The 55,304-nt window shown below is 62.5% G+C and carries 51 protein-coding genes, 3 tRNA genes, 1 other RNA gene and 1 pseudogene (1 of these 56 running past the window's edge); 33 read left to right on the forward strand and 23 right to left on the reverse strand.

What is annotated here, in order from left to right:
* Positions 1-104 (forward strand): annotated as a pseudogene (locus ACSVIK_RS13125) (IS5/IS1182 family transposase); the annotation flags it as partial.
* 130 nt (positions 105-234) lie between these two features.
* Here the strand turns inward: ACSVIK_RS13125 and ACSVIK_RS13130 are convergent.
* Complete coding sequence (locus ACSVIK_RS13130; RefSeq protein WP_442444749.1) at positions 235-933, reverse strand: tyrosine-type recombinase/integrase; 699 nt, start codon at positions 931-933, stop codon at positions 235-237.
* 1,165 nt (positions 934-2,098) lie between these two features.
* Between ACSVIK_RS13130 and ACSVIK_RS13135 the strand changes: the two genes are divergently transcribed.
* Positions 2,099-2,632, forward strand: coding sequence for a hypothetical protein (locus ACSVIK_RS13135; RefSeq protein ID WP_442444750.1), 534 nt, complete (start codon positions 2,099-2,101; stop codon positions 2,630-2,632).
* 252 nt (positions 2,633-2,884) lie between these two features.
* Here ACSVIK_RS13135 and ACSVIK_RS13140 read toward each other — a convergent pair whose 3' ends face one another.
* Positions 2,885-4,066, reverse strand: a complete 1,182-nt coding sequence (locus tag ACSVIK_RS13140) for a DUF4236 domain-containing protein (RefSeq protein ID WP_442444751.1) — start codon at positions 4,064-4,066, stop codon at positions 2,885-2,887.
* A gap of 334 nt (positions 4,067-4,400) precedes the next feature.
* On the opposite strand from ACSVIK_RS13140, the gene ffs reads away from it, so the two are divergent.
* Positions 4,401-4,497: signal recognition particle sRNA small type (gene ffs / locus ACSVIK_RS13145), an RNA gene on the forward strand.
* A gap of 988 nt (positions 4,498-5,485) precedes the next feature.
* On the opposite strand, the gene ACSVIK_RS13150 is transcribed toward ffs, so the two are convergent.
* The 3 genes from ACSVIK_RS13150 to ACSVIK_RS13160 all read right to left on the reverse strand — a co-directional run bounded on the left by ACSVIK_RS13150 (position 5,486) and on the right by ACSVIK_RS13160 (position 8,342).
* A complete protein-coding gene (locus tag ACSVIK_RS13150) occupies positions 5,486-6,442 on the reverse strand; it encodes a fumarylacetoacetate hydrolase family protein (protein ID WP_442444752.1) in 957 nt (318 codons plus the stop codon).
* A 151-nt stretch (positions 6,443-6,593) separates the two neighbouring features.
* Positions 6,594-7,685 (reverse strand): VOC family protein, encoded by a 1,092-nt coding sequence (locus ACSVIK_RS13155; RefSeq protein ID WP_442444753.1) that lies wholly within the window; start codon positions 7,683-7,685, stop codon positions 6,594-6,596.
* A 78-nt stretch (positions 7,686-7,763) separates the two neighbouring features.
* Entirely contained in the window at positions 7,764-8,342 is a 579-nt protein-coding gene (locus ACSVIK_RS13160; protein WP_442444830.1) for a TetR/AcrR family transcriptional regulator, read from the reverse strand.
* A gap of 237 nt (positions 8,343-8,579) precedes the next feature.
* Between ACSVIK_RS13160 and ACSVIK_RS13165 the strand changes: the two genes are divergently transcribed.
* On the forward strand, positions 8,580-9,812 hold the full coding sequence (locus ACSVIK_RS13165; RefSeq protein ID WP_442444754.1) for an NADH:flavin oxidoreductase/NADH oxidase family protein: 1,233 nt from the start codon (positions 8,580-8,582) through the stop codon (positions 9,810-9,812).
* Here ACSVIK_RS13165 and ACSVIK_RS13170 read toward each other — a convergent pair.
* Positions 9,782-10,459 (reverse strand): TetR/AcrR family transcriptional regulator, encoded by a 678-nt coding sequence (locus ACSVIK_RS13170; RefSeq protein ID WP_442444755.1) that lies wholly within the window; start codon positions 10,457-10,459, stop codon positions 9,782-9,784. The two genes, ACSVIK_RS13165 and ACSVIK_RS13170, sit on opposite strands and share 31 nt — an antisense overlap.
* Before the next feature lie 57 nt (positions 10,460-10,516).
* The gene (locus tag ACSVIK_RS13175; protein ID WP_442444756.1) at positions 10,517-12,106 is read right to left on the reverse strand and encodes a bifunctional 3-(3-hydroxy-phenyl)propionate/3-hydroxycinnamic acid hydroxylase; all 1,590 of its coding nucleotides are present in this window, start codon (positions 12,104-12,106) and stop codon (positions 10,517-10,519) included.
* A 139-nt stretch (positions 12,107-12,245) separates the two neighbouring features.
* Here ACSVIK_RS13175 and ACSVIK_RS13180 point away from each other — a divergent pair, with 139 nt between their 5' ends.
* The gene (locus tag ACSVIK_RS13180; RefSeq protein WP_442444757.1) at positions 12,246-13,220 is read left to right on the forward strand and encodes a phytanoyl-CoA dioxygenase family protein; all 975 of its coding nucleotides are present in this window, start codon (positions 12,246-12,248) and stop codon (positions 13,218-13,220) included.
* Positions 13,221-13,306: 86 nt separating this feature from the next.
* Here the strand turns inward: ACSVIK_RS13180 and ACSVIK_RS13185 are convergent, their stop codons facing one another.
* Together ACSVIK_RS13185 and ACSVIK_RS13190 are read right to left on the reverse strand one after the other, a co-directional pair.
* A complete protein-coding gene (locus tag ACSVIK_RS13185; protein WP_442444758.1) occupies positions 13,307-13,594 on the reverse strand; it encodes a DUF3509 domain-containing protein in 288 nt (95 codons plus the stop codon).
* Positions 13,595-13,647: 53 nt separating this feature from the next.
* A complete protein-coding gene (locus ACSVIK_RS13190; protein WP_442444759.1) occupies positions 13,648-13,869 on the reverse strand; it encodes a hypothetical protein in 222 nt (73 codons plus the stop codon).
* Between the two features lie 465 nt (positions 13,870-14,334).
* Here ACSVIK_RS13190 and dnaX point away from each other — a divergent pair, with 465 nt between their 5' ends.
* The 5 genes from dnaX to ACSVIK_RS13215 all read left to right on the forward strand — a co-directional run bounded on the left by dnaX (position 14,335) and on the right by ACSVIK_RS13215 (position 19,446).
* The gene (gene dnaX / locus ACSVIK_RS13195; RefSeq protein ID WP_442444760.1) at positions 14,335-16,443 is read left to right on the forward strand and encodes a DNA polymerase III subunit gamma/tau; all 2,109 of its coding nucleotides are present in this window, start codon (positions 14,335-14,337) and stop codon (positions 16,441-16,443) included.
* 24 nt (positions 16,444-16,467) lie between these two features.
* Positions 16,468-16,794: a YbaB/EbfC family nucleoid-associated protein gene (locus ACSVIK_RS13200; RefSeq protein ID WP_003240957.1), complete on the forward strand. Its 327-nt coding sequence runs from the start codon at positions 16,468-16,470 to the stop codon at positions 16,792-16,794.
* Positions 16,795-17,022: 228 nt separating this feature from the next.
* Positions 17,023-17,622: a recombination mediator RecR gene (gene recR, locus ACSVIK_RS13205; protein WP_442444761.1), complete on the forward strand. Its 600-nt coding sequence runs from the start codon at positions 17,023-17,025 to the stop codon at positions 17,620-17,622.
* Positions 17,623-17,649: 27 nt separating this feature from the next.
* Positions 17,650-18,231 carry an eCIS core domain-containing protein gene (locus ACSVIK_RS13210; protein ID WP_442444762.1) on the forward strand — a complete coding sequence of 194 codons (582 nt, stop codon included), beginning with the start codon at positions 17,650-17,652 and terminating at the stop codon, positions 18,229-18,231.
* A gap of 66 nt (positions 18,232-18,297) precedes the next feature.
* A complete protein-coding gene (locus tag ACSVIK_RS13215; RefSeq protein ID WP_442444763.1) occupies positions 18,298-19,446 on the forward strand; it encodes an acyl-CoA dehydrogenase family protein in 1,149 nt (382 codons plus the stop codon).
* A gap of 78 nt (positions 19,447-19,524) precedes the next feature.
* Here the strand turns inward: ACSVIK_RS13215 and ACSVIK_RS13220 are convergent, their stop codons facing one another.
* On the reverse strand, positions 19,525-20,472 hold the full coding sequence (locus tag ACSVIK_RS13220; protein ID WP_442444764.1) for an AraC family transcriptional regulator N-terminal domain-containing protein: 948 nt from the start codon (positions 20,470-20,472) through the stop codon (positions 19,525-19,527).
* 459 nt (positions 20,473-20,931) lie between these two features.
* Here ACSVIK_RS13220 and ACSVIK_RS13225 point away from each other — a divergent pair, with 459 nt between their 5' ends.
* The 5 genes from ACSVIK_RS13225 to ACSVIK_RS13245 all read left to right on the forward strand — a co-directional run bounded on the left by ACSVIK_RS13225 (position 20,932) and on the right by ACSVIK_RS13245 (position 26,114).
* Positions 20,932-21,231, forward strand: coding sequence for an antibiotic biosynthesis monooxygenase (locus ACSVIK_RS13225; RefSeq protein ID WP_442444765.1), 300 nt, complete (start codon positions 20,932-20,934; stop codon positions 21,229-21,231).
* Between the two features lie 112 nt (positions 21,232-21,343).
* Positions 21,344-22,633, forward strand: a complete 1,290-nt coding sequence (locus tag ACSVIK_RS13230; protein ID WP_442444766.1) for an NAD(P)/FAD-dependent oxidoreductase — start codon at positions 21,344-21,346, stop codon at positions 22,631-22,633.
* A 16-nt stretch (positions 22,634-22,649) separates the two neighbouring features.
* A complete protein-coding gene (locus ACSVIK_RS13235) occupies positions 22,650-23,207 on the forward strand; it encodes a helix-turn-helix domain-containing protein (protein WP_268183733.1) in 558 nt (185 codons plus the stop codon).
* Positions 23,208-23,233: 26 nt separating this feature from the next.
* Positions 23,234-24,580, forward strand: coding sequence for a glutamine synthetase family protein (locus ACSVIK_RS13240; RefSeq protein ID WP_442444767.1), 1,347 nt, complete (start codon positions 23,234-23,236; stop codon positions 24,578-24,580).
* Between the two features lie 166 nt (positions 24,581-24,746).
* Positions 24,747-26,114, forward strand: a complete 1,368-nt coding sequence (locus ACSVIK_RS13245) for an aspartate aminotransferase family protein (RefSeq protein ID WP_442444768.1) — start codon at positions 24,747-24,749, stop codon at positions 26,112-26,114.
* 124 nt (positions 26,115-26,238) lie between these two features.
* Here the strand turns inward: ACSVIK_RS13245 and ACSVIK_RS13250 are convergent, their stop codons facing one another.
* From ACSVIK_RS13250 to ACSVIK_RS13265, 4 genes are all read right to left on the reverse strand, one after another.
* Positions 26,239-26,664, reverse strand: coding sequence for an organic hydroperoxide resistance protein (locus ACSVIK_RS13250; RefSeq protein WP_442444769.1), 426 nt, complete (start codon positions 26,662-26,664; stop codon positions 26,239-26,241).
* A 258-nt stretch (positions 26,665-26,922) separates the two neighbouring features.
* On the reverse strand, positions 26,923-27,375 hold the full coding sequence (locus ACSVIK_RS13255) for a MarR family winged helix-turn-helix transcriptional regulator (RefSeq protein ID WP_442444770.1): 453 nt from the start codon (positions 27,373-27,375) through the stop codon (positions 26,923-26,925).
* Positions 27,376-27,469: 94 nt separating this feature from the next.
* Positions 27,470-27,787, reverse strand: coding sequence for an I78 family peptidase inhibitor (locus ACSVIK_RS13260; RefSeq protein ID WP_442444771.1), 318 nt, complete (start codon positions 27,785-27,787; stop codon positions 27,470-27,472).
* Positions 27,788-27,803: 16 nt separating this feature from the next.
* Positions 27,804-28,454, reverse strand: a complete 651-nt coding sequence (locus ACSVIK_RS13265) for a YceH family protein (RefSeq protein WP_442444772.1) — start codon at positions 28,452-28,454, stop codon at positions 27,804-27,806.
* A gap of 160 nt (positions 28,455-28,614) precedes the next feature.
* On the opposite strand from ACSVIK_RS13265, the gene ACSVIK_RS13270 reads away from it, so the two are divergent.
* Entirely contained in the window at positions 28,615-29,208 is a 594-nt protein-coding gene (locus ACSVIK_RS13270) for a 2-hydroxychromene-2-carboxylate isomerase (protein ID WP_442444773.1), read from the forward strand.
* 46 nt (positions 29,209-29,254) lie between these two features.
* Positions 29,255-29,470: a DUF3820 family protein gene (locus ACSVIK_RS13275; protein WP_268183748.1), complete on the forward strand. Its 216-nt coding sequence runs from the start codon at positions 29,255-29,257 to the stop codon at positions 29,468-29,470.
* Positions 29,471-29,614: 144 nt separating this feature from the next.
* Here ACSVIK_RS13275 and ACSVIK_RS13280 read toward each other — a convergent pair whose 3' ends face one another.
* Positions 29,615-29,863: a hypothetical protein gene (locus ACSVIK_RS13280; RefSeq protein ID WP_268183750.1), complete on the reverse strand. Its 249-nt coding sequence runs from the start codon at positions 29,861-29,863 to the stop codon at positions 29,615-29,617.
* A gap of 334 nt (positions 29,864-30,197) precedes the next feature.
* Positions 30,198-32,798: a bifunctional aconitate hydratase 2/2-methylisocitrate dehydratase gene (acnB, locus tag ACSVIK_RS13285; RefSeq protein ID WP_442444774.1), complete on the reverse strand. Its 2,601-nt coding sequence runs from the start codon at positions 32,796-32,798 to the stop codon at positions 30,198-30,200.
* 545 nt (positions 32,799-33,343) lie between these two features.
* Here acnB and ACSVIK_RS13290 point away from each other — a divergent pair.
* The gene (locus ACSVIK_RS13290) at positions 33,344-33,820 is read left to right on the forward strand and encodes a DUF1289 domain-containing protein (protein ID WP_442444775.1); all 477 of its coding nucleotides are present in this window, start codon (positions 33,344-33,346) and stop codon (positions 33,818-33,820) included.
* Positions 33,821-34,047: 227 nt separating this feature from the next.
* Here the strand turns inward: ACSVIK_RS13290 and ACSVIK_RS13295 are convergent, their stop codons facing one another.
* Positions 34,048-34,911, reverse strand: coding sequence for a universal stress protein (locus ACSVIK_RS13295; RefSeq protein ID WP_442444776.1), 864 nt, complete (start codon positions 34,909-34,911; stop codon positions 34,048-34,050).
* Between the two features lie 157 nt (positions 34,912-35,068).
* Here ACSVIK_RS13295 and ACSVIK_RS13300 point away from each other — a divergent pair, with 157 nt between their 5' ends.
* Positions 35,069-35,722 carry a tRNA-(ms[2]io[6]A)-hydroxylase gene (locus ACSVIK_RS13300; protein WP_442444777.1) on the forward strand — a complete coding sequence of 218 codons (654 nt, stop codon included), beginning with the start codon at positions 35,069-35,071 and terminating at the stop codon, positions 35,720-35,722.
* A 10-nt stretch (positions 35,723-35,732) separates the two neighbouring features.
* Here the strand turns inward: ACSVIK_RS13300 and ACSVIK_RS13305 are convergent, their stop codons facing one another.
* Positions 35,733-36,935 (reverse strand): MFS transporter, encoded by a 1,203-nt coding sequence (locus ACSVIK_RS13305; RefSeq protein WP_442444778.1) that lies wholly within the window; start codon positions 36,933-36,935, stop codon positions 35,733-35,735.
* 127 nt (positions 36,936-37,062) lie between these two features.
* Between ACSVIK_RS13305 and ACSVIK_RS13310 the strand changes: the two genes are divergently transcribed.
* Entirely contained in the window at positions 37,063-37,920 is an 858-nt protein-coding gene (locus tag ACSVIK_RS13310) for a LysR substrate-binding domain-containing protein (protein WP_442444779.1), read from the forward strand.
* Here ACSVIK_RS13310 and lpxH read toward each other — a convergent pair whose 3' ends face one another.
* Both lpxH and ACSVIK_RS13320 read right to left on the reverse strand, forming a co-directional pair.
* Positions 37,921-38,643, reverse strand: coding sequence for a UDP-2,3-diacylglucosamine diphosphatase (gene lpxH / locus ACSVIK_RS13315; RefSeq protein ID WP_442444780.1), 723 nt, complete (start codon positions 38,641-38,643; stop codon positions 37,921-37,923).
* Between the two features lie 4 nt (positions 38,644-38,647).
* Complete coding sequence (locus ACSVIK_RS13320) at positions 38,648-39,145, reverse strand: peptidylprolyl isomerase (RefSeq protein ID WP_442444781.1); 498 nt, start codon at positions 39,143-39,145, stop codon at positions 38,648-38,650.
* Between the two features lie 159 nt (positions 39,146-39,304).
* Here ACSVIK_RS13320 and ACSVIK_RS13325 point away from each other — a divergent pair, with 159 nt between their 5' ends.
* Positions 39,305-40,969: a glutamine--tRNA ligase/YqeY domain fusion protein gene (locus tag ACSVIK_RS13325; protein ID WP_442444782.1), complete on the forward strand. Its 1,665-nt coding sequence runs from the start codon at positions 39,305-39,307 to the stop codon at positions 40,967-40,969.
* Complete coding sequence (cysS, locus tag ACSVIK_RS13330; RefSeq protein ID WP_442444783.1) at positions 40,970-42,355, forward strand: cysteine--tRNA ligase; 1,386 nt, start codon at positions 40,970-40,972, stop codon at positions 42,353-42,355.
* 315 nt (positions 42,356-42,670) lie between these two features.
* Here the strand turns inward: cysS and ampC are convergent, their stop codons facing one another.
* Both ampC and ACSVIK_RS13340 read right to left on the reverse strand, forming a co-directional pair.
* Positions 42,671-43,810, reverse strand: a complete 1,140-nt coding sequence (gene ampC, locus ACSVIK_RS13335) for a class C beta-lactamase (protein ID WP_442444784.1) — start codon at positions 43,808-43,810, stop codon at positions 42,671-42,673.
* A 91-nt stretch (positions 43,811-43,901) separates the two neighbouring features.
* Positions 43,902-45,737, reverse strand: coding sequence for a sigma-54-dependent Fis family transcriptional regulator (locus tag ACSVIK_RS13340; protein WP_442444785.1), 1,836 nt, complete (start codon positions 45,735-45,737; stop codon positions 43,902-43,904).
* Between the two features lie 260 nt (positions 45,738-45,997).
* Between ACSVIK_RS13340 and ACSVIK_RS13345 the strand changes: the two genes are divergently transcribed.
* The 6 genes from ACSVIK_RS13345 to ACSVIK_RS13370 are packed head-to-tail and all read left to right on the forward strand — an operon-like array spanning position 45,998 to position 51,937.
* Complete coding sequence (locus tag ACSVIK_RS13345; protein WP_442444786.1) at positions 45,998-47,092, forward strand: ABC transporter ATP-binding protein; 1,095 nt, start codon at positions 45,998-46,000, stop codon at positions 47,090-47,092.
* Positions 47,092-48,189, forward strand: a complete 1,098-nt coding sequence (locus ACSVIK_RS13350) for an ABC transporter ATP-binding protein (protein ID WP_442444787.1) — start codon at positions 47,092-47,094, stop codon at positions 48,187-48,189. The genes ACSVIK_RS13345 and ACSVIK_RS13350 overlap by 1 nt, the downstream gene beginning before the upstream one ends.
* A complete protein-coding gene (locus tag ACSVIK_RS13355; RefSeq protein WP_442444788.1) occupies positions 48,186-49,049 on the forward strand; it encodes a carbohydrate ABC transporter permease in 864 nt (287 codons plus the stop codon). The genes ACSVIK_RS13350 and ACSVIK_RS13355 overlap by 4 nt, the downstream gene beginning before the upstream one ends.
* An 8-nt stretch (positions 49,050-49,057) precedes the next feature.
* Positions 49,058-49,858 carry a carbohydrate ABC transporter permease gene (locus ACSVIK_RS13360; RefSeq protein WP_442444789.1) on the forward strand — a complete coding sequence of 267 codons (801 nt, stop codon included), beginning with the start codon at positions 49,058-49,060 and terminating at the stop codon, positions 49,856-49,858.
* Positions 49,859-49,870: 12 nt separating this feature from the next.
* Entirely contained in the window at positions 49,871-50,143 is a 273-nt protein-coding gene (locus ACSVIK_RS13365) for a DUF2160 domain-containing protein (RefSeq protein ID WP_119691160.1), read from the forward strand.
* 51 nt (positions 50,144-50,194) lie between these two features.
* Positions 50,195-51,937 carry an ABC transporter substrate-binding protein gene (locus ACSVIK_RS13370; RefSeq protein WP_442444790.1) on the forward strand — a complete coding sequence of 581 codons (1,743 nt, stop codon included), beginning with the start codon at positions 50,195-50,197 and terminating at the stop codon, positions 51,935-51,937.
* Between the two features lie 60 nt (positions 51,938-51,997).
* Here ACSVIK_RS13370 and folD read toward each other — a convergent pair whose 3' ends face one another.
* Positions 51,998-52,852, reverse strand: coding sequence for a bifunctional methylenetetrahydrofolate dehydrogenase/methenyltetrahydrofolate cyclohydrolase FolD (folD, locus tag ACSVIK_RS13375; RefSeq protein ID WP_442444791.1), 855 nt, complete (start codon positions 52,850-52,852; stop codon positions 51,998-52,000).
* A gap of 270 nt (positions 52,853-53,122) precedes the next feature.
* Between folD and ACSVIK_RS13380 the strand changes: the two genes are divergently transcribed.
* The 5 genes from ACSVIK_RS13380 to clpP form a co-directional block, all read left to right on the forward strand.
* Positions 53,123-53,199, forward strand: a tRNA-Arg gene (locus ACSVIK_RS13380).
* 38 nt (positions 53,200-53,237) lie between these two features.
* A tRNA-His gene (locus ACSVIK_RS13385) sits at positions 53,238-53,313 on the forward strand.
* A 55-nt stretch (positions 53,314-53,368) separates the two neighbouring features.
* Positions 53,369-53,453: transfer RNA gene (locus tag ACSVIK_RS13390), tRNA-Leu, on the forward strand.
* A gap of 125 nt (positions 53,454-53,578) precedes the next feature.
* Complete coding sequence (tig, locus tag ACSVIK_RS13395; RefSeq protein ID WP_442444792.1) at positions 53,579-54,889, forward strand: trigger factor; 1,311 nt, start codon at positions 53,579-53,581, stop codon at positions 54,887-54,889.
* A gap of 94 nt (positions 54,890-54,983) precedes the next feature.
* Positions 54,984-55,304 carry the 5' portion of an ATP-dependent Clp endopeptidase proteolytic subunit ClpP gene (gene clpP / locus ACSVIK_RS13400; protein ID WP_268183785.1) on the forward strand. Its footprint extends 321 nt past the window's final position, so the window shows 321 of its 642 coding nt (coding positions 1-321); the start codon lies at positions 54,984-54,986; its stop codon lies off the right edge, out of view.

Genomic DNA, 55,304 nt, shown 5'->3' on the forward strand with positions numbered 1-55,304 from the left:
GCTTGGTGAAGAACACGGTACAGATGGTGACGTTATTTGCTCTGTCGAATCTGTGGATGGCACGCCGATATTTGTTGGGGGGTGCAGGAGAGGTGCATCTGTGATGTGGAAAATGGCCTCCGCAGGCGGCGTGCGGAGGTCAGAGGCGGCAAAATAAACGGGTGATCTGAGCATTTCTGATCAGATGGACTCTTTCAAAATCGGTAGCGACCGAAGTCGGCCAGAAATAACGGCCTATTTCAGACCTTCCCTTAAGTCGTGAGCCGTCCATTTGAAGCCGATCCTTTCTGAAACCTCTGCGGTAGAAGCCGTTATCCCGCGCCCATTGAGCCTGAATACGCGACCAGTGCGCCCGTGGCAGTGGTCATAGAGATAGCTAAATAAGCGGGTTCCAAGAGGTAGTCGATGTGTCATTCCGTTCTTGGTATCGGGGAATGTCACCGTTCTGGAATGCCAGTCGATATCGGTAGCTTCCAGGCCCAGCGCTTCAGACCTCCTGCAACCGGTCAGAGCAACGAACGATAAGAAAGCGGATGCTTCTTTATCCCGCAGCGCTGCAACCGCCTGCCACCATTTGGGGTGAACGGCGTCAGGAAGTAAGCGGTCTTTTGGTTTGATGGCGTGTAATCCTCCCAATGCCTTGATCCGTTGCGTGGGGTTGGGAAGGGTTACATCGTATTTGGCGCAGCCGAACGACCAAAGGGCGGATATGACGCGTACGAGATAGTTGGCCTGTGCATGGGAGCGCTCACTGACAATGCCGAAGCGCGCCTCAAAACTGTCGGTGGTAATTGCCTGCCAATCAGCGTTGCGCCAGTCTTTCGCATAGCGATCTATAACGGACTGATAGTCTTCTGCTGTTCTCGGCTTCAATCGCCGTGTCGACAAATAAACGTCGAGCAGTTGTTGCAGCGTGAGCGACGAGGCGTTCATCCGAGGCGGCCTCTGCTGCGGCCTAACCAGCAGTGTGCCTTCGTAATCTGAGTAGAGGGGGCCGGCGGCTAGACTGTTTCTAAGCAGCGTCAGTGCTGCAGCGCGAGCTTCGTCAGCGCTTACTACCGGCCAACTCCCCAGTGGAGTGAACGAGCGATATACCCGGATCCGGAAGTTTTTGGTGCGTGCGCCTACCACGATCTGAAAACCAACAAGCTGAGAATCGTGGCAGATCAGGCGACCTCCCTTCTGACAGCTCAACCTAGCGATAGCGGTGTCTGTAAGAAGGAGTCGTCGAGAGGTGGCGGACTGAGGATTTCCGCCGCTGCTTGAGCGCAAAAATTACCTCTGACTAGCTCGCAACGAACTATCGTAAATCCTGCCATTGGATTGTTAGTACTGGCAAGCTGTTTGAATCTGTGGATCAGGTTCCGAACCGGGGGAGGGCGCTTACTTGCTGTCCTCCGTTCACTGGGTGGCCACGGTCTTGCCATCAATATTCTTCGGAGCCCCGCTTCCTTGTCTTGCGGCTCAGCTTGCTCCAGATCGGCTAAGGTAGCCGGCATTATGGGCATCGCTTAATCGACAGGGCTGGATAGGCCGAAAACCCTTACACATATAGCCAACAGTTACGTCGTAGTTTCAGGGTTCCGACTGTTCCCCATGAGTCGAAGGTATCGCTGCTCAGACGATCAAGAGCACCATCTGGCTTTACTGAGCCAAGTCTGAGGCGCTGCCGCCTAAGTCAGGATGAACTGGCACCTAGTACGCTCGCCTTTGATGTGGTGACGAGCACGGTGGTGCTGATGTAAGGGGCTGCGGGGTGGGTACGGGGGAACTCAGTCGCGACATTACTTACTAAGGCCGCTCAGATTTTTCGCCAGAAAACAGCCCTAATGTCAACTTGTAATGGCTTTGGATAGAGCTGAAGCGGCCCTCGGGGGGACATGTTTCACTTTGGAAGCCAAATCCTTGCTTCCCACTGGTCCCCATTTGGTCACTGCTTCGGTGCGTGCCCTAGCCTGCCTACATCCAGAAACAGACATTACGCGTGCAGCTAGTAAAACTGTGCCCCCCTTTCCGTGATGCATCTCGTTCGTCAGTGTGACTCCATCCAGCCTACCGATTATGCTCTTAGTTAAATCAGCGATTGAAGGGAAGCGTGATGGATCCAATATCCGTGGCAGTTACCTGTACCGCTCAAGACGGAGGTATCGCTGTTACTGAAATCGCCTCTACTTTCATTGCAGCTCTAGCGCTTGGCTTCACCGGTTGGCAGATGTGGCTACAAAGAGAGCACAACCGGAAAATGTCTATGCCGCATCTCTCTGGCTGGAATCACTATGCCCACGGCCCTGAGCTTTACGCCTACACCCTCGAGAATGTCGGCTTGGGGCCGGCAATCATCAAAGCAATTCGCCTTGAAGTGGATGGCAACGTGATAGAGGGCGAGGGAGCAGATCTGATACAGAACGCCACGCGTATCCTGTTCGACGACATGCCTAGCCAGCAGGCATGGGAGATGTTCACCGTCGGTGAAGTGACCCCAGCAGGCAAGAAATACGAAATCCTCAGCATCACGCCAAGCCGCCATACAGCTGAGGAAGTAGCAGAGCTGCTCAGGTCTCGTGCTCGCTTGCTCATCGATTACGAAAGCATCCTAGGCGACAAGTTCGTCTTCGACTCAGAGACCCACTGATCTAGTCTTACGTATCGACGCTTTCCAGCATTAATTCGCTGAAGCGTGCGTGTGGCACCTATGAGATGTGGCTTGATCTGGAAAAGCATGCAGGCTCTACCTCATCCACTTGATCTCTACATAACGCACCTTTATCCGCTAGCTGACGAGTCGTACAAGAGGGTCGTACAATCTCAGCTCTTCCGCGCAGCCAGAACACTGATGGTGCGGGGGTATGGTTTTTAAGGGTGTCTCGGCGGTTCGATTCTGTACTCAGTGCGAGAAAGGTTCGATGGCTTTGAAGCTGCCTGTTTTGGTCATCTGTCGGCGTAGGTCGAAGCGAGTTAATGCTTCAACGACGTCAATATTCGCCAGACCTCCAAAGTCAATGTCGCTCCAAGCGCCCCGGTCAACCCGAACGGAGAAAAGGTACTCGTCTGTGATTCTTCCGGTGGCCTTGTCAGGCCGCTGTGAATAGCCGGAGAGAACGACTTTGGTTGCTTTGGGTAACGCTGCAAACGTCTCTCCTATGATCCTGAAGGCAATAGCATGGACGTGAGACATGTAGAGTTTTTGGATCGCTGTGGCGGACAGCTCCTTGACCGATAGCTTCAAGCCTCTACTCGGTACACTTGCGGTGGCGGTAGGCATGTCCCCGATTTCAGGAAGGTCGACGTCCAGCACAACGCAGTCTCCGCCGTCCAGTAACTCCAGGGAGATATCGGTCTCTCTCGGCCAGCAAATGTCCTGAAGGGTGTACTCCAGCCACGCCTCCATATCGGAGGTGGAGTTGTATATCCCTTCTTCGATCAATCTTCGTCTTTCCTGCTCATTCCGCAGGTGATTTGTCCGCTGACCTAACCAGGCGTTATGGCTGGAAGTGAAGTGCGCATAGGCCTCTGCATTTAACGCCTCAAGGCGCTGCGTACGTTTTTTGAGCAGCCTATCAAGCAGGTTCGGCTTACGAGGGCAGGGAGGGGTTGGTTCTGGCTCACTGAATGACACCTCGACATAGACGGGCCTAGAAGTGCAGCTGGGGGTGTCCAGGTGGATGGTGCCGAGCGCCGCGATGTTCCCATTTATGTCATCGCACTTGCGTTGAATCATCCCAAGGATGTGCTCCCTGTTCTGCTTCTTGGCTGCCTCAATCACATGCTCAGGTAGATCGTTACCGTCAGCGTCGTGGAAGGTCAGCGTACCGTCGTCATGCAGGGCGCAGGTCAGGGACACAAGAGTCGATTGGCTTTTCGGTTGTGCGGGTCTGGCCGGTCTGGAAGGCCCCGAAAGTTTTTGACTGCTGGAAAAGCCCATGAAGCTGGTGTTCAGTCGGGCTCCCCGTTTGCCAATTCCTACCGATGCGCCCCGTGGTCCTAGTGTCCAGCCAACGCCTGACCCACTGATATTCATTCTGACGCCAGGGGCTAGCTTGATTGATTTCCTGAAGCGCATCGCCATGACGAACTCTCCTTATTGCTAGCGTCATTATTGTTTTCCAACGCGAGCCTGGGGAAGCAAGGCGCATTTTGCAAGCCATGACCTATGTGGCCGGCTCTCTCGGGGGGCTTTGAGGGCTGAAGGTGGCAGCAACGGGCGCCTATACCTGTTCCTCAGGTGGTACAAAAGGGAGGCAAACAGGTGGTACAAAGCGCCTTGCAGGCTGACCTAGGTGGTCGCCTACAATGGCGTCGACTTCCATTTTCCTGTGTGGTCTGGTGAAGACCGCTTCAGATGTGGCGCTGTCTCTCGTAAGGCTCTAAAACGGGCCTCTTGGCAGCGTTATGGTGGGCCCTGCCGGTCCCCTCGCAACGATTACCCGTGAACCTGGTCAGGCCCGGAAGGGAGCAGCCACAGCGGGAACATCGTGTGCCGGGGTGTGGCTGGTAGGGTTCACCTCCATTTATTTCCCCTGTTTTTCTCGTTCTGCACGCCAGTGCTGCGGCGGCTGGTCTGCCTGCATTTCTGGTTCTTCGCGTTATGCTGGGCTTGATTGATACCGGACTGGCAAGTTTGTGTGTGGTCTCGTTGTCTTGGTTGATGTTCTGGACGCCGCTTTAGGTGTTTTCAGAGATTCTGGGTTTCGTCCCCTCGGGCGACTCACTTTTCTTTGAACTGCGCAAAGAAAAGTAAGCAAAAGAAACGCACCCCCGCCATTCGGGTCTCGCTTCGCTCGACTTCCCTCACTCCGGCATCGCTCCGGGGTCGGCGTACATGGGCCATCCCTGGCCCATTACGCCTCTCGCGGCATCCATGCCGCTCGCCCCCTGCGCAATGCCTACGTTCGGCCTCCTGAAGGGGGCATTTGCGCGCCTGAACGTACAGTTGCTCCGGGCATGCCTGGCGTGTTCTGGTAACAGCGAAGTCACGACGTAGCCGTCGGTTAAACCAATAGTTTCATTCGCGCAGTTTCATGCGTTGAACAGCTTGCCGGCTTGCAGCCGGCATTTAGGTCAGCCCTAAGGCTGACCCTGTACTCAAAACTCCGCGCTAATTCTGGGTTACCTCGGGTTCAGGCGCGTGCAGAGCCCGCCCAGGAGGGCGAACGGAGTCGTCGTGGAAGAGGTTGAGCGACATGGATGTCGCGAGAGCCGCGATGGGCCAGGGATGGCCCACCGCGGCGGGCCTCTGGAGCGGCGATGGAGTGAGCGAACCCTCGCGCAGCGAGGGCCGGATGATCGGGCGGAGGGTTTGGTTACTTTGCCCGCAAAGTGACTCGCCCGGGAGGGCGAAACAGAAAACATCAACAACACTGCGGCAATCCGGAACAGACACCAGAAAAACCAACACCGAATTGCCAGTCCGGTATCAAGACTGATTGTCCCGAATAGCCTTATTTTTTAGACGCCTGCTGCGGCAATCGCGCAGGGCGAGACGAACTCAGGCCTGCTCCACCACCACATTGCGTTGCATGCCCAGGTCGATCAGACCATCCTCGCTGCGGATGCTGGCCTCGACGACATCGCCTGGTTTCAGGTAGTACTCGCTGCGGCTCTCCTGAGTCTTCATGAAGGCCTTCCATTTCACCGCTTCCGGCAGCAGGGCGCCGATGCGCTGTTTCATGGGGGAGGGAACGCTCAGGGCGCAACCTGCCGGCGTGCCGGTGGCGATCAGGTCGCCGGCAGCCAGATCCTGTACGCCCGACAGTTCGCTCAGTGTCTCGGCCGGGCCATGCACGAGGTTGGCGCTGCTGTCGTGCTGGCGGGGCTGGCCATTTACGCTCAGGTGCAATTGCAGCTTTTTCAGGTAGGGCATGTGCTCGGCATCGAGCAGGCAGAGATAGGGGCCGACCGGGCCGAAGGTGCGGTAGCTCTTGCCCTTGTAGAACTGCATCTGAGGGATCTGAATGTCGCGCGCCGAGTAGTCGTTGACGATCACCACGCCGGCGATGAATTCGTGCAGGTTGGCATCGGTCACCTCCTGCCGGCTGTCGATATCGCGCTTGAGCACCAGGCCAAGCTCGATCTCGTAGTCGAGAAAGCGCACTTCCCGTGGTTTGATCAGTTCGCTGTCCGCCGCGACGATACAACTGGTGGCCTTGGTGAAGATCATGTTGAAGTGCTTTTCGTCCGGATCCATGCCGGATTCGATCATGTGCTGCCGATAGTTGGCGCCCTGGCAGATGAACTGCTGATCGCGGGTCACGGGGGAGAGCAGTTTCACCGAGGCCAGCGCCAGGTCGCCTTCTGGCAGTGCCGCCAGGTCGCTCGGTCGGGTCTGGCGGATCAGATCCCCGGTGCTGGCGTATTGACCGGGAATGGGGGTGATGCGCTGCTGACGGATCACGCCCCACTGGATGAGGTTCTGGTGCTCGAAGCGGACGATATGCACAGGCATGGCAAGGCTTCCCGATGAGATGGTCGGTTTTGGGGTGGCAAGGGGTTTTGTTTCTTCTTCATTGGCATGGCCGCTGACGGGCAGCAGCGCCGTGCCGGTTAGAAGCAGGCCGCTCTTGAGCAGGGTGCGACGTTTCAATCTGGCCATGGCGCTAGCCGAACATCCGCGCCAGGGTGATCAGCTTGCGCAGGGTCAGGTCGGGGCTGCGCCGCAGATTGCGCAGCAGTGCGGCGATGGCTGTCAGGTTGAGCACGGGTTTGGTGAAGCTTCTGGGCATGCGTTGCCCCCACTGCGACATGGCTTCGGGACTGACCGCGTGCACGCCGGTGGGGTGCTCGGCGGTGAACAGATCGCCATCGCAGTAGTGTTCGTGCTTGTCACCCCAGGGGTCTTGCCAGTAGTCGAAGATCTGGCTGCCGAGGATGTGCCGGCCGATGCCCCAGGCATGCTTCCAGCCTTTTTCCCGCAGCACGCGCTGCCCCATGCCGACGGCGTCGGCATCCACCAGCTCAAAGGCGCTGTGGCTGTAGGCCGCCATGAAGCCCTGGGCGATCGCCAGGGTGTGATGGTCGGCGGGCGTGTCGCCCAGATCCAGGCGCAGGAAGCTGACCGCCGGCGAGCCGTCCGGCAGCACCTGCACGTCACTGGGGATGAAGCCGAAATGCTCGGTGTACCAGGCGCAGGTGGCCTGGTAGTCGGCCACTTCCAGTACCAGGTGGCCCAGCCGGATCACCTCGGGTGGCGCGACAGGAGGGCGTTGGGTGGCATTGATGCGGGGTGTCTCGCCTGCCAGGTTGAATGGCAGCGGTGCGCGATGGGCCAAGGGTTCGGCAGGCTGCTGGCCATGAATGGCCTCCACCAGAAAGCCCGAAGGGTCGATCAGACGTACCCGTTCGCCCCCTCCGGGCCCTGGCAGCGGCTCGATGGCCGAGGCTCCCGCCAGGCTGGCGATGCGCTGTAGATCCTCGCGGCTGGCGAGGCTCAGGGCGAAGCCGAGAAAGCGTGGGCGTTTGCCCAGGTGCACCCGGTAGCAGTACGGAGCAGGGCCGGTGCCACGCATATACAGGGTGGATGCATCGTGCCCGGCAGGCTGTAAACCGAAATCAGCGAGAAAACCTTCGGCCTGCGCAAGATCCGGACGCTCGAATATCAGGTGGGCCAGCGTCACGGCCTTGACCACCGGCTGGGGGTGGCGCGCCGGTTGAGGTGTGGCGAGCATGGCTGTTGTAGTTGCTGTTGCCATTGTCGTTCTCCGTGGCTTTTTTCGGGCCAAGCCAGGCCGGCGACCCATGAGAATGGGCCGTTGCATATCCAGCGTTGATCAGTCCAGAGCGGGCAGTGGCGGCAGCTCGACGCTTGCCAGTCGCCGCGCTTCGTCTTCCGCTATGCCCAGCGCGCGTAGCACCAGTTCGGCGGTTTCGCTGCCCGCGTCGCGCCAGGTTCTGATGCCTTCGAGCACCAGCAGCATGGCTCCCAGCGTGGAGCTGGCGATCAGCGACATGGCGCTGGCCAGGTGACTCTGGGCAAAGCGGTAGCGGCCGGTGCTCAAGCCTTTCAGGACATCGGCAGTGGCCTGGCTGTAAACCATTTCGCGCAGTGAGGCGTCGCTCATTGCGAAGCGGTTGAGGAAGGCACCCCAGTGCGGCTCTTCATGGGCTCGCCGGATGAACAGGCGGATGCCATTGGCCAGTCGCGCGGCTGGATCTTCCAGGCCGACGAAGCTGTTGTTGACGCGCTGGTGCATTTCCTTGCTGAGCTGGCTGGCCACCTGCTGAAACAACTGATCCATGTTGTCCACGTTGTTGTAGATGGTGCCGCGGGCAACACCGGCTTCCTGTGCGAGATCACTGACGTGCAACTGGGCGGCGCCTTTTTCCGCGAACAGGCGGATGGCCGCCATGTGGATGCGGCGCTGGGCGGGGCTGAGCTCTGACAATGCAGGCATCTCCGATTAGGGTATGGGAGTGATTGAACAGCGGTGTTCAATATTGGTCAAGCGCAAATGATAAATAATGGACACAAGTGTTCAATTTTGCTTTTATCTGCGCTGTTTCGCTGGCATCCCGCCTGTGTTTCAGGAGGGGCCGGCCTGCCCGTACCAGGGTTCATGCTGTCTTTCGCAGAGGATGCTTAATCCATGAGCAAGCTGTTCCAGCCGCTGCACCTGCCCAACGGCGCCGTCATCCCCAATCGCATCGCCAAGGCGGCCATGGAGGAAAACCTCGCCGATGCCGACCATGCGCCCGGGCCGGTGCTGACCCGGCTCTACCGAACCTGGGCCGAAGGGGGTGCCGGGCTGATCATTACCGGCAACGTGATGGTGGATCGGCATGCCCTGACCGGCCCGGCTGGCGTGGTACTGGAAGATGACGCGCACCTGCCGCGCTTCCAGGCCTGGGCCACCGCTTGTCGCAGCCAGGGCGCGCAGGCCTGGCTGCAGATCAATCATCCGGGGCGCCAGTTGATGGCCAGCATGGGGCAGCCTGCCCTCGGGCCATCGGCGGTGCCCGTGCAGATTCCCGGGCTGTCCAAGCTGTTCGCTCAGCCCGTGGCGCTGGACGAGCAGCAGATAGAGCAACTTATCCAGCGCTATCTCAATACCGCGCTGCTGGCCGAGCGGGCCGGTTTTTCCGGGGTGCAGATCCATGCGGCCCATGGCTATCTGTTCAGCCAGTTTCTTTCCCCGCTCAGCAATCGCCGCAACGATGACTGGGGCGGCAGCCTGGAAAACCGGGCACGCATCCTGCTGCGCACCGTCGAGGCGGTGCGTGCTCGGGTCGCTGCGCCGTTCTGCGTGGCGGTCAAGCTCAACTCGGCGGACTTCCAGCGTGGCGGCTTCGAGGCCGGCGATGCAGCGGAAGTGGTGCGGATGCTGGGATCGCGGGGGGTGGATCTGGTCGAACTCTCTGGCGGTAGTTACGAGAGCCCGGCGATGCAGGGGCAAACCCGCGATGGCAGCACCTTGGCGCGCGAAGCTTATTTTCTGGAGTTCGCCGAACGCATCGCCGAAGTCGCCTCCATGCCCATCATGGTGACTGGCGGTGTGCGTCGCAAGGCCGTGGCCGAACGGGCGGTGGAGCAGGGTGTGGCGATGATCGGCATGGCCACCGCCCTGGCCATCGAACCTGCCTTGCCGGCGCGCTGGCGAGCGGGCGAGGACATCGCGGTGCAGCCGGTGGTGGTGGATTGGAAGAACAAGGCCCTGGCCGCTGCCGCTACCCAGGCAGTGATGAAGAAGCAATTGGTGTTGCTTGGCCGGGGCAAGCCGACCCATGCGGGTACTTCGCCTCTGCTGGCTTTGCTGGGCAGCCAGGTCAAGCTCAGGCTGCAGGCGCGGCGTTATCGCCGCTGGGTAGCGAGCAAGGGCTGACCCTGCGCGGGCTCCGGCAACTCCTGCCGAGCCAGCTTGCGAGCCCGGGCCGCCGTCGCGCCCAGTGCCTTGAGGATCATCTCGGCGACCAGCACGTCGTGCTCACTGACGCCACGACCTTCCACCACGCTGCGCATGGCGCCGAGCGTGCTGGAAACCAGCAGGTCGAGGGCAATGCTCTCATGCTCGTAGCTGAGGATGCCTTCCGCCTTGCCTGTGCGCAGGTCGTTCAGCACGTAGCCGGTGACCTTCGAGCGCATCGCCTGATCGGAGTGCACCACCCGAATCACGGCGCTGGCCCAGTCCGGATCCGCCATGGCCCGGCGGATGAACATGCGCACGCCAATGGCCATGCGCTGCGCGCCGCTGTCGATCCCCGCGCTGTATTGCGCGATCGACTCGGAGAACTCGTCGGCCATGGTCAGGCCGACCGCCTCGACGACTTCGTCGCGCGAGCGGAAGTAGTTGTAGATGGTGCCGCTGGCCACTTCCGCTTCGTTGGCCAGGTCGAGCAGGGCGATTTCGCCCAGCTCCTTGCGGGCGAGCAGGCGCACGGCGGCATCGATGAGGCCACGGCGGGTGCGCTCACGTTTCTTGTGTCCGCGGCTAGGCGCGGCGGGCTCGTTGTCGGTCTTGGCTTCGTTCATGATCGCGTCCCGAGGGGAAGAGCCCGATGATAATGGAGTGCGCTACGAGTGAGCCATTCACTTTCCCAACAAGCGCAGGCAGTCGCTGATGAGCTCGGTGGCTTGCCCAGCCGTGCCGTCGTGCAGGAGGATGCGATCCGGGCGAACCACCAGTAATGAGCCGCTAGGGGCAATCCGGGTCAGGCATTGTCCCAGGTCTTCGATGAAGGGGGTGGCGCAGAGGCTGCGTTGCCCTTGTTGACCGACCTGCAGAAACCGTCCACCGGCGGCTTCCCAGCGCTGCTTGAGAGCCGCGGGCAGCGCCGCACAGGGGTCGATGCCCATGCCCAGCAAGGTCAGGCCATCCCCCAATGCCTCGTCACTCAACAGGATGTGGCCTTCGCGCGTGCGCACCAGTCCTTGCGGCAGCAGGCCACCTCGGCGAACTTTCACCTGGCCGCGTTTGTTCATGAACAGGCCACGGCGAAAGATGTTCTTGGGCTTTATCTCCAGCTCCTCGAACTGTCGTCGTGCCACGGGGATCAGGCTGAGTGCGCGCATCATGCCGTGGCCCAACATCGCCAGCAGTGCATTGCGCGGCATGATCAGGCGACCCATGAGCTTAGCCATGTTGATCATGGCCTGGGCATGGGGGCGACGTTCCTGCTCGTAAGTGTCGAGAATCGCCGGGTTTGCCTGATCCTGCAGAACCCAGCTCAGCTTCCAGGCCAGGTTGGCGGCGTCGCGCAGTCCTGCGACCAGCCCCTGACCGACGAACGGCGGAGTGATGTGGGCGGCGTCGCCGACCAGGAATACACGGCCTTGCTGGAAATGCTGGCAGCAGCGTGCATGGAAGCGATATACCGCCTTACGCTCGATCTGCAGTTGGCTGGGGTCGATCCAGCGCCGCAGCAAATTGCCGATGTAGCGTGTGTCTTCCACCTGCTCGCGGGTTTCCCCGGCGCGCAGCATGAATTCCCAACGCTCGCGGCCGCCGGGGGCGGGCATGTGCGGGATCGGGCGACGGTGATCGCAGATGAACTCGACATGGTCGATGGCCTTGCCCTCGCGTTGGCAGGCATCGACGATCAGCCAGTCCTCGCTGTAACTCTGGCCCTCGAAGTCCTGGCCGATCAGGCTGCGCACCTTCGAGCTGGCACCATCGGCGCCCACCAGATAGCGGGCGCGCAGACGATGCAGGCCGCCGTCTTCGGCGCGCAGCATGGCGGTGACGCCTTCGTCGTCCTGGGCCAGATCCTCCAGCTCCAGCCCACCGAAGCAACTGACATTGTCGAAGCGCTGGTACTGAGCGCGCATCGCACGCTCCAGATCCGGTTGGTAGAAGGTCACCAGCTTGGGGTGCCCATCCACACTGCCACTGGTATTGGCGCGACCGAACTGACCGATGATCGGGCAGTGCATGCGTACTTCGGGGATCACTACCTTGTCGAAGGCATCCTCGGCGAGACCGGCCTGCTGGAGAATTCTCAGCGCCTCGTTGTCCAGGGCGATGGCGCGCGGCATCAGCAGGATGTCGTGAGTCCTGTCGATCACCAGCGTCTGGGTGCCGTGGCGGCCGAGCAGGGCGGCGAGCGTGGCGCCAACCGGACCGTTGCCGATGATCAGGACGTCGACGCTATCGGGCAGTGCTTTGTTGTTGTTATGCATGTCGGGCTCTTGTAATGGCGCAGTGATTGGGCTTATTTTTGGCAGATTATTCAAAAATGAATAATTTCTCAATATTGAGTGCTGACTTAAAAGACCAATTACAACAAGCCGTGCACCAAAGTGCCGAGGGAGTCCGCCCATGTCCTTTCCCGCATACCCTGCTCGTACCCTGAGCGCTGAAGAAATTCAGCGTTACCACGACGATGGCGTCATCATGATCAAGGGGGCCATCGACCCCAACTGGATGAAGCTGCTGGAAAACGGCATCGAGACGGCGAGGAGTGATGCCTCGCTGCTGGGGCGCTTCATGTCGCGCAAGGTGGAGGGCTACCAGATGGACATCTTTCTGTGGAAACGCATCGATGCCCTGCGCGACCTGATCTACTACGGGCCTTTCGCACGCTGGGCGCAGCAGTTGATGGGCTCGCAGCAGGTGCGCTTCTTCTACGATCAGATGTTCGTCAAGGAGCCCGGAACGGATGCACCGACGCCCTGGCATCAGGATCTGAGTTTCTGGCCCATCCGTGGCGAGCAGATCTGCTCGTTCTGGATCCCCTGCGATCCGGTCAACCGCGAGAACAGCGGGTTGCTGTACGTGAAGGGGTCACACAAATGGCCGCAACGGTTCAAGGCCATTTCGCCGGATTACGTGGCGACCATCATCGACGAGCAGATGGACGACATCCCCGATATCAACGCTCATCCCGAGCGTTACGAGCTGCTCGACTGGGACATGGAGCCGGGCGACATCCTGATGTTCCACCCCCTGACCCTGCATGGCTCCCATGGCAACCAGTCGCGCACGCGGCGTCGCCGCGCCCTGGCCCTGCGCTGGGTGGGGGACGACGTGGTCTACGCACCTTCTGCCAAGCGCATGCCGATCCACTTCAAACATGACTCGGCGCAGGGTGAGCCGCTGCAGGGCGCTGCGTTCCCGCGCATTCTGCCCGAGATGGATCCGCGGGAGAGGGCTACGCGCGTCAGGCCGGAGCGAGCCGCCGCGAGCAAGCTGCTGGGTTCATTGCTGGACAATGCCGTCGCGGCAACGCGGCTGGCGTTGAAACCTGGCAGAGCCCGGTCGTTCAAGCAGACCTGGACGAAGCCCGATAGTTGAGCGAGGGGCGACTGCAGAGGTCGCGTTTGATGCAAAACGCCCGATGCCAATGGCATCGGGCGTTCTTTATTGCGGGCGAGGAGGGCTCAGGCCGTGCGATAGTTCAGCACGCTGTCCTGCTCCTTGAGCGTCTTGCGCAGATCGGCCGGGATGTTGCCGGCGCGTACCGCCAGCTCCAGGCGGATTTCCTCCAGGCTCTGGGCGAAGGCGTCCTGGTCGTCGAGCTGGGGCTTGGCCAGTACGCGGCTGTAGACGGTACTGTCGCTCTCGTCGAGCAAGGCGAGGATGATGCTGCCATCAGGCCGTGGCGAACTGAAGTTGGCACGCAGCGGAGTGAACAGGTGATCGACGAGTTGCTGGTTGGTGAGTTCCATGACCTACTCCATCCTGAGATTGGCCACGTTTGACATCAGGATGATAGATAGGTTCAAGCAACCAGCGACTGGCGGGTACGCTCGATCACCTGTTGCAGTGAGTCGTCGTTGTACTGGCCGGGGTACAGGCGCTGGCTGTACTGGGCGATACCGGTCTTGTCGACCAGGGTAAAGCTGAAGCTGCCCTTGCGCGCTGCCTGGATACGGCAGTCGAACGGGGCGAAGGCGTGGGTCAGGGTGCTGATGGCTTTCTGGATCTGATGTTGAGTATTCATTTTTCTAAGTATTTCCTTTAACGCAGGTGCGCATCGATGCGCGTTGTGTTGCTCCGTGAGGTCGGCCGAAAAGCGGCCTTAGCAAGTAAACCGATAGGAGCTTTATATGCACGATAAAGTTCCATTGTTACGGTTCTTCGGCGTGGTCGGTACGTCGGAGGCAGGCAGAGGAACTGCGCCGATAAGCGGCGAGTCGGCCTGATCAGTCAGCAGGTGGGATCGGGGAGGGCGGCAGCGCAGGGAGCGCTAGGCGTTGAACCGGGAAACCAGCGGGGAGGCGCGAAGGCCTTGATGACTTGCAGCGTGGTACGAACGGCGCGGATGATAAAGCCTTGATCAAGAAATGAACAGCATTATTTGTCGCCGTTGCAGCGCAGCTCTGCGAGCATGCCGTTGGCGGATGCAATTTGCTGGTTGCTCCGCTAGCATTAGCCCACTTTAGCTTTCCTCACATGACGGTTTTCCATGAGTTATCAGGTTCTTGCACGTAAATGGCGTCCGCGCTCGTTCCGCGAAATGGTCGGCCAGACCCATGTGCTCAAAGCCCTGATCAACGCTCTGGACAGCCAGCGCCTGCACCACGCCTATCTGTTCACCGGCACCCGCGGCGTGGGCAAGACCACCATCGCGCGGATCATCGCCAAGTGCCTGAACTGTGAAACCGGTATCAGCTCCACCCCCTGCGGCACCTGTTCGGTGTGCCGTGAGATCGACGAGGGCCGCTTCGTCGACCTGATCGAAGTGGACGCCGCCAGCCGCACCAAGGTGGAGGACACCCGCGAACTGCTCGACAACGTGCAGTACTCGCCCACCCGTGGCCGCTTCAAGGTCTATCTGATCGACGAAGTGCACATGCTCTCCACCAGTTCCTTCAACGCCCTGTTGAAGACCCTGGAAGAGCCGCCACCCCATGTGAAGTTCCTCCTCGCCACCACCGATCCGCAGAAGCTGCCGGTCACCGTGCTGTCGCGCTGCTTGCAGTTCTCGCTGAAGAACATGCCGCCAGAGCGAGTGGTCGAGCACCTGACCCATGTGCTGACTGCAGAGAACGTACCGTTCGAGGACGATGCCCTGTGGCTGCTCGGTCGCGCCGCCGACGGCTCGATGCGTGACGCCATGAGTCTGACCGACCAGGCCATCGCCTTCGGCGAGGGCAAGGTGCTGGCCGCCGATGTGCGTGCCATGCTCGGCACGCTGGATCACGGCCAGGTGTATGGCGTGCTGCATGCGCTGATCGAAGGCGACGCGCGCGCGCTGATCGAGGCGGTTCGGCACCTGGCCGAACAGGGCCCGGACTGGAACGGCGTGCTCTCGGAGATGCTCAACGTGCTGCATCGCGTGGCCATCGCCCAGGCGCTGCCGGAGGCCGTGGACAACGGCCAGGGCGACCGCGAGCGCGTGCTGCAACTGGCCCAGGCACTGCCGGCCGAGGACGTGCAGTTCTACTACCAGATGGGCCTGATCGGCCGTCGTGACCTGCCGCTGGCGCCAGATCCGCGCGGCGGCTTCGAGATGGTGTTGTTGCGCATGCTGGCCTTCCGCCCGGCGGGTGCCGATGACGCACCGAGGGTCACGCTAAAGCCCTTGGGGATCAGCCAGGCCACTGCTGATTCCCAGTCCAACCCAGTGGCCGGTGCTGCCGTGGTAGCACCGGCTGTCGTTGCGCCTGCCGCGCCGGTTGTCACCGCGCCTGCGCCCGAGCCGGTCGTGGTGGCGGAAGAACCCGTTGCAGCGCCGCAACCCGTTGCGCCTATCGAGCCGGTTGCCCCGACAATCGCTGCTGAGCCTGAGCCTGAGCCTGAGCCTGAGCCTGAGCCTGAGCCTGAGCCTGAGCCTGAGCCTGAGCCTGAGCCTGAGCCGGTTGCCATGGCAGAGGTCGCTGCGCCTGTCGACCTGCCTTGGGAACCCGCGCCTGCTGCCGAGCCGGCGGTCGAGGCGCCGGCTGTGACCGAGGCTGCACCTGCTGCGCAGCTAGCGCCGGAGCCGACGGTGGACGCTGCGCCAGTGACCGAGGCCATTGCCCTGGAAGGGGTTGCCCCGGCCGACGATGAAGAGCCGCCACCCGGCGACTATGATTACGTCGAAGTGGACAACGGCGCGTTGGACTATGACTTCGATCTGCCGAGCGAAGCCGAGGCTGAGATCGAGCCCGAGCCGCTGCCGGCCGTGGCGCCGGCCACCGGCCTGGCTGCAGAATGGCTGGCGCTCTTCCCGCTGCTTGGTCTGGGTGGCATGACCGGTAGCATCGCGGCCAACTGCACCCTGGTCGAAGCCAATGGTGACGACTGGCTGCTGCACTTGGATCCGGCGCATAGCGCGCTGTTCAACCCGACCCAGCAGCGCCGCCTCAACGACGCCCTGAACCAGCAGCAGGGGCGCAGCATCAAACTGCGCATCGAACTGCGCAAACCCGAACAGGAAACCCCGGCGCAAGCTGCGGCGCGCAAGCGTGCCGAGCGCCAGCGCAGCGCCGAGGCCTCGATCCAGGCCGACCCGCTGGTGCAGCAGATGATCCAGCAATTCGCCGCCAAGGTGCGCGACGGCAGCATCGAACCGATCGACACTCCCAGTTAAACCCCGAACACCGAGGATAGCGACATGATGAAAGGTGGCATGGCAGGCCTGATGAAGCAGGCCCAGCAGATGCAGGAAAAGATGCAGAAGATGCAGGAAGAACTGGCCAATGCCGAAGTCACCGGCCAGTCCGGCGCCGGCCTGGTCAGCGTGGTGATGACCGGTCGCCATGACGTCAAGCGCATCACCCTGGATGACAGCCTGATGCAGGAAGACAAGGAAGTGCTCGAAGACCTGATCGCCGCTGCGGTCAACGACGCGGTACGCAAGGTCGAGCAGAACAGCCAGGAGAAGATGGCCGGCATGACGGCAGGGATGCAGCTCCCTCCCGGCTTCAAAATGCCCTTCTGAGGCAGTGACGCCCAGTCGACGCACATGGCTGCGTTGCCGACGAACTCGGAATCCTCATGTGCTGCAGCACACTGCGGTTCCTCGCTCGTCGGCGCCTTGCCCTGCACGCCGCCTGATCGCCACTCTGGCCCGTCGTCAAGGGCGGGCCTGTAGCCCGGATGCAATCCGGGGAAACACGGCATACACGACTTCCCGGATTGCATCCGGGCTACACCCTGTAGGAATTTCATGAGCTTCAGCCCTCTGATTCGCCAACTGATCGATTCGCTGCGCATCCTGCCCGGTGTCGGGCAAAAGACCGCACAGCGCATGGCCCTGCAACTGCTCGAGCGGGATCGCAGCGGTGGCCAGCGTCTGGCGCAGGCGCTCGAGGCGGCGATGACGGGGGTGGGCCACTGCAAGCGCTGTCGCAGCCTGAGCGAGGACGAAATCTGCCAGCTATGCCTGGACGAGCGTCGCGACGACAGCCTGCTGTGCGTGGTCGAAGGGCCGATGGATGTGCATGCGGTGGAGCAGACCGGCTATCGCGGCCGCTACTTCGTGCTCAAGGGCCATCTGTCGCCGCTCGATGGCCTGGGGCCGGAAGCCATCGGTATTCCGGAACTGCTCGAACGCATCGAGGCCGGAGGCTTCAGCGAGGTAATCCTGGCCACCAACCCCACGGTGGAAGGTGAAGCCACAGCGCACTACATCGCGCAGATTCTCGCCGGCAAGGGCCTGGTCGCCTCGCGTATCGCCCACGGCATGCCGCTGGGCGGCGAGCTGGAGCTGGTCGACGGCGGCACCCTGGCCCATGCCTTGGCCGGGCGGCGGCCGATCAGCCTGTAACGCGTCAGCCCGTCGAACGGAGCACCCTTGATCGCTGTCTTTTTGCGCCGGTTCTCCGTGCTGTTCGTGCTTGCTTCGCCTGTTGCCGTGCAGGCTGAGCAGTGCCCGAGTGGGCAGATCCAGGTGTGCCTGGGTGGCTCCTGCCTCTGCGTGCCCGACCCGGTTCGAGTGCGCGAGGGTGGCCTGAACATGGCCGCCACCCGCCTCGAGGCCTGGCTGCTGCAGTCGCGTCAGGCAGCCCTGCGCGCCGGCACCGAGCCGATTCCTTTGATGATTCGCGCACAGCTCACCCCGTTCTACGACGACGCGTTGCTCGATTCTGTGCGCTTTCGCGTCGGTATCACCGACGAGATGGACGCCGCCACCGTCATGCTGCAGAACCCGGACGTGCAGGCCGTGACCCTGGTGGACGTGGTGGTGTTTCGCGATGCCGACGCCGCTGCCAACGATGCCGCGCTCTGGGCGCACGAGCTTTGGCACGTGCAGCAGTACCGCGACTGGGGCAGCGCCGAGTTCGCCCGTCGTTACACCCGTGACTTCCAGTCGGTGGAAGGGCCTGCCTACGCGATGCAGGCGCGGGTGAGAAGGGCGCTGCGCGAGGAGAAATGAAACGCTCGCTTGAAAACCAAGCAAGCGCTAGGTTAGGGTGGCTGAAACGATAACGGGAGTACCCGCATGGCCGCCGCTCAGCCCTATTTCGATGAGTCCCACCAACTGGTTCGCGACAGCGTTCGGCGCTTCGTCGAGCGCGAGATACTGCCGCATATCGACGAATGGGAAGAGGCCGAGGAATTCCCCCGTGAGCTCTACCTCAAGGCGGGTGCGGCGGGCATCCTCGGCATTGGTTATCCCGAGCAGTATGGCGGCAGCCATGAGGGTGACGTATTCGCCAAGGTGGCGGCCAGCGAGGAGCTGATGCGCAGTGGCTCGGGCGGCCTGGTGGCCGGGCTCGGTTCGCTGGATATCGGCTTGCCGCCCGTCGTCAAATGGGCCAGGCCGGCGGTGCGCGAGCGTGTGGTGCCACAGGTGCTGGCCGGTGAGAAAATCATGGCATTGGCGGTGACCGAGCCCTCCGGCGGCTCCGACGTGGCCAATCTCAAGACCCGTGCCGTGCGCGACGGCGATCATTACCGCGTCAGCGGCAGCAAGACCTTCATCACCAGCGGTGTGCGTGCCGATTACTACACAGTGGCGGTGCGCACCGGCGGTGAGGGCTTCGGCGGCGTCAGCCTGCTGCTGGTGGAGAAGGGCACGCCGGGTTTCAGTGTCGGCCGCAAGCTGAAGAAGATGGGCTGGTGGGCGTCCGACACTGCCGAGCTGTTCTTCGACGACTGCAAGGTGCCGGCGGAGAACCTGATCGGTGTAGAGAACGCCGGCTTCGCCTGCATCATGGCCAACTTTCAGAGCGAGCGCCTGAGCCTGGCGATCATGGCCAACATGACCGCGCAACTGGCCCTGGAGGAATCGCTGAAGTGGGCGCGCGAGCGCCAGGCATTCGGCAAGCCGGTGGGCAAATTCCAGGTGCTCAAGCATCGCCTGGCGGAGATGGCCACGCAGCTCGAGGTATCGCGCGAGTTCACCTACCGCCAGGCCGCGCAGATGGCTGCCGGCAAGAGCGTGATCAAGGAAATCTCCATGGCCAAGAACTTCGCCACCGATATCGCTGATCGCCTCACCTACGATGCGGTGCAGATCATGGGTGGGATGGGTTATATGCGTGAATCCCTGGTCGAGCGTCTGTACCGCGACAACCGCATCCTCTCCATCGGCGGCGGCACGCGGGAGATCATGAACGAGATCATTGCCAAGCAGATGGGGCTGTAGCCGCTGCCGTTGGAGGGGCTTTAGCCGCGACCCGCCTGAACGAGGCGAAAAAGCTCGCCGCTAAAGCGCCTCCCACGATCAGGATGCTTGTTGGCTTTGCCCCGTCTGCCGCAGGCGGGCAATGTCGCGCTGCGGTGGCGCGCCGAACAGGCGGCTGTACTCGCGGCTGAACTGCGACGGGCTTTCATAGCCCACGCGATAGCTGGCCGCGGCCGCTTCGAGGTTGTCGCACAGCATCAGACGGCGAGCCTCCTGCAGGCGCAGTTGCTTCTGATATTGCAGAGGGCTGAAGGCCGTGACGGCCTTGAAACGGTGATGCAGGGTCGACGGGCTCAGGTTCACCTCGCGGGCCAACTCCTCGATGCGCAACGGCTGGTCGAAATTGCTGCGTAGCCATTCGATGGCGCGGGAGATGCGTTGGCTCTGGCTGTCGGCTATCACCACCTCATGCAAACGATGGCCCTGCGGGCTGAGCAGCATGCGATAGAAGATCTCGCGTAGCGCCAGTGGTGCCAGCATGGCGATGTCGCGCGGGGTTTCCAGCAGGCGCAGCAGGCGGATCACCGCATCCAGCAGGCGCGGATCGAGACGGTCGAGAAACAGGGCGCGTTGCGAGGCCGCATCAGGCGTCGGAATGGGCGGCATTTCGGTGAGCAGGCTGCTGATCAGGGCCGGGTCGATCTCCAGTGCGATGCTCAGGTAGGGCGCCTCCGGGCTGGCTTCGACCACCCGGCCGATGACCGGTAGCATCACCGACGCCACCAGGTAATTGAGCGGATCGTAGACATACAGCTCGTCGCCCAGGCGTATCTCCTTGCGGCCCTGGGCGATGATGCACAGGCAGGGGTCGTAGACCGTCTGCATCGGCAGGCTTGGCGAGGTGGCGCGCGCCAGTTTGAGGCCGGGAATGGCCGTGAGGTGCAAGCCGTCGTCAGGCACGAAGCGCTCGACAAGGCGCGCCAATTCATGGCTGAGTTCGGCCAGCGGGGTGTCGAGATTCGTGGCGGTGTGAATGGGTGATTGCATGGCGCGCCTCCGGAAAGTCAACGAAGCCTAGCCAGGTTTTTCAGGCAAGTCATGAGCGACGGCAGGATTAGGCAAATATTTGCCAGTAATGGGCAAATGCCCCGTGATACTGAGTATCTCAGTGCATCCACCTGCTCTGCGCGTCTTGCGCTGCAATTTTGATGGCTGCAGTTTTAGGCAAGGATTTGCCAGTAATCGACTAACGCCCCGGTGTGTCCATCACTAATCTCTGTAGTCATCGCGCTGCTCTCGGCTCGAACGCATGCATCAGCCATTTCACCGGTGCCAACAAGTCAGTCAAGGAGCGAGAGATGTCCAGTAAATGGCTGCCTCGCTCACGTTTTTTGAGGTGCCCTGCAGAAGCGGTGGCGGCGCGGCGTTCTCCGGGCCGCAAGCAACGCCCCATGTATTGCAGCGAAATGCTGCCGGTCTGTACTGATTCAATTCCAGGAGGTTGCCATGAGCATCATTCACCGTATGACCGTTCGCGCCCGTCACGATCGTTCGACCCGGTTGGGGCAGTGCCTGGCTCGGCTGGACGAAGTAGGTCGAAGCATTCCCGGTTGTCAGCACCTGCGGATTTTCTCTTTGCGCTGTGATCCGCTGACCTGGCAGGTCGAGGGGCAATGGCGCTCGGCCGCTGCGCGAGACGCCTTTCTCGGCAGCGAAGGCCTGCGTCTGGTGTTGGCACAAGCGATAGACGAAGCGCTGTTCACCCATCTCGAATGTGCCATGGAATTGCACCGGCAGGTCGCCTGAGGTTGCCTCCGGTTAATGTTCCACGGGGCTTTCAAGCCGCTCGGCTTGCCTTTGTGAATTTATCTCTATAGATTTTCATGAAATTAATTTTAAATAATTTCATGAGTCGTTCATGTTCCATCAGGCCAATCAGCACGTCGACAGCTACTACGCCGCCACCTGTGCGGCGCAGCTGACGACCTACCCGACACTGCAAGGCGAGCGGCGCTGCGATGTGGTGGTGATTGGCGCTGGCTTCAGCGGCTTGCATACGGCCCTGCGCCTGGCAGAGGCAGGCAAGCGGGTGATCCTGCTGGAAGCCAGTCGGGTGGCCTGGGCGGCTTCCGGGCGCAATGGCGGGCAGGCGATTCTAGGTTGGTCCTGCGACATGCCGCCGCTGGAAAAGGCTCTTGGTCTGGAACGTGCGCGCCGTCTATGGGACGGCATGGCCTGGGCTGCGCGGGAATTGCGCGAGCTACCACAGCGCCATGGCTTCGACTGCGATTACCGTCGAGGGCACTTGTGGACGGCGGTGCTGCCACGACGCGTGGCGCTGCTGCATGAGTGGCAGGAACAGGCCGCCTACAAATGGGGGCATCGCGCGCTGCAGTTCGTCTCCCGCCAACAATTGCCGCAATGGGTCGCCAGCGAGCGTTACCAGGCCGGGCTTTACGACCCCGAGGCCGGGCACCTCAATCCGCTCAAATTAGCACTCGGCCTGGCCGAGGCCTTCGTCCGCGCCGGAGGGCAGATCTTCGAGCAGAGCCGCGCGCTGAGCCAGGACAAGCAGGGCGCGGGCTACCGCGTGCGTACCGCGCAGGGCAGCGTGCAGGCCGACAACCTGGTGCTGGCCTGCAATACCTATATCGACGACCTGGAGCCACGCCTTGCCCGGCGCATCCTGCCGGTCGGCACCTACCAGATCGCCACCGAACCGCTGGGTGCCGAGCGGGCCGAGGCGTTGCTGCCGCGCAATGCCTGCGTCACCGACAACCAGTTCGTGCTCGATTATTTCCGTCGCACGCCCGATCACCGCCTGCTGTTCGGCGGCGGCTGCACCTACCTGGGCGGTTTGCCCAAGGATATGGCAGCGGCCACGCGACCTTTCCTCGAACGCGTTTTCCCGCAACTGTCGGGCGTGGCCATCGATTTCGCCTGGGGTGGGCATATCGATATCACCCGTGCGCGCACGCCGGATATCGGCGGCGAAAACGGCCGCTACTGGCTGCAGGGCTTTTCCGGCCATGGCGTGTTGCCGACCCTGGCCGCAGCCCGCGCGGTGAGCGACGCCATTCTCGGTGATGACGAGGAACTGTCCCTGTACCGGCAACTGCGCAACCCCGACTTCCCCTTCAACGAACACCTGGCTGCGCCTCTGGAGGCCATCGGCAAGGCCTGGTATCGACTGCGAGACAGCTTCTGACATGGACAGCGCCGAGATGAATCAGAATCTGGAGATGGCGGCCCTGGCCGTGCTCATCCACGATCTGCGCAAGCATAAGAAGGTCACCCTCAACGAGCTGGCCGAGCGTATCGGCCGCTCGGTGGGCTTTCTCTCGCAGGTCGAGCGTGGCCTGTCACGCCCCACGGTGGCGGATCTGACCGCCATCGCCGAGGCGCTCGACGTGCCCACCACCTATTTCTACAGCTTGCCCAAGCCCAAGGCGCTGGACTGGGTGACCCGGCCCGACGAGCGCCGCACCCTGTACCTGGCCGGAGGCATCACCGACATCATGGCTTCGCCGACGCTGCAGGGCGCCTTCATGGTGGTCGACAGCCTGCTCGAGCCCGGCGCCAGCAGTGGCGAGCGGCAGATGAGCGACCGCTCGGAGCAGGCCGGCTACGTGCTCGAAGGCCAATTGACACTGTGGCTGGGCGAGGACGAAGAGAGCGCCACCCTCTACCCCGGCGATGTTTTCCAGGTGCCGAGCTATGCGCGCCTGCGTTATGCCAACCAAGGCGACACCCCGGCGCGGGTGTTGTGGATCTATACCTGACCTCCCGTAAAGCGGAAATAACCCTAATGAACGCCACCCGAGTCGAGCTGCTCGATGAAGTCCGTCAATTTCGCCAGGCCCACCCCGAGGTGCGCTTCGTCGACCTGATCTGCCTGGATATCCCTGGGCATTTTTATGGCAAGCGCTACCCCATCGAGATGCTGGAGAAGGTCGCCGCCGGCAGCGCCCTGAAACTGCCGCAGAACTGCGTGCTGCTCGGCGCCCAGGGCGGACTCTACGAGATCGGCGACTACTGCTTCCATGACGGCGACCCGGACGCACCCCGGCGGCTGATCCCCGGCACGCTCAAGCTGGTGAGCTGGGAGCGCCAGCCGCTGGGGCAGATGCTGATCAGCTCCGACGGCACCGAAGCGCCCATCGAATTCGAGCCGCGCGAGGTGCTGGCGCGCGTGGTGCAGCGCCTGGCCGCGCGTGGCATTCGCCCGGTGGTAGCCTTCGAGCTGGAGTTCTACCTGTTCGACAAGGCGCTCAAAGACGGTTTGCCACAGTACCCGCGCGATGACCTTAGTGGCGATGCCGACGACCAGCCGAACATGCATATCGAACGGCTGTCGCGCTTTGCCGAGGTGCTCGACGACATCAGCGAGACCGCGCGCCTGCAGGGCATCGACACCACGGTGATCACCGCCGAGATCGGCCCCGGGCAGTTCGAGATCAACTTCAGCCACAACGCCGATCCCATGCAGGCCGCCGACTGGTCGGCGCTGTTCTGCCGGGTGACCCGTGGCGTGGCGCTCAAACACGGCCATCGCGCCAGCTTCATGGCCAAGCCCTACCTGCAGTATCCGGGCAGCGGCATGCACATCCACGTCAGCCTGTACGACGAGGCCGGTGACAACCTACTGGCCCGTGATCAGCAGCGCCCGTTGCGCCATGCCGTCGCCGGTTGCCTGGAACTGCTGCCGGAGCTGATGCCGATCTACGCGCCGAACCACAACAGCTACCGCCGCTTCGGCGCCCAAGTGAACTCGGCGAGCAAGGCCAGTTGGGGCTTCGAGGATCGCGACGCCTGCGTGCGCATTCCCGAATCGGACACGCGCAACCTGCGCCTGGAGTTCCGCTTGCCGGGCGCCGATGCCAACCCCTACCTGGTGCTGGCGGCGCTGCTAAGCAGCATCGAGCAGGGCCTCGACGCCCAGGTCGAGCCCATCGCACCGCTGAATGACGACCGCGCCAGCGGCGTCGACTTTCCCAAGGACATGCTCGACGCCGTGCGCCGTATGCAGGCCAGCGAGCGCGTCGCCGCAGGCCTCGGTAGCGAGTTCGTCATGGTCTATTGCGAAAACAAACGCCAGGATCACCTGGCCTTCATGCACGACATCAGCCCGCGCGAATACCGCTGGTACCTGTGATGTCCCGAAGCTAAGAACCTGCTCACGATCTTGCGAGCTAGAGATAAACGGTGGCGAAATCGCCCGAAGAAGCGGAGTTTACGAGCTGTAAATGAGCATTCTTAGGGGATTTCAACGCCGTTTAGCCGACGCGCAGCAGATCGTGGGCTGGTTCTGAGGAGGCGATATGAATAACTCGAAAACCGCACACTGGCAGGCTCTGAGCCAGGCCCATCACCTGGCGCCGTTCAGTGATTACAAGCAACTGGCCGAGAAGGGCCCGCGCATCATCACCGAGGCCAAGGGTGTGCACCTGTGGGACAGCGAGGGCCACAAGATTCTCGACGGTATGGCCGGGCTGTGGTGCGTGGCCGTCGGCTACGGCCGCGAGGAACTGGTCGAAGCTGCTGCGAAGCAGATGCGCCAATTGCCCTTCTACAACACCTTCTTCCAGACCGCCCACCCGCCGGTGCTGGAGCTGGCCCATGCCATTTCGCAACTGGCACCGGCTGGCATGAAGCATGTGTTCTTCACCGGTTCGGGCTCGGAGGGCAACGACACCATGCTGCGCCTGGTGCGCCACTACTGGGCATGCAAGGGCCAGCCGAGCAAGAAGATCATCATTGGTCGTGATAACGGCTACCACGGCTCCACCGTGGCCGGTGCCAGCCTCGGCGGCATGAAGTTCATGCACGAGCAGGGCGACCTGCCGATCCCGGGCATCGCTCATATCCCGCAGCCGTACTGGTTCGGTGAAGGTGGTGACAAGTCGCCGGAAGAATTCGGCATCTGGGCTGCCGACCAGTTGGAGCAGAAGATTCTCGAACTGGGCGTGGACAATGTGGCGGCTTTTATCGCCGAGCCGGTGCAGGGTGCCGGCGGCGTGATCATCCCGCCGGAAACCTACTGGCCACGCATCAAGGAAATTCTCGCCAAGTACGACATCCTGTTCGTCGCCGACGAGGTGATCTGCGGTTTCGGCCGTACCGGCGAGTGGTTCGGCAGCCAGTACTACGAGCTGAAACCCGACCTGATGACCATTGCCAAGGGCCTGACCAGCGGCTACGTGCCCATGGGCGGGCTGATCGTCAGCGACAAGGTGTTCGAGGTGATCGAGGCGCACGGCGACTTCAACCACGGCTTCACCTATTCCGGCCACCCGGTGGCGGCGGCGGTGGGCCTGGAAAACCTGCGCATCCTCAAGGAAGAGGGCATCGTCGAGCGGGTCAAGGCCGAAACCGCGCCCTACCTGCAAAAGCGCCTGCGTGAACTGGCCGATCACCCACTGGTGGGCGAAGTGCGCGGCCTGGGCATGCTCGGTGCCATCGAGCTGGTGCAGGACAAGGCCACACGCAAGCGCTTCGCCGGTGATGTAGGTGTGGGCATGGTCTGTCGTGGCCACTGTTTCGACAATGGTCTGATCATGCGCGCCGTGGGCGACACCATGATCATCGCGCCGCCTTTGGTGATCAGCCAGGCGGAAGTGGATGAGCTGGTGGAGAAAGCGCGCAAGTGCCTGGATCTGACCTGGGAACAGGTGCGTAATCTGGTGTAGCGCGTCGAGGTGCGCGCAGCGCATCCTACAGGTGTCTCGGCTTGCTCGACCGTAATAAGGCGCCAGCCAAAGGAAACCCCGCCACCGTTATCCGGTGGCGGGGTTTCGTGTTTTCGGGGCGGGCTCAGACGATGGTCAGGGTGACATCGATATTGCCGCGGGTGGCATTGGAGTAGGGGCAGACGATATGCGCGCGATCCACCAGGGTCTGCGCCGCGTCGCGATCCAGGCCTGGCAGGCTGATGCGCAGTTCCACTTCGATGCCGAAGCCGGTAGGGATGGCGCCGATGCCCACGCTGCCTTCGATGAAGGTATCTGCCGGGATGCTCAGCTTGTCGCGAGCGGCGACGAACTTCAGGGCACCGAGGAAGCAGGCCGAATAGCCAGCGGCGAACAGTTGTTCCGGGTTGGTGCCGTTGCCGCCAGCACCGCCGAGTTCTTTCGGGGTGGTCAGGGCGATGTCCAGCACGCCGTCAGAAGAAACGGCGCGGCCTTCACGGCCACCAAAGGCTTCAGCGGTGGCACGGTAGAGAACGTTTTCGATGGTCATGGCGGTAATCCTCGCAGGTTCGATAAAAGGATGGGTGGTTCGCTAATGTCTTGTGCGCTAACCGATTCCATGGAGATGAATGTATTGCGCAAATATTTTGTGCGCAAGTTAATTTTCAGGAGTATTTAGCTATAAGGCTTGCTTGTCGATGGAATAAGCAGATGCCACGAGGCCTGCAGGCGGAGGGTAGGGTGCGCTATGCGCACCACGCGGTTCCCATAGCGAGCGCGTCTGGCGCCGATGCAGTCTGGTGTAGCGTCAGAGGGCGTCTTGCAGGTGACGGCGCAGCTCCACCAGGCCGTCGCGCAACTCGCCGAGCTGTTGCAGATTCAGGCCGGTGGCTTTGAGGATGCAGGCCGGCAAGGCCTTGGCTCGCTCGTGCAGGGCACGGCCCTGATCGGTGAGGTATAGCTGCACCACGCGTTCGTCTTCGCTGCTGCGTCGGCGTTGCAGCAGGCCCTCGCTCTCCAGGCGCTTGAGTAACGGGGTGAGCGAGCCTGGGTCGGTGAGCATGCGTGCGCTGATCTCGCTGACGGTGATGCCTTCGTTTTCCCACAGCACCAGCATGGCCAGGTACTGTGGGTAGGTGAGACCGAGCGCCTGCAACAGGGGCTTGTAGGTCTTGGTCATCAGCAGCGAAGTGGAATAGAGGGCGAAGCAGAGCTGGTTGTCCAGCATCAGCTCGGCGCAGGGTTCCACGGGAGAGGTCATGGCAGAGGCCTGTGAAATCTAGGAGCGCTTACGTTAGCGCGCTAATCATCGTTGCGCCAGAGATCGGTGCGGGCCGGCCCGCACCGGGTAAGGCTCAGCCGCAGGACACGCGGGTGATGACGCCCTGATCATCGACATTCAGGTTCAGGCGCTGACCGTTGTATTCCAGGGTCACCACGCTGCGTGGGGTGAGGATACGTGCGCTGCTGGCACCGGCCTCCTGGCGGGCCTGCTCGAGCAGTTCGGCGCTGGCGGTCTGGCCCTTGAAGTGCTCGGCGGCGGATGAGGTGCAACTGTCAGGTGTGGGGCCGCTTGGGGCGGCGGCAGGCGTCGGTTTTTCAGCGGTGCTGCTGCAACCGGCAGCGAGCAGGGTGGCTGCGAGGATGAGGCAGAGGCGGGTGTTGAGGTTCAATGCGAGGCTCCTTGGGTTACTGCGCGCCCTCCAGGCGCGCCAGGCGTTCTTCGAGTGCGGCGATACGCGCTTCCAGTTCGACCAGACGATCGTCGTTAGGTGCCGGGGCTTCGCTGCGACTGCTGGGACGGCTGGCCAGCAGGCTCTCCAGGTCGGCTTGCTCGCCCAGCAGGTGCATGTAGCGATCTTCGCGCTGGCCGCTCTGGCGTGGTAACAGCACGACCAGGCCGCGACCGATCAGGCGCTCCAGTTGGTGCTGGATCTCTTCGACGTCATCGAAGTCGTGCATGCGGTTGCTGCGGGTGAGCAACTCGTTGAGGGTTTGCGGGCCGCGCAGCAGTAGCAGGCCGAGCAACGCGGTCTGTGGTTTGACCAGCTCCAGTTGCTTGTCGCAGCGCTGTTCCCAGCGGTCGGCGCGGCTGCCCATCACCAGGTGCACCAGCTTGCGGCCTTCCAGGCTGCGCAGGTAGCGCCCGACCTCGCCGGTCTCCAGGGTCATCAGCGGCTCGCGGCTGGTCTTCTGGTTGCAGGCCAGTTGCACGGCGTTGAGGGTCAGCGGGTAGCTTTCCGGGGTGGTCAGTTGCTTTTCGATCAGGCAGCCGAGGATGCGCACTTCGATGGCGTGTAGCGGGGTTTCGCCAACCAGCGGTGAGGGGGTGTAGGGCATGGCTCGATCCTGGGCAGTGATGACCTGCCTAGCCTAACGTATCCGTGCTCGGTCGGCAGGCTGCAATCTGTGTGAGGGCATGTCGGGGGCCTGTTCCTGCTCTGGTCTGGCCACATACACTGGCGGTGTCGAGCCTTCCCACTGCAACCAAGGCGCCTGTATGAGCAAGAGCGTGGAATTCTTCTTCGATCTGGGCAGCCCGGCATCCTACCTGGCGTACACCCAGTTACCGGCGCTCTGTCGAGAAAGCGCTGCCCAGCTACGGTATAGGCCGATGCTGTTGGGCGCCGTATTCCAGGCCACCGGCAATGCACCGCCCATGATGATCGCGGCCAAGGGTTTGTACATGGTGCGTGACCTGGCGCGCTTCGCCGAGCGCTATGGCGTGCCGTTGCGCTTCAACCCACATTTCCCGATCAATACCCTGGCCCTGATGCGCCTGTTGCTGGCGGTGCAACTGCATCAGCCCGAGCGTTTCGAGGATGTTTTGCATCTGCTGTTCGAGGCTATCTGGGTGGACGGGGCGAATATGGGTGATCCGCGCAAGGCGGCCGAGGTGCTGGGCAGCGCTGGCTTCGATGCCGCCGCGTTGCAGGCGCAGGCCAGTGAGCCAGTGGTCAAGGAGGCGCTCAAGGCCAACACCGCCGAGGCGATCAAGCGCGGCGTGTTCGGCGCGCCGACCTGCTTCGTCGAGGGAGAAATGTTCTTTGGCCAGGATCGGCTGGATTTCGTTCGTGACGCACTTTGCCGTTGAGGCCCTGGCACAATGGCAGGCCTTTTTTCTGGCAGCGGAGCCCATCATGAACCCCGAAGCGCTGAAACTCCTGGTGACCCGCCGCATGCCCTATGGCAAGTACAAGGATCGGCTGATCGCTGATCTGCCGGGGCACTACCTCAACTGGTTCGCCCGTGAGGGCTTTCCCAAGGGCGAGCTGGGCCAGTTGCTGGCGTTGATGCAGGAGATCGACCACAACGGCCTCAAACCGTTGCTCGATCCCTTGCGCGAACGCTCGTAGAGAGCATTCGTGGCCCGGATGCAAGCCGGGAGGCGTTTCCGCTTCCCGCGGAGTTCATCCAGGCACCAGTTACACCTGTAGGGTGCGCCGCGCGCACCGACCATGCGCATGCAAAAAAACGCGGTGCGCACAGCGCACCCTGCCTCAATGCCAGTTGCGGCCGTGATCCAGCTTCTGATCCACCAACCATTTGCCATGGGCGATGGAGGCGCGCTGGGCCTTTTCCAGGTCGGTCATGAAGGCATAGTCCACCGGCAGGGTCAGGCGTTTGCTGGTCTTGCCGTCTGGTTCGGTGATCTGGCAGCCGCCGGCCCAGGGGGTGGGCAGGCCGGGGTGTTCCATGACCGTGGCGCGGATGGTGTGGTCGCGGTGGGTGCAGGTGAGTGCGCTCATGGGTGTGGCCTCCTCGATCGAGGCGCTGCCCTCGGTGTCGACGCCACACCGAGGTTCCAGCCGGGGCCAGTAGCGACGCCGCGTGGATGAGTGTGCGTCTGCCCTTAACCTTAGCGCAGATATGAACCGGCCGAGCTTGAGCCGATAAACGCGCAAGGTTGCGAGTTGGTCTGATTGTGCGGTGGTTTCGGTGTTGTTCGGGCCGACGTCCAGAGCGACAGACAGACAGGCAGAAATTGCCGATCCCGTAACGAGCAAGCAGCTCCGACAAAATACAGCGCAGCAAATGAAAGAGCCCCGCACTGGGCGGGGCTCTTTTGCTACAACGCTGGGATCAGGCCTGAACGACCGGGATCTGGGCGTTGGCCGCCGCTTCACGGAAGTCGGCGATCTGGTCGAAGCTCAGGTAGCGGTAGATATCGCCAGCCATGCTGTCGATATCCTTCGCGTAGGCCATGTACTCCTCGACGGTCGGCAGCTTGCCGAGAATCGAAGCGACCGCTGCCAGTTCGGCAGAAGCCAGGTACACGTTGGCGCCATCGCCCAGACGGTTCGGGAAGTTACGGGTGGAGGTCGAGACCACGGTGGAGTTGGCAGCCACACGTGCCTGGTTACCCATGCACAGCGAGCAGCCCGGCATCTCCATGCGTGCACCGGCCTTGCCGTAGATGCCGTAGTAGCCTTCTTCGGTCAGCTGGTGAGCATCCATCTTGGTCGGCGGCGACAGCCACAGACGGGTCGGGATACCGCCCTTGACCTTGTCCAGCAGCTTGCCGGCCGCGCGGAAGTGACCGATGTTGGTCATGCAAGAACCGATGAATACTTCGTCGATCTTGTCGCCGGCCACGGTGGACAGCAGACGGGCATCGTCCGGGTCGTTCGGGGCGCACAGTACCGGCTCCTTGAGCTCGGACAGGTCGATCTCGATGACTTCGGCGTACTCGGCGTCCTTGTCGGCTTCCATCAGCACCGGGTTGGCCAGCCAGGCTTCCATCGCCTGAGCACGACGCTCCAGGGTGCGGGCATCGCCGTAGCCTTCGCTGATCATCCAGCGCAGCAGGGTGATGTTGGACTGCAGGTATTCGGCGATGGCCGCTTCCGGCAGCTTGATGGTGCAGCCGGCAGCCGAACGCTCGGCGGAGGCGTCGGACAGCTCGAACGCCTGCTCGACGGTCAGGCTGTCCAGACCTTCGATCTCGAGGATGCGGCCGGAGAAGATGTTCTTCTTGCCTTTCTTCTCGACGGTCAGCAGGCCTTTCTGGATGGCGTAGTAGGGGATGGCATGCACCAGGTCACGCAGGGTGATACCCGGTTGCATCTTGCCCTTGAAGCGCACCAGAACGGATTCCGGCATGTCCAGCGGCATGACGCCGGTGGCGGCGGCGAAGGCCACCAGGCCGGAGCCGGCCGGGAAGCTGATGCCGATCGGGAAGCGGGTGTGCGAGTCACCGCCGGTGCCGACGGTGTCCGGCAGCAGCATGCGGTTCAGCCAGCTGTGGATGATGCCGTCGCCCGGACGCAGGGACACGCCGCCACGGGTGCGGATGAAATCCGGCAGGGTGTGGTGTGTGGTGACGTCGATCGGCTTCGGATAGGCAGCGGTGTGGCAGAAGGACTGCATCACCAGGTCGGCGGAGAAGCCCAGGCAAGCCAGGTCTTTCAGCTCGTCGCGGGTCATCGGACCGGTGGTGTCCTGGGAACCTACGGTAGTCATCTTCGGTTCGCAGTAGGTGCCCGGACGCACGCCTTCGACGCCGCAGGCCTTGCCGACCATCTTCTGCGCCAGGGTGTAGCCCTTGCCGCTGTCAGCCGGTTGTTCCGGCTTCTTGAACAGGTCGGAGGCGCCCAGGCCCAGTTCGGCACGCGCCTTCTCGGTCAGGCCACGGCCGACGATCAGCGGGATACGGCCGCCAGCGCGGACTTCGTCGAGCAGCACCGCGGTCTTCAGCTCGAAGGTGGTGATGACTTCGTCGGTGCCGTGCTTGCAGACCTTGCCGGCGTGCGGGTAGACGTCGATCACGTCGCCCATGTTGATGTTCGACACGTCGAATTCGATCGGCAGGGCGCCGGCGTCTTCCATGGTGTTGTAGAAGATCGGGGCGATCTTGGAACCGAAGCAGAAGCCGCCTGCGCGCTTGTTCGGCACATAGGGGATGTCGTCGCCGAAGAACCACAGCACCGAGTTGGTGGCGGATTTACGCGAGGAGCCGGTACCGACCACGTCACCGACGTAGGCCACCGGGAAGCCCTTGGCGCGGACTTCTTCGATTTGCTTCAGCGGGCCGATGGAGCCCGGCTCGTCGGGGACGATGCCATCGCGGGCCATTTTCAGCATGGCCAGGGCATGCAGCGGGATGTCAGGGCGCGACCAGGCGTCCGGGGCAGGGGACAGGTCGTCGGTGTTGGTCTCGCCCGGTACCTTGAATACGGTCAGGCTGTATTTCTCGGCAATCGCCGGACGCTTGGTGAACCACTCGCCATCGGCCCAGGACTGCAGCACGGCCTTGGCGTTGGCATTGCCGGCCTTGGCTTTCTCGGCGACATCGTGGAAGGCGTCGAACATCAGCAGGGTGTGCTTGAGTTGCTCGGCGGCGACGCTGCCCAGAGTGGCATCATCCAGCAGCTCGACCAGGGTGGCGATGTTGTAGCCGCCCTGCATGGTGCCCAGCAGCTCGACGGCGCGCTGTTGGCTGATCAGGGGGGAAGAGGCTTCGCCCTTGGCAACGGCAGAGAGGAAACCGGCCTTGACGTAGGCAGCTTCGTCCACGCCTGGCGGTACGCGGTTGGTGATCAGGTCTACGAGGAATTCTTCTTCGCCAGCCGGCGGGTTTTTCAGCAGCTCGACCAGGCCTGCGGTTTGTTCGGCGTTCAGCGGCTGGGGCACGATACCCTGAGCGGCACGCTCTGCTACGTGTTTGCGATAGGCTTCAAGCACAGTTATTACCCTCATCAGTGGTCCCAAAGGGTTGTCCGGGACGCGATCCAGATACCCACGAACCAGGCGCTTTTCGACTTTATGAGCCGATCAGCCGAGGTTTCATGAGTTTCTTGTAGAAGCTGCTTTCAAAGTTTTACGCCGGCAGGACGCGTTCTGATGAGGGCGCGCAGACGCTCGGGGGGACTCCAAGTGGCTGCGCCGCCATCGTACCTGCAGGATCGACTGTGCTCGTGACGCTTTGAAAACAGCTTCCAACGGACATTGGTGCCTTTACAAGGCGGGGCGATTCTAATGGAAAACGCGAACAAAGTTAAGCTGATGTCCTTGTCGCGACAGGCCGCTGAAAACGTGGGCGAGGCAGGCAATACAAGGCAAAAACGACCGAAAAAGCGCAGTTTAGTCGTTCTAAATGAGCATTTTGAGGCCGTTTTTAACGCAGTAGTGCCAACGCAGGTAGTTTTCAGTGGCCTGTCGGCAGGGGTGATCTGGATTAGACAAAGGGCTAAGATGCCAGGCCGTTTGTCTTCAGCTGTCGTCTCGTCATGTCCAATCAGCGCATCAAGACCCCTTGCGTGGGGTTGTGTTCAACCGTTTACGGCGATGTCGTGTGCCGGGGTTGCAAGCGCTTCCATCATGAAGTGATCAACTGGAACAGCTACAGCGAGGACGAGAAGCGCGCCGTCTGGACACGCCTGGAAGTGTTATTGGTACAGGTGATGACGGCCAAGGTGGAAGTGTTCGACGAGCAACGCCTGCGCGCTCAGCTGGAGCAGCGGCAGATCCGCTTCGTGCCGCAGCAGTCGCCGTATTGCTGGGCCTATCAATTGATCGCGCGCGGCGCGCGGATGATCAATCAGCTCGATGCCTACGGCATGGTCTTGCTCCCCGAGTTCCGCAACTGGACGCTGCCCGAACTGCGCGATGCCATCGACCGTGAGTTCTTCCTGCTCTCCGAGGCGCATTACGAACGCTATATAGCGCCGAGGTTCTTGCGCGAGGGGCTGGAAGTCCGCGTGTGAGAGGCGATGCCCGTAGCCCCGTAGGGTTCGGCTGCAGTGCCTTGTCAAAGCGCTGGTGCGCATGGCGCACCCTACGTCCAGGCAGTTCTTCGAGATGGGCGATGACTTCTCCGGCTTGAGCACCAGCCCCGTAGGGTGTCGCGGGGCCGCCTAGGCTATGCGCACCGTTTCCGGGTTCGGCTAGATTGCCTTGTCAAACCGCTGGTGCGCACGGCGCACCCTACATCCTAACGCTGGGCGACGAGCTCTTCGAGGTGGGCGATGACTTCATCCGGCTTGAGAACCAGCACGTCACTTTCCAGGGCGTCGAGTATGACCTCGGCGGTATTGCCGATCAGCGCGCCGGACAGCCCGGTGCGCGCCACCGTACCGATCACCGTGACGACGGCATCGAGCTGGTGGGCGACCTGCGGAATCACCACGTCAGCCGGGCCTTCGAGCACGTGCAGGCGCTCGTCGCTGATGTCGTACTCGGCCTGGAAGCTGCGGCACTGCTCGCGGTAGCGCGCCTCGATGGTTTCCTTGAGCTGAAAGGTGGGGTCGGCAGCCGACAGCATCGGTGTCGGGTGCGCGGTGGTCACGTGCAGGTTGCCCTTGGCCAGGCCGGCGATATCGTAGCCATGGCTGATGATGCCGGCGTGCAGGGTGCGATGTTCACCGTCGGCATTGCCGACATCCACGGCGGCGAGCACGTTGCCGCCGGTCCAGGGGCGCTCGGTCTTGACCATCAGCACCGGGCCCGGGCAGTAGCGCAGCAGCTTCCAGTCCTCGGGGGTGAGGATTGCCTTCTTCAGCGGGTTGTCCGGCAGGTGCTGCTTGATCACCAGGCCACAGCCCTCGGCCTGCTGCACGGCGATGATGGTCTGGTGCGGGTTGTCCTCCCAGGCCTGCTGGGTGGTGACCTTGAAGCCCTCCTGGCTCAGAGCGCCTTGCAGGTCTGCAAGCAGGGCGGCGTGATCGCCTTTCCTGTCGCAGACCAGCAGATGCAGGTGCGACTGGGTGACTCCCGCTATCAGTTTTGCCCGCTTCAGTGCGAGGCCTTCGGGGTGTTGAGGATCCACCACCACCAGAATGCTACGGATCGCTTGCATGGTCGTCTCCCTGGGAATTAATGGCGCTTGTCTCACTATAGGTGCGTCGCAGTCGGCGGCTCCTTGACCTGCATCAACGCTGTGCTGGTCGCCTGCTCCGTCACTCGTATAATGGCCCGCCATTTTCAACCTCGCCAGCACCGAGAGCGCTTCAATCATGATGTCAAATGCCCAGCATGTTCCGAGTAACGGCGCGGAATCTGTGTCTATCCTGCAAGAGATTCTCGAGTTCCTCGGCGGCGTCGCCACCCCTGACGCCTGGCTGGACGAAGCCCTGCGCCAGCAGGAGATCCTTCTGCTCGATCACCGCAACCTCGAGTACAAGGCGGCGCAGACCGCGCTGAGCCTCATGGGTCGCTACCTGACCAAGACCGAATTGACCGCAAGAATGTCGCGTCTGGCCCGTGAGGAGCTGGTGCACTTCGAGCAGGTGAGCAAGATCATTCGTGGCCGTGGCATCGAGGTTCGCCATGTATCGGCGTCGCGCTATGCCGCTGGCTTGCGTGCGTTGCTGCGTGGTGGCGAAGTGGAGCGGCTGGTGGATGTGCTGGTAGTGGGGGCCTTTATCGAGGCGCGTTCATGCGAGCGCTTCGCCGCTCTGGTGCCGCGACTGGATGCCGAGCTGGCCAAGTTCTACGCCGGCTTGCTGGAGAGTGAGGGGCGCCACTATCGCGGCTATCTCAAGCTGGCTTACCTGTACGGCGAGGCGGCCGATGTCGATGCACGCATCGAGGTGGTAAGGGCGGTGGAGCGGGAACTGATCACCTCGCCGGATGAGCAGTTTCGTTTCCACAGTGGCATACCCCTTTAGCAGGCTGTACTCAACAGGCACCAGCCGCTGTCGGCGGCGCTAGCGAGGCCTTGTCTCCGCGCAGGATGAGCAGCGCCAGCAGCACCAGCAGCAAGGACACGGCAGCCAGGCCGAAGAACACGCCCTGCAAGGAGCCGACCGTGTCGCGGACGTAGCCGGCCAGCAGGTTGCCCAGTGCGCCGCCCAGGCCAAAGGCGACCATGCAGATGCCGCTGATCTGCATGGTGGCGGTGGACGAGTAGCGGCGATTGACCCAGCCGGCGACTATGCCCCACATGGGAAAGTACATCAGGCCATAGCCGAAGCCTGCAAGCAGGGCCCAGCGCCCCGGATCCTGGGCAAAGGCCCACAGGCCCAGGGTGAAGCCGCTGAAGATCACCAGCAGCGCCATACCGTGACCCTTGCGGTCGGCCAGCCTGCCGATGAGCAGGCCGGCGAGCATGCCGCTGCCGCCGACCATCGCCCAGGTGTAACCGCCCAGCGTGGCCGGTAGGCCGAGTTCATCCAGATAGGTGTTGAGCCAATAGGAAAACGGCATGGTGGTGAACCCTACCAGCAGGCAGATCAGGCAGGCGATCAGGGCGGTGCGCTCACCGAGGATGACGGCCAGCAGGCGCCGGGGTGCAAGCATCGCCTCGTGATTGTTCTGCTGCGCTACCGGCATCTTCGGCAGGTGCCGCAGCAGGTGCCATGTGAGGCACACCACCAGTGCGCCGAACAGCGAGGCGAGCTGCCAGCTCATCTGCCAGCCGAGCGTCGGCACCACCAGCAGTATCAGCAGGCCGTTGATGGCATAGCCCCAGGCCGTGCCGCTGGAGGCGCAGGAGAGGTAGGTGGCGCGATCCTCGGGGCGGGCGCAGCGGCTCAATATCTCGACGATGCAGCCCCAACTGAGCGCGGCACTGGCCGCCAGGCAGGTCAGCACCAGGCTGATGGCGATGGGGTCGCGTAGCTGCGACATGCTCAACAGCAGGCCGCTGCAAAGAATACCGGTGAGCAGGGCCAGGCGGCTGGTGCCCAGGCGATGACCGAGCGCGCCGAGCAGCAGAGCGCCGCCGAGATAGGCCAACTGGGTCAGCGCGCCGATCGCCGCCAGTTGCCAGGCACTGAAGCCGATCGATGCCCCCATGAAGGGCAGCACGGCAGCGAACAGAAACATGCCGAATCCATGGCTGACGATCTGGTTCAGGGCGAACGTAATGGGCATCCGCATGGATTCGGGCTCCGAAAAGGTTGGCTGGGCGTCCGCGGGCAGCGGATGACGCCTAACATAGAGGCTTGCCAGAGTTCGCGGAAACGATAAATATTGATCGTCATCTTCAATAAAGCTGAATTCTGCGATGCGCGACCTACCCATAGCCCTGCTGCGCACCTTCGTAGTGGTCGCCGAGACGCTCAACCTGACCAGCGCAGCGCTGCGCCTGCATCGCGCGCCGTCGACCATCAGCATGCAGCTCAACCGCCTGGAGGCCCTGGTGGCCACCGAGCTGCTGCAGCGTGGGCAGTATGGTGTGCGGCTGACCTATGCCGGGGAGCAGTTGAAAACCCATGCCCAGCAGTTGCTCAACCTGCATGACCGCGTGCTGGGAAGCTTTCGCCATGCCGAGGTGGGCGGGCGGGTGCGCCTGGGCACCCATGACCAATACGCCACGCGTACGCTCACGCCGCTGCTGGAGGCGTTCGTGCTGAGTTATCCCGAGGCCAGTCTGGAGGTGCTCTGCGACCATCGCCCCGAATACCTGGCGGCATGCGTGGCGGAAGGCAGGCTGGATCTGGCCCTGGCGGAGATGCCTGTGGCTTCTGGCGGCGGTAGCCGGCTATTTCGCGATCAACTGATCTGGGTACGCACCGAGATGCATGCGCCGCACCAGCGCGCCCCCTTGCCGTTGGCGGTATTCGTCGAGGGCTGTCTGCACCGTGACTCGGCCTGTGCGGCGCTTGCCGCAGCCGGCATTCCGTACCGAATCGCCTTCGCCAGCCAGAGCCGCGCCGGCGTGCTGGCCGCCGTGCGTGCCGGGATCGGCGTGGGCATCATTCCTCGCTCGACGCTGGAACCTGATCTCAGCGTGATCGAGGAGGGCTTGCCGGGATTGCCCGCCACGGATGTCACCCTGTTCGTCGCCGATCAGGTCAACGAGGCCACCCGGCGCCTGGCCCAGACCATTGAGGAAAGCCCGCAGTACCGCCTGGCAGGCTGATCAGGCAAGCGGGAAGGGCGCCTGCTGCCAGTCCGTGCCGTCTATCTGCAATGCCCAGCCCTGGCGATCCCAGTCTCCCAGCACGATGCGCCGCGCCGCTTGGCCGTTCACGATCAGCTCATGCACTGCCGGCCTGTGGGTGTGGCCGTGGATCAGCGTACGCACGCCGTGCGCGGCCATCACCCGGATCACTTCCTCCGGCGTGACATCGACGATCTCGCTGGCCTTCATCCGCGTTTGCGCGCGGCTTTCGTTGCGCAGCTTGCGCGCCAGCTTCTGCCGGGTGGCGAGCGGCAGATTACGCAGGATCAGCAGTGATAGCGGATTGCGCAGCCAGCGGCGCAGCTTCATATAGCCGACATCCAGGGTGCACAGGCTGTCGCCATGCATCAGCAGCACCGGCTCGCCGCCCAACTGCACCAGGCTCGGATCCTTCAGCAACGTGCAGCCCGCCTCACGGCAGAAACGCTTGCCGATGAGAAAGTCGCGATTGCCATGCATCAGGTAGATACGCGTGCCGGCGTCGCTCAATTCACGCAGGGCTTTAGCGATCTCGCGCTGGAAGGGCGTCATGCCGTCGTCGCCGATCCACACCTCGAAGAAGTCGCCGAGGATGTACAGCGCCTCGGCCTGGCGCGCGCGCGTGGCGAGAAAATGCAGAAACGCCCGGGTGATGTCCGGGCGTTTCTCTTCGAGGTGCAGATCGGAGATCAGCAGGATCATCGACTTACTCGGCTACTACTTCAGCCTTTTCGATGATCACGTCTTCCACTGGAACGTCCTGATGGCCGGCTTTCATGGTGGTGGCGACGGCCTTGATCTTCTCGACCACGTCCATGCCTTCGACCACTTCACCGAATACGGCGTAGCCCCAGCCCTGCACGGTCGGGGCGCTGTGGTTGAGGAAGCTGTTGTCGGCAACGTTGATGAAGAACTGCGCGCTGGCCGAATGCGGCTCCATGGTGCGGGCCATGGCGATGGTGCCGACCTTGTTGGCGACGCCGTTGTTGGCTTCGTTCTTGATCGGTGCGCGGGTTGGCTTCTGCTTCATGCCCGGCTCGAAACCGCCGCCCTGGATCATGAAGTTGCCGATCACACGGTGGAAGATGGTGCCGTCGTAGTGGCCTTCCTTCACGTATTGCTCGAAGTTGGCCACGGTTTCCGGGGCCTTGTCGGCGAACAGGTTCAGGGTGATGGCGCCGTGGTTGGTGTGCAGTTTGATCATGATCGTATCCGTGATGAGGCAGATTCGAGCCGGTGGCTCGTGGGTGAACAGCCCTAGCAGGTTGGTATGCACCCTGTCAGGGGCTTGACAGGTTGGTTATGATACGGACTTTGCCCGATGCGGCCTACCCTGCGCCGCGCCAGTATTGTTAAGGACACCATGAGCAAGCCCACCGTCGAAAAAGCTGCCAACTTCCTGCGCCCCATCGTCCAGGCCGATCTGGACAGCGGCAAGCACGCCCAGATCGTGACCCGCTTTCCGCCGGAGCCCAACGGCTACCTGCACATCGGCCATGCCAAGAGCATCTGCCTGAACTTCGGCCTGGCCGAAGAGTTCGGCGGCCAGTGCAACCTGCGCTTCGACGACACCAACCCGGCCAAGGAAGACCAGGAATACATCGACGCGATCAAGGCCGACGTGCAGTGGCTGGGCTTCAACTGGGCCGGCGAGGAGCGCTACGCCTCCAATTACTTCGATCAACTGCATGCCTGGGCTGTCGAGCTGATCAAGGCCGGCAAGGCCTTCGTCTGCGACCTCAACGCCGAGCAAATGCGCGAGTATCGTGGCAGCCTCAACGAGCCGGGCAAGAACAGCCCGTTTCGTGACCGCTCCGTCGAGGAGAACCTCGACCTGTTCGCCCGCATGAAGGCCGGTGAGTTCCCCGACGGGGCCCGTTCGCTGCGCGCCAAGATCGACATGGCCTCGCCGAACATCAACCTGCGCGACCCGATCCTTTATCGCATTCGCCACGCCCACCATCACCAGACCGGCGACAAGTGGTGCATCTACCCCAGCTACGACTTCACCCATGGTCAGTCCGATGCCATCGAGGGCGTGACCCATTCCATCTGCACCCTGGAGTTCGAGGATCATCGCCCGTTGTACGAGTGGTTCCTGGCCAATCTGCCGGTGCCGGTACAGCCGCGCCAATATGAATTCGCCCGCCTGAACCTGAACTACACCATCACCAGCAAGCGCAAGCTCAAGCAATTGGTCGACGAAGGTCACGTCAATGGCTGGGACGACCCGCGCATGTCGACGCTGTCTGGCTACCGTCGTCGCGGTTACACCCCGGCCTCGATCCGCACCTTCTGCGACATGATCGGCGTCAACCGTGCCGGTGGTGTGGTGGACATCGGCATGCTGGAATTCGCCATCCGCGAAGATCTGGACGCCAACGCCGCGCGCGCCATGTGCGTACTCAAGCCGCTCAAGGTGGTGATCACCAACTACCCCGAGGGCAAGGTCGAGCAGCTCGAACTGCCGCGCCACCCCAAGCAGGACATGGGTGTACGCGTGCTGCCGTTCTCCCGCGAAATCTACATCGACGCCAGCGACTTCGAGGAAGTCCCGCCTGCAGGCTACAAGCGCCTGATCCCCGGTGGTGAAGTGCGCCTGCGCGGCAGCTACGTGATCCGCGCCGACGAAGCCATCAAGGACGCCGCCGGCAATATCGTCGAACTGCGCTGCAGCTATGACGAGAACACCCTGGGCAAGAATCCGGAAGGGCGCAAGGTCAAGGGCGTGATCCACTGGGTACCGGCAGCCGAGAGCGTCGAGTGCGAAGTGCGTCTGTACGACCGCCTGTTCCGCTCGGCCAACCCGGAGAAAGCCGAAGAGGGCGGTAGCTTCCTCGACAACATCAACCCCGAGTCGCTGGTGGTGCTCAAAGGCTGCCGCGCCGAGCCGTCACTGGCCCAGGCCGCTGCCGATGAGCGCTTCCAGTTCGAGCGCGAAGGCTACTTCTGCCTGGACAAGGATTCGCAACCAGGCAAACCGGTCTTCAATCGCACCGTGACCCTGCGCGATTCCTGGGGGCAGTAAATGGCACTGAGCATTTACAACACCCTGACCAAGACCAAGGACGCCTTCAAACCGCTGGTCGATAACCAGGTGCGCATGTACGTGTGCGGCATGACCGTCTACGACTTCTGCCATATCGGTCATGCCCGGGTGATGGTCGCCTTCGACGTGATCACTCGCTGGCTGCGCCAGCGTGGCTATGACGTGACCTACGTGCGCAATATCACCGACATCGACGACAAGATCATCAAGCGCGCCAACGAGAACGGCGAGCCGTTCGAGGTGCTGGTCGAACGCATGATCGCGGCGATGCACGAGGACGAGGCGCGTCTCAACGTACTGCGCCCGGACATCGAGCCGCGCGCCACCGGCCATATCGCCGGCATGCACCAGATGATCCAGACCCTGATCGACAAGGGTTATGCCTATGCGCCGGGCAATGGCGACGTGTACTACCGCGTCACCAAGTTCGAGACGTACGGCAAGCTGTCGCGGCGCAAGATCGACGAGCTGAAGATCGGCGCGCGCATCGAGGTGGACGAAGTCAAGGAAGACCCGCTGGACTTCGTCCTGTGGAAGGGCGCCAAGCCGGGCGAACCGAGCTGGGATTCGCCCTGGGGCAAGGGCCGCCCGGGCTGGCATATCGAGTGCTCGGTGATGTCCACCTGCTGCCTGGGTGACACCTTCGACATCCATGGCGGCGGCCCGGATCTGGTGTTCCCACACCACGAGAACGAAATCGCGCAGAGCGAGGCGGCCACCGGCAAGCAGTACGCCAACGCCTGGATGCATGCCGGCGCCGTGCGTGTGGATGGCGAGAAGATGTCCAAGAGCCTGGGCAACTTCTTCACCATCCGTGAGGTGCTGGAGAAGTACCACTCGGAAGTGGTGCGCTACCTGCTGGTGTCCAGCCACTACCGCAGCCCGATCAACTACTCGGAAGAGAGTCTCAAGGAGGCCAAGGGCGCCCTGGAGCGCTTTTACAACGGTCTGAAAGGCCTGCCGCAAGCCGCTCCAGCCGGTGGCGAGGACTTCGTCGAGCGCTTCGGCGCGGCGATGGACGACGACTTCAACTCGCCGGAAGCTTGCGCCGTGCTGTTCGAGATGGTCCGTGAGGTCAACCGCCTGCGTGAGTCGGACGTACAGGCCGCTGCCGGCCTGGCCGCCCAGCTCAAGCAACTGGCCGGCGTGCTCGGTGTGCTGCAACTGGAGCCCGAGGCTTTCCTGCAAGCGGGTGCAGCCGGCAAGGTGGATGCCGCGGAAGTCGAGGCCCTGATCGCCGCGCGCCTGCAGGCGCGTGCCGAGAAGAACTGGGCGGAAAGCGACCGCATCCGCGACCAGCTCACCGCCATGGGCGTGGTGCTGGAAGACGGCAAGGGTGGCACCACCTGGCGCCTGGCCGAATAAGCTTCATGCCCAACGACCAAGGCCGCTTTGCAGCGGCCTTTGTCGTTTCTGCGGCTGTGTATCCCCCGACGTAGGGTGCGCTGTGCGCACGCGTAACCTGGATGCAATTCTCCGCCATGGTTCCCGGATTTTATCCGAGCTACGGAGGGGCGGTGGTGCGCATAGCGCACCCTACCGATTACGGCTCGATTGCCCCGAGCAGCACGTAGGGTGCGCCGTGCGCACCAATACTCCTGACCATGGACATAGCCGTATGCAATCCTGGGAGGAGGGTTCCCCGGATTTCATCCGGGCTACGGATCTGCGACCGTAGGCTTACGGCTCGATGGCGTCGAGCAACTGCAAGGCCAGGCGCACTCGTTCGGCATTGGGGTAGTTGCGGTTGGCGAGGATCACCAGCCCGGTGTCGCGCGCCGGCAGCAGCAGGATGTAGGCGCCGAAGCCGTTGGTCGAACCGGTCTTGTTCAGCAGCAGGTCACCCTCGGCCGGTTTGGGTGCGCTGAAGCGCTGCAGCGGGTGTGGTTGCAGCGCCATCTCGGCAGAATTGCCGGCCTGCAGTTTCTTCAGGGCGATGGGATAGGCGTAGCGCTCCCAGCCCAGCCCCTGAGTCATGTCGTCCACCTGGTAGTAACCGCGATGAGTGGAACTGATGGCCTGGCGCAGCGGGGCGGGCAGTCTGTCCGGGTGCAGGTTGGCGTCGATGAAGCGCAGCATGTCGGCGCTGGTGGATTTTACCCCGTAGGCTTCGGCATCCAGAGCGCCGGGGCTCACTCGTACCGGCCTGTCGCCACGGTAGCCCCAGGCGTATTGCTTCATGCTGGCCGGGGGAATCTGCACATGGCTTTCCTGCATACCCAGTTGTGGCAGCAGATCCTTCTCCAGCAATTGCTGAAAGGGCTCGGCCAGGCTGGCCGCTGCCAGGTGGCCGAACAGGCCGATGCTGGGGTTGGAATACAGTCGCTGCGTGCCCGGCGGATAGACCGCCTGCCAGTTGCGGAAGTAGTCGAGCGTCTGTTGGTCATTGCTGACCGCATCGGGGAACTGCAGCGGCAGGCCGCCGGCGCTGTAGGTGGCCAGATCCAGCAGGCTGATGTGGTCGAAGGCGCTGTCTTGCAGCGCCGGCAGGTACTGGCTGGCGTTATCGCTGAGGTTCAGCGTGCCGCGTGCTTCTGCATAGGCGCCGAGGGTGGCGGTGAACAGCTTGCTGATCGAGCCCAGCTCGAACAGGGTGTGGCGATTCACGGCCTGGCCGCTTTCACGGGAGGCAACGCCATAGTCGAAGAAATGCGACTGCCCCTTGTGGCTGATGGCGATGGCCATACCGGGAATCGCGTAGGCCTGCAGCGTCGGTTGTACGGCCTTGTCCACTCGCTCCTGCAGTGACGGCGACGCGCTCACCTGGGTGCAGACGAGCAAGGCCAGAGCGGCGAGCAGGGGGCGGCAGGGCTGATACATGTGGGATTCCTTTCAGGGTGGGACGAGCCCGACTGTTCGGGCTCGCTGCAGCGGCAAAACTATGGCTTGGGCCGACTGGCTGAACAAAGGTTCAGGCCCTCACACCCTGTTCACGCAGACGTTTGTACAGAGTGTTGCGGCTCAGGCCGAGGTGGCGGGCCAGGTAGGAAATATTGCCGCCACAGGCCTGGTACTGGCTGGCCAGATCGTCGGGCTCGGATTCGGGCGTCGCTGGCGAGGGCGCGTCCGTGGGCAGGTCGAGAAAGAAATCATCCGGCAGGTGCTCGGCGCGAATGGGCTGATCGTCGGCCATGACCAGTGCCACCTGCAGCACGCTGCTGAGCTGGCGCAGATTGCCGGGCCAGGGGTGGCGCTGGAACAGTTCCAGCACTTCGCGGCTGATGCCGGCCCGTTGCTGGGGTTCACGGTGCTGTTGCCACAGCTTCTCGAACAGCGCCTGCTTGTCGCTGCGCTCACGCAGTGGCGGCAGCTCCAGGTTCAGGCCGCTGATGCGGTAATAGAGGTCGGCGCGGAACTGGCCGCTGTCGACGTCCTGGCGCAGCGGGCGGTTGGTGGCCGAGATCAGGCGCACATCTACTGGATGCAGCTCGCTGCTGCCCAAAGGTTGCACGCAGCGCTCCTGCAACACGCGCAGCAGGCGGGCCTGTACGCGCAGTGGCATGTCGCCGATCTCGTCGAGAAACAGCGTGCCCTGGTGCGCCTTGCGGATCAGGCCGACATGGCCCTTGTGGCTGGCGCCGGTAAAGGCGCCTTTTTCATAGCCGAACAGTTCCGACTCCACCAGCTCCGCCGGAATGGCGGCGCAGTTGACCGCAATGAAGGGCTGGCTGGCGCGTGAGCTGGCCTGGTGCAGCGCCTTGACGAAAACCTCCTTGCCGGCACCGGTTTCCCCCTGCACCAGAATCGGGATGTCTTTCTCCAGTAGGCGTTCGGCCTGGCGGATGGCCTTGTCCATGCGAGCATCACCCAGGCTCAGCGCGTGCAGATGCGGAGCCTGAGGGCTGCTCGTGGCGGCTGGCGGACGAAAATCCCGTGCCTGGATCGGTGCCGGCCGAGCCGGGCGGCGTACCCGCGCGTGGAAGCGGAACTGGCCGGTGGTGCGCAGGTTGAAGGGTTGGCCATCCGGCTGGTTGAGCAACTGCTGCAGTGGCAGGTCGAAGAGCTGCTCGATGGCGCCATAGGTCAGCGGCTGGCCGAGCAGGTTGTCGGCGCGACGGTTGGCCGACACCACACGGCCCTGCTCGTCGAACACCACCAGGCCGGCCCAGGGGCTGTCGAGGTTGTCCAGGCTGGTGTTGAAGCTGAGCAGGTGGTACTGGTCGGCGAACAGCTTGAGGATCAGGCGGTTCTCCACCGACTGGCTCATCATCTTGACCATGCCCAGCGTGTGCGCCGGCGGCAGGTAGCTGTCGCTGGAGACATCGAGCACGGCGATCATGCGCCGCTGTTCGTCGAAGATCGGCGAGGCCGAGCCGGTCATGAAACGGTTCGCCTTGAGGAAGTGTTCATCGTGCTGGATATGCACGGCCTGGCCACAACTGAGTGCGGTGCCAATGGCGTTGGTGCCGGTGTAGCGCTCCAGCCAACTGGCGCCGGCGACGAAACCGGCGGCCTGGCGCGGCTCGATGAAGCGCTGGTCGCCCCAGGACTGCAGCAGCCGGCCCTGGTCGTCGGCGAGCATGATCAAGCAGTTGGAGTTGGCCAGGATGGTGCCGTAGTAGGGCAGTACCTCCTGGTGGGTGGTTTGCACCAGGGCCTGGCGGCTCTCCAGCAGGGCGGACAGCTCGCCTGGCGCGGGCGGGTCGAAGCGTGGGGGGCTCTGGTGGGTCAGGCCATAGTCGCGGCAGCGCGACCAGGACTCCTGGATAAGGGTGTCGTGCGCCGGAGGACGGACAGCTTCGTTCATGGTGCGATCTCTTCTTGTGGCCTCGCGATCTTTGCCGCGATCCGTCCAGTCTCGTTCAAGACTGTTCAAAGTCAACGATCAAAGTGTTCAGTTGTTCACATTCGACTGTTCAAAAGTGTTCAGTCACTGACCGCTTGGCTGTCGCTGCTCTGGGAATATTTTCTTTTAAATCAGCGGCATATGGCGATTCATAAAGCCTTGGCACGCTTGTCGCTGTAGAGGTTCGCAATCGAATGGCACGACAAGAAAAAGGACAGGCCATGTCGCTCAAGCTTGAACACGTCACCCGTATCGTCGACGGCCAGGTGCATATCGACGATGCCTGCCTGAGTTTCGAACCGGGCTCCTTCAACGTTCTGTTGGGCCGTACCCTGGCCGGCAAGACCAGCCTGATGCGCCTGATGGCCGGGCTGGATCGGCCCAGCAGCGGCCGGGTGCTGATGAACGGCGCCGACGTGACCGGCGTGCCGGTACGCCAGCGCAACGTGTCGATGGTCTATCAGCAGTTCATCAACTACCCGACCCTGACGGTGTTCGAGAACATCGCCTCGCCACTGCGCCAGGCCGGCATGGCCAAGGAGCAGATCGTCGAGAAGGTGGAGGCCACCGCGCGCATGCTGCGCATCGAGCAGTTGCTGTCGCGCTACCCGCTGGAGCTGTCCGGCGGCCAGCAGCAGCGCACGGCCATGGCGCGGGCGCTGGTCAAGGACGCATCCTTGATCCTCTTCGACGAACCGCTGGTCAACCTTGACTACAAGCTGCGCGAGGAGCTGCGCCAGGAAATGCGTGAGCTGTTCCAGGCGCGCCACACCATCGCCGTCTACGCCACCACCGAGCCCAACGAGGCACTGGCCCTGGGCGGCACCACCACAATCCTGCATGAGGGGCGGGTGGTGCAGAGCGGCAAGACCGCCGAGGTCTACCATCGCCCGCAGCAGGTGCTGGCCGCCGAGCTGTTCTCCGAGCCGGCGATCAACCTGATGCCGGGGCGTATCAGCGCCGCCGAGGTGAGCTTCGCCGACTGCGTGCACTTTCCCCTCAACCCCGATCTGCGCGATATCGCCGTGGGCGAGTACCGTTTCGGCGTGCGCCCCAGCCATATCGGCCTGGTGCCCTCCAACGACGATGATCTGGAACTGGCGGTGACCGTGGAACTGGCCGAGATCAGCGGCTCGGAAACCTTCCTCCATGTGCGCAACGAGCAGTTCGTGCTGGTGCTGCACCTGCCGGGGGTGCACGAGTACGCGGTGGATACGCCGATCCTCATCTACATCCCCACCCACAAACTCTTCGTTTTCGCCGCCGATGGGCAACTGGTGCAGGCGCCCAGCCGCCGTTCGGGGAGGGCTGCCTGATGGCCGAGATCCGTCTGCACAACCTGGCGCACAGCTACAGCACTGCGCCGAACGCGCCGCAGGATTATGCGATCCGCGAGATGAACCACGTCTGGCAGCAGGGCGGCGCCTATGCGCTGCTGGGGCCGTCCGGCTGCGGCAAGTCCACCTTGCTCAACATCATCTCCGGCCTGCTCAGCCCCTCCCAGGGCGAGGTGCAGTTCGACGGCAAGGCGGTCAACGCGCTGTCGCCGCAGCAGCGCAACATCGCCCAGGTTTTCCAGTTCCCGGTGGTCTACGACACCATGACGGTGTTCGACAACCTGGCCTTCCCGCTGCGCAACCAGGGCATGGACGAAGCGCGGGTGATGAGCAAGGTGCACGAAATCGCCGAAGTGCTGGAGCTACATCCGCTGCTGAACAAGAAGGCGCGCAACCTCACCGCCGACGAGAAGCAGAAGGTGTCCATGGGCCGCGGCCTGGTGCGCGACGATGTGTCGGCGATCCTCTTCGACGAGCCGCTGACGGTGATCGACCCGCACCTGAAGTGGAAGCTGCGGCGCAAGCTCAAGCAGATTCACGAGCAATTCAATATCACCATGGTCTACGTCACCCACGACCAGTTGGAGGCCTCCACCTTCGCCGACAAGATCGCGGTGATGTATGGCGGGCAGATCGTCCAGTTCGGCACGCCGCGCGAGTTGTTCGAGCGCCCTGGGCACACCTTCGTCGGCTATTTCATCGGCAGCCCGGGGATGAACCTGATCGAGGTGCAGCGTTGCGAGGGCGGGGTGCGTTTCGCCGATACCCTGCTGCCGCTGTCGGACGCACTCAACCAGCGTCTCGCCGAGCTGGACGGCAAGCGCCTGCAGGTGGGCATTCGCCCCGAGTTCGTACACATCTGGGAGGGTGCCTACGAAGACGCGCTGTGCGCCCGCGTGCTGCACGTCGAGGATCTCGGCACCTACAAGATCCTCACCTTCGACCTCGACGGCCAGGTGCTCAAGGCGCGCCTGCAGGAGGATCAGCCGGTGCCGCGCGAGCAGGTGTACCTGAGCTTTCCCGCGCAGTGGCTGATGCTCTACGCCGACGACTATCTGGTGGAGGTGGCGCCATGAAGGTACAGAACAACAAGGCCTGGTGGCTGGTGCTGCCGGTGTTCCTGCTGGTGGCCTTCAGCGCCATCGTGCCGATGATGACCGTGGTCAACTACTCGGTGCAGGACATCTTCGACCCGGCCACACGCTATTTTGTCGGTGTCGACTGGTATCGCCAGGTGCTGCAGGATCCGCGCCTGCACGACTCGTTGCTGCGCCAGTTCATCTTCTCCGCCTGCGTACTGCTGATCGAGATTCCGTTAGGCATCGCCATTGCCCTGTGCATGCCGACGCGCGGGCGCTGGGCCTCGCTGTGCCTGATTCTGATGGCCGTTCCGCTGCTGATCCCATGGAACGTGGTGGGCACCATCTGGCAGATCTTCGGCCGCGCCGACATCGGCCTGATGGGCTGGGCGCTGAACGCGCTGGGCTTCGACTACAACTATGCCGCCAACACCATGGACGCCTGGGTGACGGTGCTGGTCATGGATGTCTGGCACTGGACGTCTCTGGTGGCGCTGCTGTGCTATTCCGGCCTGCGCGCCATTCCCGACGTCTATTACCAGGCGGCGCGCATCGACCGCGCGTCGAACTGGGCGGTGTTCCGCCATATCCAGCTACCCAAGCTCAAGAGCGTGCTGCTGATCGCGGTGATGCTGCGCTTCATGGACAGCTTCATGATCTACACCGAGCCCTTCGTGCTCACCGGCGGCGGGCCGGGCAACGCCACCACCTTCCTAAGCCAGACCCTGACGCAAATGGCCATCGGCCAGTTCGACCTGGGCCCGGCGGCGGCGTTCTCGCTGGTGTACTTCCTGATCATCCTGCTGGTGTCCTGGCTGTTCTACACCGCCATGACCCACGACGACAAAACCCGCTGAGGCCGACCATGATGCTGCGCAAACGTCTGGCACTGCTGATCTATTTCCTGTTCATGCTGGTGCCCATCTACTGGCTGCTGAACATGTCGTTCAAGAGCAACACCGAGATTCTCGGCGGGCTCAGCCTGTGGCCGCAGAGTTTCACCCTGGACAACTACCGGGTGATCTTCACCGACCGTAGCTGGTACGAGGGCTACCTCAATTCGCTGTACTACGTCACCCTCAACACCCTGATCTCCCTCAGCGTGGCGCTGCCGGCGGCCTATGCCTTCTCGCGCTACCGCTTTCTCGGCGACAAGCACCTGTTCTTCTGGCTGCTGACCAACCGCATGGCGCCGCCGGCGGTGTTTCTGCTGCCGTTCTTCCAGCTCTATTCGTCCATCGGCCTGTTCGACACCCATATCGCCGTGGCCCTGGCGCACTGCCTGTTCAACGTGCCGCTGGCGGTGTGGATCCTGGAGGGCTTCATGTCCAGTGTGCCCAAGGAGATCGACGAGACGGCCTATATCGACGGCTACAGCTTCCCGAAATTCTTCGTGAAGATCTTCATCCCGCTGATCCGCTCCGGTATCGGCGTCACCGCCTTCTTCTGCTTCATGTTCTCCTGGGTCGAGCTGCTGCTGGCGCGCACCCTGACCTCGGTGGAGGCCAAGCCCATCGCCGCGGTGATGACCCGTACCGTGTCCGCTTCGGGCATCGACTGGGGCGTGCTGGCTGCCGCCGGGGTGCTCACCATCATCCCCGGGATGCTGGTGATCTGGTTCGTTCGCAACCATGTGGCCAAGGGCTTCGCCCTTGGTCGCGTGTAAGGGAGGTTCGTCATGAGCTGGATGGCCTGGACTCTACCCACCGCACTGTTCTTCGTCGGCATTGCCGTGCTGCTGGCCGGCATGACGCTGGTGGAGCTGCGTTGGCCCTGTGTCGAGCGCAAGGGTTTTCTGCCGATCACCACCACCCGTGGTGATCGGCTGTTCATCGGTCTGCTCGGTAGCGCCTATCTGCATCTGCTGGTGATAGGCGTGACCGACTGGAGCGTGTGGATAGCGTCATTGCTATCGCTGTTGTGGTTGTGCGCAGTCATGCGCTGGGGCTGAGCCGGGCTGCTGCCGGTGTGCCTCTCCCCAAATCCCGAGATGGAGGTCTCTATGTTCGACAATAACAACAAGACCCGACATAGCATGGCGTTGGCCGCCTTGCTGGCGTTGTCCGGTTTGAGTGGTGCGGCCTGGGCCGATGCCTATGAAGAAGCCGCGAAGAAATGGATCGCCGAGGAATTCAACCCCTCGACCCTGACCCCCGAGCAGCAGCTCGAGGAACTGAAATGGTTCATCAAGGCCGCCGAGCCGTTCCGTGGCATGGATATCAGTGTGGTGTCGGAAACCATCACCACCCATGAGTACGAGTCCAAGGTGCTGGCCAAGGCCTTCAGCGAGATCACCGGCATCAAGCTGCGCCACGACCTGCTGCAGGAAGGCGACGTGGTGGAGAAACTGCAGACGCAGATGCAGTCGGATCGCAACATCTATGATGGCTGGGTCAACGACTCCGACCTGATCGGCACCCACGCCCGCTATGGCAAGGCCATGGCCATCAGCGACATGATCAAGGGCGAAGCCAAGGACTTCACTTCGCCGACCCTGGATCTCGAAGACTTCATTGGCATTTCCTTCACCACCGGGCCGGACGGCAAGCTTTATCAACTGCCCGACCAGCAGTTCGCCAACCTCTACTGGTTCCGCGCCGACTGGTTCGAGCGCCCGGAACTCAAGGCCAAGTTCAAGGAAATCTACGGCTACGAGCTGGGTGTGCCGGTCAACTGGTCGGCCTACGAGGACATCGCCGAGTTCTTCTCCAAGCACGTCAAGGAGATCGACGGCCAGCGCGTCTATGGCCACATGGACTACGGCAAGAAGGATCCGTCGCTGGGCTGGCGCTTCACCGATGCCTGGTTCTCCATGGCCGGTGGCGGCGACAAGGGTCTGCCCAACGGCCTGCCGGTGGACGAGTGGGGCATCCGTGTCGAAGGCTGTCGCCCGGTGGGCTCCAGCGTCGCCCGTGGCGGTGCCACCAATGCCCCGGCGGCGGTGTTCGCCACACAGAAGTACGTCGACTGGATGCGCCAGTACGCGCCGCCGGAAGCCCAGGGCATGACCTTCTCCGAAGCCGGGCCGGTGCCGGCGCAGGGCGCCATCGCTCAGCAGATCTTCTGGTACACCGCCTTCACTGCCGACATGACCAAACCAGGCCTGCCGGTAGTCAACGAGGACGGCACGCCCAAGTGGCGCATGGCGCCGTCGCCCAAGGGGCCGTACTGGGAGGAGGGCATGAAGCTCGGCTATCAGGACACCGGTTCCTGGACCTTCCTCAAGTCCACGCCGGAGAAGCAGCGCCTGGCCGCCTGGCTCTACGCCCAGTTCGTCACCTCCAAGACCGTGTCGCTGAAGAAGACCCTGGTGGGCCTGACGCCGATCCGCGAGTCGGACATCAACTCGCAAGCCATGACCGACATCGCGCCCAAGCTCGGTGGTCTGGTGGAGTTCTACCGCAGCCCGGCGCGCGTGCAATGGACACCGACCGGCACCAACGTGCCGGACTATCCGCGTCTGGCCCAGCTCTGGTGGCAGTTCATCGCCGAGGCCGCCAGCGGCGACAAGACCCCGCAACAGGCGCTGGATGGCCTGGCTGCCGCGCAGGACACCATGCTTGGTCGTCTGGAGCGTTCCAAGGTGCTGGGCGAGTGCGGGCCCAAGTTGAACGAGCCGCGTGACCCGCAGTACTGGCTCGACCAGCCCGGTGCGCCCAAGCCCAAGTTGGCCAACGAGAAGCCCAAGGGTGAAACCATCGCCTACGACGAGTTGCTCAAGTCCTGGGAGCAGGCGCGCAAGTAATCGAGCTGGCAGAAACGACAACGGCACCCTCGGGTGCCGTTGTGCGTTGTGCAGCGCTGCTTATTGATGCAGGTGTTCGGCCGCGTGCAGGGTATTTTCCAGCAGTCCGGCGCGGGTCATCGGGCCGACACCGCCCGGCACCGGGGTGATCCAGCCGGCGCGGGGCAGGGCGGTCTCGTACACCACGTCGCCCACCAGCTTGCCATCCTCCTGGCGGCTGATGCCGACGTCGATGACGATGGCGCCTTGCTTGATCCATTCACCCTTGACCAGGCCCGGCTTGCCCACGGCTACCACGACTATGTCGGCCTGGCTGACATGGTGGGCCAGATCCTTGGTGAAACGATGGGTGACGGTCACGGTGCAGCCGGCCAGCAGCAGTTCCATGGCCATCGGCCGGCCGACGATGTTCGAGGCACCCACCACCACGGCATGCAGGCCATAGAGATCGACGCCGGTGCTGTGCAGCAGGGTCATGATGCCCTTGGGCGTGCAGGGGCGCAGCAGTGGCATGCGCTGGGCCAGGCGGCCGATGTTGTAAGGGTGGAAGCCATCCACGTCCTTGTCCGGGCGGATGCGTTCGAGCAGAGGGGAGGCATCCAGATGCTCCGGCAGCGGCAGTTGCACCAGAATGCCGTCGATGGTCGGGTCTTCGTTGAGCTCGTCGATCAGGGCAAGCAGGTCGGCCTGGCTGGTCTGAGCCGGCAGATCGTAGGCCCGTGAAACAAAGCCGACTTCTTCGCAATCCTTGCGTTTGTGGGACACATAGACCTGGGAGGCAGGATCGGTACCGACCAGGATCACGGCCAGGCCTGGCGCACGAAGGCCTTGCTGGCGGCGTTCGGCGACACGTTGGGCAATCTGCTGGCGGAGGCTGGCGGCGATCGCCTTGCCGTCGATCAGTTGTGCGGTCATTGCGCTGGTTAACCATTAATTAAGGATGAAAAAAGGACGCGCATTCTCGCATGGGTGCTCACTCGGGCAAAGGCGCCTGCCATGGTTTTCGCGTAACTCCTTTATATAGCTGAACTTTTTTGAAAATTTCTGTTGACGAGGTTGGGGGTCGTCTATAACATTCGCCCCGCTTCTCAGGAACAGCCACTCGCTGGGTGAGACGGCAAGAGCCAAGCCCTGGTGGTGAGGCTGGAGCCGAAAGCTTCTAAGTCTGCGCTAGCGGATGGATAAGCGCCCGTAGCTCAGCTGGATAGAGCATCCGCCTTCTAAGCGGATGGTCGCAGGTTCGAGTCCTGCCGGGTGCGCCATTCGGCGGTCAGGCAATTTGAGTAAGCAATGCAATATGGTGGGCGTAGCTCAGTTGGTAGAGCACAGGATTGTGGCTCCTGGTGTCGTGGGTTCGATTCCCATCGTCCACCCCATATTCCAAAGCGCCAGGCCCAAAGCCTGGCGTTTTTGTTTTAAGCTGCAAACCGCGCGGACGTGGTGAAATTGGTAGACACACCAGATTTAGGTTCTGGCGCCGCAAGGTGTGAGAGTTCGAGTCTCTCCGTCCGCACCATCTTACAAATCCCCCCGATTGCCGCCTGCTTCTAGGGTGACTTCTTCATATCGACCCTCTAGAATGCTTGGCCTTGAATCGGGGCCGGCCTGAGCCGGCTTGTGTCTGTGCAACGAGGAATATCCATGCAAGTTTCTGTTGAAAGCACTTCTGCTCTTGAGCGCCGCATGACCGTCGGCGTACCCGTCGAGCGCATCGAGACCGAAGTCAACAAGCGTCTGCAACAGACTGCCCGTCGTGTAAAGGTTCCTGGCTTCCGCCCCGGCAAGGTGCCGATGAGCGTGATCCGCCAGCGTTACGAAGACGCCGCGCGTCAGGAAGCCCTGGGCGACCTGATCCAGGCCACTTTCTATGAGGCCGTGGTCGAGCAGAAGCTGAACCCGGCTGGTGCCCCGGCCGTCGAGCCGAAGTCCTTCGAGAAGGGCAAGGACCTGGAATACGTCGCCACCTTCGAGGTGTTCCCGGAGTTCCAGGTAACTGGCCTCGACAGCATCGCCATCGAGCGCCTGCAGGCCGAAGTGGTCGACAGCGACGTCGACAACATGCTGGACATCCTGCGCAAGCAGAACACCCGTTTCGAGGCCGTCGAGCGTGCCGCCGAGAATGGTGATCAACTGAACATCGACTTCGTCGGCAAGATCGACGGCGAAGCCTTCGCCGGTGGCAGCGCCAAGGGCACTCAGCTGGTGCTGGGTTCCGGTCGCATGATCCCCGGCTTCGAGGATGCCCTGATCGGCGCCAAGGCCGGTGAAGAGCGCGTGATCAATCCGACCTTCCCCGAGGACTATCAGAACCTCGACCTGGCCGGCAAGACCGCCGAGTTCACCGTGACCGTGAACAGTGTTGCCGCCCCGCAACTGCCTGAGCTGAATGAAGAGTTCTTCGCCCTGTTCGGCATCAAGGAAGGTGGTCTGGAAGGCTTCCGCACCGAAGTTCGCAAGAACATGGAGCGCGAGCTGCGTCAGGCCATCAAGTCCAAGGTCAAGAACCAGGTAATGGACGGCCTGCTGGCTGCCAACCCGGTGGAAGTGCCGAAAGCCCTGATCAGCAACGAAGTGGATCGTCTGCGCGTGCAGGCCGTTCAGCAGTTCGGCGGCAACATCCAGCCCGACCAACTGCCGGCCGAGCTGTTCGAGGAGCAGGCCAAGCGTCGCGTCGTTCTGGGTCTGATCGTCGCCGAAGTGGTCAAGCAGTTCGAGCTCAAGCCCGACGAAGCCCGCGTGCGTGAGCTGATCGAGGAAATGGCCTCTGCCTACCAGGAGCCCGAGCAGGTCGTCGCTTGGTACTACAAGAACGACCAGCAGATGAACGAAGTGCGTTCGGTTGTACTGGAAGAGCAAGTTGTAGATACTGTTCTGCAGAAGGCCAACGTGACCGACAAAGCGGTTTCCTACGAAGATGCAGTCAAGCCGGCGGAAGCTCCGAAAGCCGACTGATCGCTTCACCTCGTTCGAGTACACCACCATAAGCCAGCCTCCGTGCTGGCTTATGCGTATTTGAGACATGACTATTAGGGAGTGAGCGCAAGACATGTCCCGCAATCCTTTTATGCAAAACATGCCTGAAATTCAGGCCGCTGGCGGCCTGGTGCCGATGGTCATCGAGCAATCCGCTCGTGGCGAGCGTGCCTACGACATCTACTCGCGCCTGCTCAAGGAGCGGGTGATCTTCATGGTCGGCCAGGTCGAGGACTACATGGCCAACCTGATCTGCGCCCAGCTGCTGTTCCTGGAGGCAGAGAACCCGGACAAGGACATCCACCTGTACATCAACTCGCCAGGTGGCTCGGTGACCGCTGGCATGGCCATCTACGACACCATGCAGTTCATCAAGGCGGACGTGTCCACCACC

The organism is Pseudomonas sp. NCHU5216 (assembly GCF_052156495.1).
Classification (GTDB): domain Bacteria; phylum Pseudomonadota; class Gammaproteobacteria; order Pseudomonadales; family Pseudomonadaceae; genus Aquipseudomonas.

Coding starts and splice junctions, on each gene's coding strand:
- ACSVIK_RS13245 (WP_442444768.1), top strand. CDS start 24,747: ATGAATAACTCGAAAACCGCACACTGGCAGGCTCTGAGCCAGGCCCAT.
- ACSVIK_RS13320 (WP_442444781.1), bottom strand. CDS start 39,145: ATGATCAAACTGCACACCAACCACGGCGCCATCACCCTGAACCTGTTC.
- ACSVIK_RS13185 (WP_442444758.1), bottom strand. CDS start 13,594: ATGGAACTCACCAACCAGCAACTCGTCGATCACCTGTTCACTCCGCTG.
- ACSVIK_RS13170 (WP_442444755.1), bottom strand. CDS start 10,459: ATGAACGAAGCCAAGACCGACAACGAGCCCGCCGCGCCTAGCCGCGGA.
- ACSVIK_RS13135 (WP_442444750.1), top strand. CDS start 2,099: ATGGATCCAATATCCGTGGCAGTTACCTGTACCGCTCAAGACGGAGGT.
- ACSVIK_RS13300 (WP_442444777.1), top strand. CDS start 35,069: ATGATGTCAAATGCCCAGCATGTTCCGAGTAACGGCGCGGAATCTGTG.
- ACSVIK_RS13220 (WP_442444764.1), bottom strand. CDS start 20,472: ATGCAATCACCCATTCACACCGCCACGAATCTCGACACCCCGCTGGCC.
- ACSVIK_RS13150 (WP_442444752.1), bottom strand. CDS start 6,442: ATGCCTGTGCATATCGTCCGCTTCGAGCACCAGAACCTCATCCAGTGG.
- ACSVIK_RS13240 (WP_442444767.1), top strand. CDS start 23,234: ATGAACGCCACCCGAGTCGAGCTGCTCGATGAAGTCCGTCAATTTCGC.
- ACSVIK_RS13230 (WP_442444766.1), top strand. CDS start 21,344: ATGTTCCATCAGGCCAATCAGCACGTCGACAGCTACTACGCCGCCACC.
- ACSVIK_RS13270 (WP_442444773.1), top strand. CDS start 28,615: ATGAGCAAGAGCGTGGAATTCTTCTTCGATCTGGGCAGCCCGGCATCC.
- ACSVIK_RS13250 (WP_442444769.1), bottom strand. CDS start 26,664: ATGACCATCGAAAACGTTCTCTACCGTGCCACCGCTGAAGCCTTTGGT.
- ACSVIK_RS13160 (WP_442444830.1), bottom strand. CDS start 8,342: ATGGCGGCCATCCGCCTGTTCGCGGAAAAAGGCGCCGCCCAGTTGCAC.
- ACSVIK_RS13235 (WP_268183733.1), top strand. CDS start 22,650: ATGAATCAGAATCTGGAGATGGCGGCCCTGGCCGTGCTCATCCACGAT.
- recR (WP_442444761.1), top strand. CDS start 17,023: ATGAGCTTCAGCCCTCTGATTCGCCAACTGATCGATTCGCTGCGCATC.
- tig (WP_442444792.1), top strand. CDS start 53,579: ATGCAAGTTTCTGTTGAAAGCACTTCTGCTCTTGAGCGCCGCATGACC.
- ACSVIK_RS13155 (WP_442444753.1), bottom strand. CDS start 7,685: ATGGCAACAGCAACTACAACAGCCATGCTCGCCACACCTCAACCGGCG.
- ACSVIK_RS13365 (WP_119691160.1), top strand. CDS start 49,871: ATGAGCTGGATGGCCTGGACTCTACCCACCGCACTGTTCTTCGTCGGC.
- ACSVIK_RS13280 (WP_268183750.1), bottom strand. CDS start 29,863: ATGAGCGCACTCACCTGCACCCACCGCGACCACACCATCCGCGCCACG.
- ACSVIK_RS13290 (WP_442444775.1), top strand. CDS start 33,344: ATGTCCAATCAGCGCATCAAGACCCCTTGCGTGGGGTTGTGTTCAACC.
- ACSVIK_RS13180 (WP_442444757.1), top strand. CDS start 12,246: ATGTCCTTTCCCGCATACCCTGCTCGTACCCTGAGCGCTGAAGAAATT.
- lpxH (WP_442444780.1), bottom strand. CDS start 38,643: ATGATCCTGCTGATCTCCGATCTGCACCTCGAAGAGAAACGCCCGGAC.
- ACSVIK_RS13165 (WP_442444754.1), top strand. CDS start 8,580: ATGAGCAAGCTGTTCCAGCCGCTGCACCTGCCCAACGGCGCCGTCATC.
- ACSVIK_RS13350 (WP_442444787.1), top strand. CDS start 47,092: ATGGCCGAGATCCGTCTGCACAACCTGGCGCACAGCTACAGCACTGCG.
- ACSVIK_RS13215 (WP_442444763.1), top strand. CDS start 18,298: ATGGCCGCCGCTCAGCCCTATTTCGATGAGTCCCACCAACTGGTTCGC.
- ACSVIK_RS13255 (WP_442444770.1), bottom strand. CDS start 27,375: ATGACCTCTCCCGTGGAACCCTGCGCCGAGCTGATGCTGGACAACCAG.
- ACSVIK_RS13200 (WP_003240957.1), top strand. CDS start 16,468: ATGATGAAAGGTGGCATGGCAGGCCTGATGAAGCAGGCCCAGCAGATG.
- ACSVIK_RS13345 (WP_442444786.1), top strand. CDS start 45,998: ATGTCGCTCAAGCTTGAACACGTCACCCGTATCGTCGACGGCCAGGTG.
- ACSVIK_RS13265 (WP_442444772.1), bottom strand. CDS start 28,454: ATGCCCTACACCCCCTCACCGCTGGTTGGCGAAACCCCGCTACACGCC.
- ACSVIK_RS13130 (WP_442444749.1), bottom strand. CDS start 933: ATGAACGCCTCGTCGCTCACGCTGCAACAACTGCTCGACGTTTATTTG.
- ACSVIK_RS13275 (WP_268183748.1), top strand. CDS start 29,255: ATGAACCCCGAAGCGCTGAAACTCCTGGTGACCCGCCGCATGCCCTAT.
- folD (WP_442444791.1), bottom strand. CDS start 52,852: ATGACCGCACAACTGATCGACGGCAAGGCGATCGCCGCCAGCCTCCGC.
- cysS (WP_442444783.1), top strand. CDS start 40,970: ATGGCACTGAGCATTTACAACACCCTGACCAAGACCAAGGACGCCTTC.
- ACSVIK_RS13340 (WP_442444785.1), bottom strand. CDS start 45,737: ATGAACGAAGCTGTCCGTCCTCCGGCGCACGACACCCTTATCCAGGAG.
- ACSVIK_RS13225 (WP_442444765.1), top strand. CDS start 20,932: ATGAGCATCATTCACCGTATGACCGTTCGCGCCCGTCACGATCGTTCG.
- ACSVIK_RS13370 (WP_442444790.1), top strand. CDS start 50,195: ATGTTCGACAATAACAACAAGACCCGACATAGCATGGCGTTGGCCGCC.
- ACSVIK_RS13360 (WP_442444789.1), top strand. CDS start 49,058: ATGATGCTGCGCAAACGTCTGGCACTGCTGATCTATTTCCTGTTCATG.
- ACSVIK_RS13295 (WP_442444776.1), bottom strand. CDS start 34,911: ATGCAAGCGATCCGTAGCATTCTGGTGGTGGTGGATCCTCAACACCCC.
- ACSVIK_RS13355 (WP_442444788.1), top strand. CDS start 48,186: ATGAAGGTACAGAACAACAAGGCCTGGTGGCTGGTGCTGCCGGTGTTC.
- ACSVIK_RS13310 (WP_442444779.1), top strand. CDS start 37,063: ATGCGCGACCTACCCATAGCCCTGCTGCGCACCTTCGTAGTGGTCGCC.
- ACSVIK_RS13190 (WP_442444759.1), bottom strand. CDS start 13,869: ATGAATACTCAACATCAGATCCAGAAAGCCATCAGCACCCTGACCCAC.
- ACSVIK_RS13325 (WP_442444782.1), top strand. CDS start 39,305: ATGAGCAAGCCCACCGTCGAAAAAGCTGCCAACTTCCTGCGCCCCATC.
- ACSVIK_RS13305 (WP_442444778.1), bottom strand. CDS start 36,935: ATGCGGATGCCCATTACGTTCGCCCTGAACCAGATCGTCAGCCATGGA.
- dnaX (WP_442444760.1), top strand. CDS start 14,335: ATGAGTTATCAGGTTCTTGCACGTAAATGGCGTCCGCGCTCGTTCCGC.
- ACSVIK_RS13140 (WP_442444751.1), bottom strand. CDS start 4,066: ATGGCGATGCGCTTCAGGAAATCAATCAAGCTAGCCCCTGGCGTCAGA.
- ampC (WP_442444784.1), bottom strand. CDS start 43,810: ATGTATCAGCCCTGCCGCCCCCTGCTCGCCGCTCTGGCCTTGCTCGTC.
- ACSVIK_RS13175 (WP_442444756.1), bottom strand. CDS start 12,106: ATGCATAACAACAACAAAGCACTGCCCGATAGCGTCGACGTCCTGATC.